Raw genomic sequence first — 57,060 nt, 5'->3', positions numbered from 1 at the left:
CAGCGCCGTGGCCAGCTCGCCCCCGGAACAAACGTCGAGATTCAGCCCCTCTTCGTTCAGCCATCGCACAATGGCCCGGGACAAAAACGCCTTTCCGGCGTAGAACACATCGGCTCCCGGGCCGAAGGCGTCCTTCCATGCCCGGCAGCGGGCCCGGAAGTCCTCCTCGTCCAGGAAGTACGCCGGCGTACCGAACTCCGCGGCGAGCGCGGTGACGTCCAGCCCACCGACGGTGACCACGCCGTCGGCATTGCGCGAGACCGTATGGGACCAGACCCGCGGGTCGAGGGTATTGAGATCGGCGGGCGGCCCGGCGTAGTGCCCCTCGGGCAACACGTCAGCATGCCGGGGCCCTGCAGGGTGCGCGGAGCGACTCATGACTGTGGAGATCCCCTCAAAATCGTTCAGAGGTGTTCGGGAGCGGAGATGCCGAGCAGACGCAGGCCGTTGGCGAGCACCGTCCCACTGGCCTCGGCAAGGGCCAGCCGGGCACGATGCACGGCCAAGGGTTTCTGGTCCCCGACGGGCAACGGCGGAAAGACGTCATGCCACCGGAAGAACGCATCCGCCGTCGCTTCCAGATGCCGCACCACCCGGTCCGGCGCCCGCAGCCGCGCGGCGACTTCGATGACGGAGGGGTAGGTGGCGAGGGAGGTCTGCAGAGCCTGGAGGCTCGGGAAGGACGGAGCGGCGGGTGCGGAGGGCAGCGGCGCGGACGGAGCGGCAGGCGAGGACCCGTCATCCGCCGGCGGAAACCCCACATCCCCCGGCTCGCTCACAAACCCCAGCTCACCCGCGTTCCGCACCAGCGCCCGCACCCTCGCGTACGCATACTGCACCCGGAACCGCGGATTGCTCTCCCGCTGCACGGGCCGCTCGGGCACCCGCACCGGATCATGCGCGGCCGGCCGCAACAACACCCAGCGCGCGTCGTCGGGCCCGAGGCGGGCGGTGAGAGTGGCGAGGTCGTACGGAGCGGGCGCGAGCACGGGGTGACCGTCGACCTGGCAGTCGGAGCGCCCGGCCGCCGCGTCGATCCGCGCCAGCACCTCGGCGACCACAGCAGCACGGGCGCCGGCAGCCGTGGAACCGGCCAAAGGACGGAAGGCACCAGGGCCCTGCCCCGCACTCGGCCCCCCGTAGCCGTCCCCCCGCGCCAGCACCTCCCGTACGAGCGCGATGAGCGCCCCGTCCCCCAAGGTGAAGTTCAAAAACCCCGGTCCGGCGATCTCGACCCGGGCGATTCCCGCGCTCCCGACCAGCCGGTTCCGCAGAATCTCGGCGACCTCCCGGGCCGGCCGACCCGCCGGACCCGCGAGCTGCAGCGCGACATTGGAGGCGTAGTCCCCACACCCCGGCCGCGGCGGCGGCTCGACAACGATCCGCGCCGGCACAGGCACGGAGAGCTCCTGCTCCTCCACTGCACCACGCACGGAGCGCAGGACGGTACGGGAGAGCTCAGCGGGGGTCACAGGACAAGCGTATGGGAGACCGGGGGTAGGCATGCGACCCGGTTTCGCCCTGTGGACAGTCCGCACACCCCGGACACTCCGCACGAGGATCCAGGACAGCTGCGGCGCCCGTCCTGCCAAGGCGTCGAGATACGGACCCCGGCTCACCCCACCGGCAGAGCGCCGGGAACCCACGAGCCTCGCCCATCCCCCGGCCCACACCCCTGGCTCAGGGCCGCTGCCGCCGCCCCGCTCCCCTACTCCCCGCTACTCCCCGCCCGCATCCACCATGCCGACCCCACCGGACGTCGCGACCCCACCGGACGCAGCACCACGCTCGGCCGCACCCCCGCCCCCGTCGCTCTCCCCGTCCTCTTCCTCAGCCCCACCCTCGGGCCCACGCTCCCGCTGGCGCCTCTCGCGCACCAGCTTCCCCACGGTTCGTACCAGCTCCGTCGGCTCGAACGGCTTCGCAAGAAACGCGTCCACCCCCACCGACTCGCCGTTGTCCACCTCGCCCTGCGTACACGCACTGACGATGGCGATCGGGATGTCCCATGTCCGCGGATCGGAACGCAACCGCGCCGCGGTGTGCAGACCGTTGAGCCGCGGCATCACGACATCAAGGGTCACGACATCAGGTCTCACGTGGTGCACAACATCCAGACATTCGGCACCATCAGCCGCGGTCACGACCTCGAAGCCCTCCAGCTCGAGATTGACCCTGATCAACTGCCGGATCACCTTGTTATCGTCGACAACAAGGATCCGACCGGACAAGCCAGGCACACCATGAGACTAGGACTCCCCCTGTGACTGCGTCCCGGTTTTCCCCACTTCCGCCCCCGTGTGAGGGACCTTTCCCCGACCCCCACCGCGGCGCCCCTCGCATGCGCTACGGCCCAGGCCACCTCGGCGCCAACCCCTCCCCCGCCTCCCACGAAACCTGTTCATGAACACCCCATCAGAGCTGGTAGGGTTCTACCCGTCGCCACGAGAACACAGTCGGCAACGCCCCCGTAGCTCAGGGGATAGAGCAACGGCCTCCGGAGCCGTGTGCGCAGGTTCGAATCCTGCCGGGGGCACTTCGCAGGAAGTGCCTGAAAGACCCTCTGTACAGTGAAAACTGGGAGAGGGTCTTTTCGCGTTCGCCCTCTGGTTCTGCTGCTTCTGCGTTCACGGCTCCAGGTGCGGGGTCGGCCGGGATTTCCTCCTGGCCCTGGCGGTCAGCTCGACGGCCACCCACCCGGCGTCCCGAACCGCGCCCGCCACGCTCCGTATCGCGGTCTCCGACTGTCGTGGCGAGCGGCTTCGCGCGTCGGCGCCCGTGTCTCGGCCGACGGACGAGCGCGGACACGGTCTGCTGATCGTCGAGACCCTCGCCGTCCGTTGGGCACCGAACCACGGCCGTCGTCCGGGAAGACGGTATGGGCCGGGATTGCCCTCGGAGGCGGACCGACGGGCTGGCCCGTGCTCCGGTCGCCCGCACGTAGGCAGGCACGGGCCGAGAGCAGGAGTTCTGTGTCATACGTACGTAGGCGGGATCGCCGGTCTGCCACTTCAGCGGGGTGGTGGCGCGGAGGTAGACAGGCAGGGCCTCGGCGGGAGTTGCTCGCGTACGGCGTCGGCCAGGCAGACCCATTGAGCGGGACCGGGCCACAACTGCGCCACCTTCTCGGCCGGTTCCTCGGCCCGGGTGAGTGTGCACGTGTGTCCCCTCCCGAGGTGGTACCGCCGGCCGTCATGGTCTCGTGCCTACGTGCTGCGGTCAGGGGGAGGTGAGATGACGGTTGCTGCGCCCGCGACTGGAGGGTGTACGTCCGCACGGCAGTGTCGGGACACGGAAGGCGTCGCAGGTGTCTTGTCGTGCGGCCCTTGGGGGCCGCCGCGTGCCGCGTCCTTCGGCGGGTCTCCGACGGGCGAAAGCAAAGACCGGGCACCCGGCCCATCGGCCAAGTGCCCGGTCAGAGGAGGGGCGGAGTGGGGGTTTTGGTCAGCCGTTCAGTCGTACCGGCAAGGATTCGATTCCGTAGACGATCGAGAGTTTGCGGAATTCCAGGTCCTCGGGTTTGGCGGCGAGGCGCATGTGGGGGAAACGGCGTACCAAGGCCGGGTAGGCGGCACGGAGTTCCATTCGGGCCAACTCGGCGCCTACGCAGCGGTGGATTCCGTAGCCGAAAGCCAGGTGCGAAGGGACGTTGCGGGTGGGGTCGAACTGTTCCATTTCCGGGCCCAGTTTGCCGTCCCGGTCCGCACCGCTCAGTGAGCACAGCACCACATCTCCGGAGGCGATCTGGACGCCACCGATTTCCAGGTCCTCGCGGGCGAAACGCGGGAAGGCGACCTGCACGACGGTCAAGTAGCGGAGGAGTTCCTCGACGTAGCGGTCCACGACGTCATCGCCGTCGTGGAGCGCGGCGAAGTGCTTGGGGTCCTGGAGGAGGACCAGGGCGCCGAGGGCCAGCATGCTGGCGGTGGTTTCGAAACCGCCTGTCAGGACGCCATCGGCGAGGCCCGCCAGCTCTTCGTCGCTGACCGAGTCGCCGTGTTCCTTCACGATCATGCCGAGCAGTCCGTCGCCCGGATTTTCGCGCTGTTTCTTGACGATGTCCCGGAAATAGGAAAGTGATTCGGATATGGCGCCGAAGGAGGCGTTTGCACCGCTGAAAAGGTCGAATCGGGCAGCGCTGAGGCGTTCGAAGTCTCCGCGGTCCTCGTAAGGAACGCCGAGGAGTTCGCAAATGACGAGCGACGGGATGGGAAGGGCAAAAGAGTGGACGATGTCGACCGGCTCGCCGTTTTTGCCCGCCTCTTCCATGGCGTCGAGGCGTTCCTCGACGATCTCGTGGATACGGGGGGTGAGCCTGCCGAGCCGGCGCATGGTGAATTCGGGCGTCAGGAGGCGGCGGAGACCGGTGTGCACCGGCGGGTCGGCGAATCCGAGCCCGCCGGGATTCTGTTCGGCACCGGCGCCGGCCTTGCCGACGAGGTTGGTGAAGTCCGAACTGAAGGCATTGGCCTTTCCCAGTACCGCCTTGACCTCGTCGTAGCCGGTGACCAGCCAGACGTTGGCGGCTATCGGCACCGGAAGCTTGCTGACAGGCTCCCGCTCCCGGACGGCCGCCAAATCGCCCACGGGGTTCAGCCCGTCGCGCCGCAATGGCATCAGGACGGACTCGGGCAAGAAAGACATTCGAGACAGGTCGAAGCCTTTCTTCTGTGTTCTCGTCAGATACATGCGGCCGGCCCAGGCGATGATCCGGGAACGGAGAGTCGTCATGACGCTAATACTGCCTTTCGTCGAGGGGGACGGTCACGCGCGCTCCGCAGCCCAAGGCGGCCGGGACACCACGGAACCCCCGCTCGGCGTGCACGGGTGTGACGTACGCCATAGCCCCTCGCTTACGGTGGTCATGGCACAGGTCCATGCCATTGACCGATGTCTTCGGTCGTCCGCATCGGCGTGACGAGCTCGGCCTCGGCCTTCTTCTTCTATTCGGTCAGGACGAGTTTACAAAGTGCCATTGGGCGCGTTCACGGAACAACCCGGAACGACCCCGAGCGGCCCCTGGGACGCCCCTGATTCTCCCCTTAGTCATGATCACCGCCGCGCCCGCCCGTCACCCCCGCACTTCCATGTGCGCCACCTTGCCCTCGCGGAAGGTGTAGAGGTGATCGACGGTTCCGTCGGACCAGTGGTCGCCGTTCGCGTCCCGCAGGCCGTGGCGCACATGGACGGCGACCCGGCCGTCCGGCTCGGCGGCCATTCCCTCGATGCGTACGAGGGGATGGGCGACGGCGAACTGGCCCTTCCAGTAGGCCAGCACGTCGTCGATGCCGTGCAGTCGCTTGCCTTCCCGGACGTTCGGCCAGTCGACGTCCGGGTGGAATGCGGCGCGGGTGAAGTCATCGACGCGCCGAGTGTTGAAGATCTCGTACATGCGGCGGAGCAGCTCCGCCTGGGCGGCGGGGATTTCGTCGGTAGGCATGGAGAGCAGCCAAGCGCATTTCGGGGAGGCCGGTCATCGGTTGCGCGCGGCGGGGTTGCGGGGTGGGGCGTCGAGTTGCGGGCGTGATCGAGTTGCGGGGGTGGTGGGTTGGTGCGGCTCGTCGTGGGGGTGGCTTTCCCGGCGCCATGGGGGCATGTCGCCCGATGGTGTGGGCGGCTGGGTGTTCGGGTCACCGCACGGTGCGATGGCGGGGGTGGTGGGGGTGACCGGGCACAGGGGCGGGCGGTGTGGTGGGGGGCGATGGCCGACGGACCATTGCGCCGATGAGTCATGACGCAGGCAATCCGGTCCGTCGAGGAGCCGGCCCGTCGATGGGGCGGGGGGCAGGCAAGGCGGTCCGTCGAGGAGCCGATGCGCCCGCAACGGCGCACCGATGAGCCGGTGCACCGATGGGCTAGTGCGTCAATGGCGGTTATTCGGAGTCGAGTTGAGGGTGGAGTGGCTCCGGTACCCCGTGATGGCGCCGCGGGTCGGAGGGGCGGGGCCCGTCGACTCGACCCGTCACGGATTGTGATGAGTTGCGGACTCTGCGGGGTCTCTCTAGCGTGAGAAGGGAGCGAGGTGAGCGGCAAGGCCCGGCGCGGTGCGAGAGGGCAGCGCGGTGGAGGGAAGCCGCACTCGCGGCCAGGGAAGGGTGCGACAGGCAGCGCACCGGCGGGGCGCAGGCCCCGGCCCGTCCGTCAGGTGACGCCCGGCAGCTTCGCTCACCTCACCCCTCAGGGAATCCCCTGGAATTCTCCCCTTCGCAGGAGGAAGCGCATGTTTCCGCAGTCGAAGTCCGGCAAGTTCGGCTTTTTCGCTCTTTGTGCTCTTTCTGGTCTGCTGGCCGGAGTCGTCGTGGCCGGCCCCGCTCTGGCGTACGACGACGGTGACGGCAACAGCAGCAACAACTTCGCCGCATACGAGGGTCATGTCGTCGCCGAGGAGGGGCTGGTGTTGCGCATGGGCCCGAACACCCAATACCGCGTGGTCGGTTCGAAGGAGTACGGGACCGTGGTGGGGATCGTCTGCAGGGTCAAGGGGGAGAACATCGAGGGCAACCCGGTCTGGTACAAGCTCGGCGATGCCTCGTACGTCTGGTCCTCCGCGCGCGACATCGTGAACGACGGGGAGGATCCGCGCTGGTGTTGAGGCGGGGCTGAGCGCGTTCCCGGTCCCCTGGAGCCTTGTCCGGGGGAGCGGGCCCGGCGGCGTCCGAGCAGCGAGCAGGAGCGGGTACGGGGCGCGGGCGTGATCCCCTGGAGGCTCCTCGGCCACCGCGCCTCAGGGCGTCGCAAACTTGGCGACGTACTCGTCGAAGGGCTCGATGCCCACCTCAATCCGCAGGGCGTCCATGCGCTCGGGGTCTTCGCAGGGCCACGGGACGGGAGCGCCCTCCTTGATCCCGGCGATCTGGGTGCCGTAGATCTGCCGGCGGCCCTCGTTCACCAGCGTCCGGTCGCGCAGGAAGGCCAGCTCGCGAGGGCTTGCGGCGCCTGCCTCCACCGCCTGTTCCATGAGCCGGAGCGCACGCCGCTGCACATCGACCCGGCGGTCGGCGTGCTGCGCGATCAGCCATGCACCGCGTGCGGCATCGTCACCGACCAGTTCCGCCGTCGGCCAGCCGTACTCGTCCATGATCTCGTCGAGCCGGTCACTGTGCCGGGCGGTGAGGCGGCGCCAGGCCAATTGCTCCTCGGGGCTCTCGCTGTTCGCACCGGGGGAGGTTTCCCGGTCCGCCTCGGCCATGCGGATGAGTTCCGCCGCCAACGCCGCCGTGCTGCTGTCGTTTGTCACGCTCACTCCATGAACTGTGCCGGCTCCGGCCCACCACGCTAGGGGCTGCTGTCGCCACGAAGATCATTCCGAAGAACGGTGACAGGGAGGGCGGTGTGCGGCGATACTGGATCTACGCCGAAAACAGTTCCGCCCTCTTCCGGATTCCGGCCGGATTCCGGCCCGGTGTCCTTTTCCTCGGCCACGGCGGGACGGCTGCGGTGGTGACCGTCTCCTGAATCTCCGTTGCACCGTTGCGGGCTTGCGCCCGCCGGTCTTCGCCCGTACGGGATGGCGTCGCCGGATACGGCATACGGGAGGCACGGACGCCCCGAACGTCGTATCCGACATAACGGAAATAGCGGCCGTCGCTTGCTACGTTGCCAGGCATGACGGCAATGGCAAGGGCGGCGGCCACCGCGCGCCCGGCGGACACTCCCCCACCCTTGCCGTCACTGCCGAAACGACGCGGCGTCGAACTGGCCCTCCTCGTAGGCGCCGTCCTCATCAGCGTGTGCGGATATGTCGTCGTGGGTCTGGCCAGGTGGCATGCCCTGCCGGGTGGTGCGGTCCGCTACGGCGCGGGGCTCGGCGGGCTCGCGCTGCTCGCGCATCTCGCCGTCCGCTTCCGCGCCCCGTACGCCGATCCGCTGCTGCTGCCCACCGCGGTGCTGCTCAACGGGCTCGGGCTGGTGCTGATCTTCCGCCTCGACCAGGAGACGCCCGGCGATCACGCCGCACCCACCCAGCTGATGTGGTCGACCGTGGGTGTCGCGCTGTTCACCGCGGTGGTGGTGCTGCTGCCCGACCACCGCATGCTGCAGCGGTACGCCTATGTCTGTGCGGCGCTCGCGCTGGTGCTCATGGCGGCGCCGATCCTCTTCCCCGCCATCAACGGGGCGAAGATCTGGATCCGTATCGCCGGATTTTCCATTCAGCCGGGCGAGTTCGCCAAGGTTCTGATCACCGTCTTCTTCGCGGGCTACCTTGCCGCCAACCGCGGCGCGCTGGCGCACACCGGGCGCCGGATGTGGCGGCTACGGGTCCCGACCGGCCGGGTGCTGGCGCCGGTCGTCGCGATCTGGCTGATCAGCGTCGCGGTGCTGGTGCTCGAACGCGATCTGGGCACCTCGCTGCTCTTCTTCGGGATCTTCGTCGTCCTGTTGTACGTGGCCACCGGGCGGACCGGCTGGATCGCGGTCGGGCTGATCCTGGCGGGCATCGGGGCGGCTGCCGTCGGCACGCTGGAGCCGCATGTGCACAGCCGGGTCGAGGACTGGCAGCATCCGTTCGCCGGCATCGCGGCGGGCAAGGGGCCCGGCCAGCTCGCCCAGTCGCTGTTCGCGTTCGCCGCCGGCGGGACGTTCGGCACCGGCCTCGGCCAGGGCCACTCGTCCCTGATCGGCTTCGCCATGAAGTCCGATTTCATCCTGGCCACCTATGGCGAGGAGCTGGGGCTGGCCGGGCTGACCGCGCTGTTTCTGCTGTACGCACTGCTGGTTGCCTGCGGTTACCGTGCCGCGGTCGCCTTGCGGGACCCGTTCGGCAGCCTGCTGGCCGTCGGCCTCGCGGCGCTGCCCGCGATCCAGGTCTTCGTGATCGCGGGCGGGGTGATGGGGCTGATTCCGCTGACGGGGATGGCGATGCCGTTCCTCGCGCAGGGCGGGTCGTCCGTCGTCACGAACTGGATCATCGTCGCGCTGCTGCTGCGGATCAGCAATCGGGCGCGGATGCCACGTGCGGAGGGGACCGGCGGTGCGGGCAGTGGTGGGAAGAGGACCGGTACGGCGGGGAGGGCTGCCGGGCGCCCCACGGGGGGCGAGGCGGCGGACGAGGCCAGGAGCGGTGCGGCGAACGCTGCCCGGAGTGGGGGCGCGAACGACGGCAGGAGCAGTGCAGCGAATCTTCCCGGAACGGGCACGGGGCTCGGGGCCGGGAGCTGGGTGGTCGGTTTCATGAAGCCGGCCAAGCCCCCGGCACCGGAGGCGCAGAGCCTGACCGAGGCACAGCGCAGGCCTCGCGCGCAGGGTGGCGAGCCGGCCGCCCCGCCACCGGCTCCCCTCGATGACGCGCCCTCCCCGGAGGCCGGCCATTGATCCGCTGTATTCGCCTCACCGCCGCCTTTTCCTTCCTCCTCCTCGTTGCGCTGCTGGTCAACGCCGCCCGGGTGCAGGTCTTCGAGGCGGAGAGCTACCGCGCCAGTCCGGCCAACCGCCGGGCGCCGATCGTCCGTTACGCGCAGCCGCGCGGTGCCGTGCTGGTCGCCGGCCGTCCCGTCACCGGTTCCCGGGACAGCGGGGGACGGCTGCGCTACGAGCGCACCTACACCGAGGGGCCGCTGTATGCGCCGGTCACCGGCTACTCCTCGCAGACCTACGGGACCTCCCTGCTGGAGAGCGCCGAGGACGGCGTGCTGTCCGGCGCCGACGACCGGCTCGCCACCTTCCCGTGGTGGGACCGGCTGACCCACGCCCACCGGCGGGGCGGCAGCGTCCACACCACCATCAACCCCCGGGTGCAGCACGCCGCGTTCGACGGGCTCGGGGGCAAGAAGGGTGCGGTGGCCGCGATCGAACCAGGTACCGGGCGGATCCTGGCGCTGGTCAGCACGCCCTCGTACGACCCGGGCGAGCTGTCCGGCAACGGCGCCTCGGTCAGCGCGGCCTGGCGCCGGCTGAACGGTGCCGAGCAGCAGCCGATGCTCAACCGGGCCCTGCGCCAGACCTATCCGCCCGGCTCCACCTTCAAGGTCGTCACCGCGGCGGCCGCCCTGGAGAGCGGCAAGGTCACCGATATCGACGCCCCGACCGACTCGCCCGATCCCTATCCCCTGCCCGGCACCGACACCGAGCTCGGCAATGCCGCGAAGGGCTGCGAGGACGCGCCGCTCAAGGACGCCTTCCGGGCGTCGTGCAACACCGTCTTCGCGCGGCTGGGTGCGGCGACCGGGCTGCACGGCATGGTCGATACGGCCCGGAGGTTCGGCTTCAACGACCGTCGGCTGCGTATCCCCTCGGCCGTCGCGCCGAGCAACTTCGATACCCGGATGGACGCCTCGCAGGTCGCGCTGTCCGCCATCGGGCAGTACGACACCGCCGCCACACCGCTGCAGATGGCGATGGTCGCGGCGGCGGTCGCCAACGGGGGCCAGCTGACGTCGCCGTCGCTCGTCGACAAGGTGACCGATGCCCGGGGTGTCATGATCGCGGGCGGTCCGCCCCGCCCCACTCGCCAGGTGACCGGTCCGGTCACGGCTCAGCAGCTCCAGGAGATGATGGTCGACGTCGTCGAGCACGGCAGCGGGCGGAACGCCGCGATCAAGGGCGTCACGGTCGGCGGCAAGACCGGTACCGCGCAGCACGGTGTGCACAACGAGGGCACGCCGTATGCCTGGTTCATCTCCTGGGCAAGGGAGAAGGGCAGTTACGAGCCGGCCGTGGCCGTGGCCGTGGTGGTCGAGGACGCGGCCGCCGACCGTGCGGACATCAGCGGCGGGGGGAGCGCGGCGCCGATCGCACGGGCGGTGATGGCGGCGGCGCTGGGCTGAGGCGTTTCGCCAGGTGACCGGTCCTGGCGTCACAATGGCCGTATGGCTGATGCGATCCCGTCCATGGAACCTGCTCCGCCCCCGCTGTTGTCCCTGGCCGAGGTGGAGGCGCTGGCCCGGCGCGCGCACTCGGGACAGACCGACAAGGCGGGCCGCCCGTATACCGAGCATCTGGCCGCGGTCGCGACGGGGGTACGCGAGCGGGGCGGCAGCGATGAGCAGATCGCCGCGGCCTGGCTGCACGACGCGGTCGAGGACGAGGCGCTGAGCCGGGAGTGGCTGGCCGGTGCGGCGCTGGGCGAGACGACCAAGGCGATGATCCTGGCCGTCACCAAGCGGGTGGATGAGCCGGTCGAGGAGTACACCGCGCGCATTCTGGCCACGCCCGGGGCGCTGCTGGTCAAGGAGTCCGATCTCGCGCACAACGCCGATCCGGAGCGGCTGGCCGTGCTGGAGGCGCCGACGCGGGAGCGGCTGACCGCGAAGTACGCGCGGGTGCGGGAGCTGTTGGGGCTGTCCGGTCCGTAACGGCCGCCGGGGCCCCGGTCCGCCGCCTGCCGCCTGCCGCCTGCCGCCTGCCGCCTGCCGCCTGCCGCCTGCCGCCTGCCGCCTGCCGCCTGCCGCCTGCCGCCTGCCGCCTGCCGCCAGGGTCCGCACATCGGACACCTCCGCAGAAAGGTGTCGTACGCAGCTAGTCTGCGGCGATGAGCCCTACGCAGCCTCCGCGGTCCCGGGAGTCCTTGGCCTCCGCACCGTCCCCGGCACACACCGTTCCGCATCCGGCCCCCGAGGCGGCCCGCGTGATCGCCGCCCTGGAGGGCGTAGGCGTCCGCCGGTACACCACCGGCCAGGTCATCCTCGACGCCATCGACTGGAGCGTGCGGTCCGGTGAGCACTGGGCGCTGCTCGGTGCCAACGGCGCCGGCAAGACCACCATCCTGCGTCTCGTCGGGGCGCTGATGTTCCCCACCGTCGGCACCGTCGAGGTGCTCGGGCACCGGCTCGGCGCGGTGGACGTCCGCGAGCTGCGCGCCGTCATCGGACTGGTCTCCGGCGCGCAGAAGGTTCCGCAGGACGCGACGGGCCACACGGTCGTCCTGACCGGCGCGACCGGCACCGTGCAGCCGTTGTGGCGCAGGTACGACGAGGCCACCCGTGAGCGCGCCCATGAGCTGCTCTCCGAACTGGACTGCAAGGAGCTGGCGGAGCGGCCGTTCGGGGTGTGCTCGGGTGGCCAGCGGGCCAGGATCCTGATCGCCCGCGCGCTGATGGCCGACCCCCGGCTGCTGCTGCTCGACGAGCCGTTCAATGCGCTCGATCTGCCCTCCCGCGAGGATCTGATCGATGCGCTGCACCGGCTGGCCCTGGGGCGGCCGGAGTTGGCGACCGTGACGGTCACCCATCATCTGGAGGAGCTGTCCCCGTCCATCGGCCACGCCCTGCTGCTGCGCGACGGCCGGGTGCAGGCGCGCGGCCCGGTGGACGAAGTGCTGACCGCGGAGCGGATGACCGCGTGCTTCGGCCGTCCGATCGAGGTGTCCCGGCACGAGGGGCGGTGGCTGGCCCGGTCCGGTAAGCGGTAGGGCCCGCCCGCACCGCCGCGCACCGCACCGCATCGCGGCTCCCTGAACGGCAGCACCGACGGATGTGCCGCGGAAAATCCCGGCGGACGCCCTACCCCTCCCCGACCGTGTCCCGCACTCCGCTCAGGAACCGCCGGATCGCCGCCTGTTCCCCGGCCTCGAAGGTGGCGAGCAGGCCGATCGTGCGGTCGATCAGCGGGCCGAAGAACGACTGGCCCAGAGCGACCGCGCGCTCGTCGACCTCCAGCAGGACGCGGCGCCGGTCGCGGGTGTCGCGGACCCGGCGGAGCAGACCGAGTCGCTCCAGGCGGTCGATCAGCGCCGTGGTGCCGGCGGAGTTCAGCCCCAGCCGCTCGCCGAGCCGGCCGGGCGTCGACTCGGCGCCGGCGCGGGCCGCGTCCAGCAGGCTGATCAGGGCCCGGAGATCGGTGGGATGCAGGCCGTTACGGCCCGCGAACTGCGCTCCTGCGAGGTCGAGTCGCAAGGTCACCTCACGCAGCAGATGGACCAGGTCCATCCCTTCCGGTTCCACGAGCTCCTCCGGTTGCACCGGTTCATCCGGCCCTTGTCGTTTCGCCCGCTTAGCCCGCTTAGTCATACGTCGTCGCCTCTCTTTCCCGGGTTCATGCCGCTTCTCTACGGGCTCGTGACGTTCTCAGCCGGGCCCATGACACTCCCTCCCGGGCTCATGACGTTCCCCCCGGCCTCATGACGTCCCCTCCAGCGCCCATGACGCACTTTCCCGGACTCCTGCATTATTACCTCGCTCAGCGAGATACTTGCCGAACGAGGTGATGCGGATGCGCCTCGATTCGTCGCTTCTCCTCGTCCCGGAGGTGCACCATGACAGCCGCCCCCTCGCCGCACTCCCCCGCGCACGGCCCCTCCCCCGCCTTTCGTGACGCCTATGAGCAGGCCATGGCGCTCTGGCCGGTTCCGGTGGAACGGCTCGATCTGGCATCGGAGTTCGGCAGCACCCGGGTCAACGTCTGCGGGCCGCCCGCCGGTCCGCCCCTGGTACTGCTGCACGGCGGCGGCACGACCTCGGCCGTCTGGTACGCCCATGTCGCCGCGCCGGCCCGTACGCACCGGGTGTACGCCGTGGACCAGATCGGCGCACCGGGTCTCAGCGTGCACTCCGGGCGGGCGCTGCGGCGGCCGGAGGATCTGTTCGCCTGGCTGGACGGCGTGCTCAGCGGGCTCGGCCTGGAGTCGGCGGCGCTGCTCGGGCACTCGTACGGCGGCTGGCTCGCGCTCGGTTATGCGGTGCACACGGCCGGTACGAGTCCCGCCGGCTCCTCAAGAACGCGGGGACGGGTGGAGCGGCTGGTGCTGCTCGATCCGACCCAGTGTTTTGCCGGGTACCGGCCGTCGTACCTGCTGCGTGCGCTGCCGCTGTTCGTCCGGCCCGGCGAGCGGAGCACCCGGCGCTTCCTGGCATGGGAGACGCGGGGTGCGCCGCCCGCTCCCGAGCTGGTGCGGCTGATGGGCCTGGGCGCCGCCGAGTTCCGCGGCGCGAAGGTGGTCACGGGGCCGCGCCCGGACGTCGCCCGGCTCGGCGGAGCGGCGGTGCCGACCCTGGTGCTGCTGGCGGAGCGCAGCCGGGCACACGACCTGCGCCGGGTCGCCGTACGGGCCGAACGGACGCCGGGTGTACGGATCGAAACCCTTGCGGGCGTCGGTCACCACTCCCTGCCGTACGAGCACGCCGAAGAGCTGGGCCACCGGGTGCTCGACTTCCTGGATGCCCGGCCTCCTGAAGGCCCGGCCTCCTGAAGGGGCTTGACGGGACTCGACGGAACGTGACGGGCCGGGCGGGCCAAGGCCCGCCTCCCCGGCCCCGACCCGGAAGACGCGGCCCACGCACGCCGGCGCGGACCGGGAGAACGAGCGAACGCCCAGCTCAAGACCTGGAAGATCCTCCGTAGGATCCGTAGCTGCCCGAGTCGAGCGACCGCGCTGGTCAAGGCCGTGACGGTGCTGATCCAGACCGGCTGAGATCAAGTTGGCAAGCTTTCATTGTTTGACGTCGTCGGTTCACGGAGTGGGCTTGACCCTCACGTTGCGTGAGGGGGGACGGTAAACGGCATGAGTGATTTCTTCAACGCATTCGAGATGGGCCCCGTATCCGAGCGCGGACCGAAGGCGGTTGCGCCAGAGGTGTTCCGCGGCATCTACGCGATGCCGGTGTTCGTGACGGTTCCGACGTCGGACTTGGCGGCGTCGACGGATTTCTGGGTGCGAGGGTTCGGCTTTATCGAACTGTTCAGCGTCCCGGGGCAGGTGGTCCACCTGCGCCGGTGGGCGTTCCAGGATGTCCTGCTCGTTCCTGCGGCGGCCGGTGCCGTGCCGTCCGAAGTGTCGGCGATGAGCGTGAGTTTCTTGTGCGTGCTGAGCGAGGTCGAGCCCCTCGTCGAGGCGTGTTCGGATCTCGTGCCGGGCAGCGTGACCGGGCCGCGGGATACGCCGTGGCGTACTCGCGACGTCGAGGTGACCACCCCCGAGGGTGCGCGGGTCGTGTTCACCGCGGCGCAGGAGTTCGATCCTGACAGCGAAGAAGCGCGTGATCTCGCCTCGGTCGGAATCGTCGCCCCGGGATCGGCGGAGGGGGGTCACAATGGTGTCCATGGTTGAACGCGGGCGCGACATCCGTGACGGTGTCACGGTGGGCGCGGCCGCTGAGCTGGTGGGGGTGACCGTCCGCACGCTTCATCATTGGGACGAGATCGGCTTGGCGTCGCCGTCCGTGCGCACCACCGCCGGCTATCGCCAGTACACCGACGCGGACCTGCAACGGCTGCATCGCGTCGTCGCATACCGGGAGGCTGGTCTCGGACTGGACGCGGTGCGTGAGGTTCTCGATGACGCGACAACGGAGATCGGCGCTACCTTGCGTGAGCAGCGTGCCCAGCTCGCCGAGCGCATCCAGGACCTGCAGCAGCTCGACGAGCGCCTGGAACGGATGACCGAGGCTCACGAGCGGGGCATCCTCCTCAACGATGAAGCGCAGTCGGAGATCTTCGGGGCGGACTGGGACGCCCATCGATCCCGGCAGGCCCGCACTGTGTGGGGGGATTCTGCGCAATGGGCGCAGTTCGCCGAGCGGTCCGCTTCTCGCACGCGGGAGCAATGGCAGTCGCTCTCCGCGGCGATGTCCACGTTGCAGCTCGATCTGGGCAACGCACTCGATCAGGGTGTCATTCCGGGCGGCCCAGAAGCGAATGCACTCGTCGAACGCCACCGCGAAGTATTTTCCAACTTCTTCCCGCTCACGCGACAGATGCAGGTGTGTCTGGGAAGAATGTTCGAGTCCGACCCCGGCTTCTCCTCCCACTACGACGGAATCCGGGTCGGGCTGGCCTCCTGGTTTCGGCAAAGCATCGACGAGTGCGCTCGCACTCACGGGATCGACCCGGAGACAGCCACCTGGCAGTGACCCCGTAATGCGGAAATGCTCGTCACTCACTGCAACTCACGCCTAACCGTCCACGGCAGACGTCTGATCATCCGACGGGCCGCACCAGAGTGTGTCTGATAGCTGACGGGTTAAGGCGCTGACGGCGTTCAGCAGGACGGCGGCTCGGTAGATGATGGCGTGCTTGTCGTAGCGCGTGGCGAGTCCTCGCCATTGTTTGATGTGGCAGTAGCGGCGCTCGATCGGGCGGGGCGCTGCGGGCCGCGATCAGCTGCCGGGATTCCGGCAGGGGGCGGAACAGCGGGAAGAAGCGCTCCCCGAAGGCGTCGCCGAACGCCAGCCCTTCGAGGGCGGCGTGTGCCAGGGCCCGCCGTCGCCTGCGGTCGTCCGTGTCCATGACCGGATCCTGCCATCCGGCGGCGCCCGGCGGCCCGGCGGTCCCCCTGACGCTCAGTCCTCGGCCGCCCCCTCGGCGATGGCCTCCGCGACCTCCGCCGTACGGGCCTCCTCCTCGGCCGCGAAGCGCTCCGCGTCGAGCTTTTCGGCGAGCTCCTCGTCCTCGGCCATGAGCAGATCGAGATTGGAGTCGCCCATCTCGAAGACACCCATGTCCACGTAGGCGCGCTGGAGACGTTCACCCCACAGACCGATGTCCTTCACACAGGGCACGATCCGGCTGAAGAGCAGCTTGCGGAAGAGGTGCAGGAACTCGGAGTTCTCGGTGAATTCGGCGGCTTCGTCGTGCGGTATGCCGAAGTTCTCCAGGACCTCCAGGCCGCGCAGCCGGTCGCGCATCAAGTAGCAGCCCTCGATGACGAACTCCTCGCGTTCGCGCAGTTCGGCGTCGGAGAGCTGCTTGTAGTAGTCGCGCAGCGCCATGCGGCCGAAGGCGACATGACGCGCCTCGTCCTGCATGACGTAAGCGAGGATCTGCTTGGGCAGGGGCTTGGTGGTGGTGTCGCGGATCATGCCGAAGGCGGCCAGCGCCAGGCCCTCGATCAGCACCTGCATGCCGAGGTACGGCATGTCCCAGCGGGAGTCCTTGAGGGTGTCGGAGAGCAGCGCCTGGAGGTTGTCGTTGATCGGGTAGAGCATCCCGATCTTTTCCTGGAGGAAGCGGCTGTAGATCTCGGCGTGCCGCGCCTCGTCCATGGTCTGGGTGGCGGAGTAGAACTTCGCGTCGAGGTCCGGGACGGATTCCACGATCCGCGCCGCGCAGACCATGGCGCCCTGCTCACCGTGCAGGAACTGGCTGAACTGCCAGGACGTGTAGTGCTGGCGCAGTTCGCCGCGGTCCTTATCGGTCATTTTGTCCCAGTACTTGGTGCCGTACAGGGACATGGACTCGTCCGGGGTGCCGAGCGGGTCGTGGGGATCGACCTCCAGGCCCCAGTCGATCCGCAAGTTGGCGTCCCACTGCTTGTCCTTGCCCTTCTGGTAGAGGGCCAGCAGGCGGTCGCGCCCGTCGTCGTAGTCCCAGCTGAAGCGTGCCGCACCGGACGCGGGCACTTTCCACACCGGGTCGCCTGGGTCCTGTATGTAGAGATCTCGGGTCGACACGGACGCCTCCTCGGCTCGCCAAACGCCTTGTTATGGGCGGTCGTTGGCAGGCTCACACGTTTCTTACCGACGGGTCAATAACTCGTGCGCGGGGGATTGACGTCCTTGCTGACGCGCAGTCTCATAAGATTTGACCGCGGGTAACCCACTAGCGAGGTAGCCACAGCCATGACGAGCGCGCCCACCGCAATGACCGTGACGGACACCGAAGTCCTGCGGGACGCCCTCGGTCTGCTCAAGGACCGGGAACAGGTCGCCGAGCGGTTGCTCGACTCCTCCGCCAAGCACTCCTTCGACCCCGACACCGAACTCGACTGGGACGCGCCCCTCGAAGAGGGCAAGTGGTTCTGGCCGCCGGAGCTGGTCTCGCTCTACGACACCCCGATGTGGCAGAAGATGTCGCTGGAGCAGCAGCAGGACCTCTCCCGGCACGAGGCCGCCTCGCTCGCGTCGCTGGGCATCTGGTTCGAGATCATCCTGATGCAACTGCTCGTACGGCACATCTACGACAAGCCGGTGACCAGCGCGCATGTCCGCTACGCCCTCACCGAGATTGCCGACGAGTGCCGGCACTCCAAGATGTTCGCGCGCATGATCCAGAAGGGTGGCGCGCCGGCGTACCCGGTCTCCCGGCTCAATCACCAGCTCGCCCGCGTCCTCAAGACGATCTCCACCACCCCGGGTTCGTTCGCCTGCACCCTGCTCGGCGAGGAGATCCTGGACTGGATGCAGCGGCTGACGTTCCCGGACGAGCGGGTGCAGCCCATCGTGCGCGGAGTGACCCGCATCCATGTCGTCGAGGAGGCCCGGCATGTGCGCTACGCCCGCGAGGAGCTGCGCCGCCAGATGGTCACCGCGCCGCGCTGGGAGCGGGAGTTGACCCGCATCAGCTCCGGCGAGGCGGCCCGGGTCTTCTCCGTCGCCTTCGTCAATCCGGACGTCTACCGCAATGTGGGGCTGGACAGGAGCGAGGCCGTCGCTCAGGTCAAGGCCAGCGGACACCGCCGCGAGGTGATGCAGTCCGGCGCCCGGCGGCTGACCGATTTCCTGGACGAGATCGGCGTACTGCGCGGTATGGGCCGCAGGTTGTGGCGCAGCTCGGGCCTGCTGGCCTGAAGCCCCCGACATGGACCCCGTACGCCCCGAGCACCTGTGCGAGGCGGAACCCGGGGCGGTTACGCTGCTGTTCATGAACGGCAGCGGCACCGCCCCAGCAGTACCCCGACCCGCCTACCGCAGGCTGAGCGTCGAGCAGCGCCGCAGCCAACTGCTCACCGCGGCGCTGAGCCTGTTCGCACAGCGCGCGCCCGAGGATGTCTCGCTGGACGACGTCGCCACCGCCGCCGAGGTCTCGCGCCCGCTGGTCTACCGCTACTTCCCCGGCGGCAAGCAGCAGTTGTACGAGGCCGCGCTGCGCAGCGCGGCCGACATCCTGGAGCGCTGCTTCGCCGAGCCGGAGACCGGGCCGCTCACCCGGCGGCTGTCCCGCGCACTGGATCGCTATCTGGCCTTCGTCGACGAGCACGACGCGGGGTTCAGCGCGCTGCTGCAGGGCGGCAGCGTCGTGGAGACGACCCGTACGTCCGCGATCGTGGACGAGGTCCGGCGCGCCGCCGCCGACCAGATCCTGCGGCATCTGGGCGATCCGGAGCCGGGCCTGCGGCTGCGGATGACCGTCCGCATGTGGATCACCGCCGTCGAGGCCGCGTCACTGATCTGGCTCGACGAGGACAAGCAGCCGGCCCTCGACGAGCTGCGGGACTGGCTGGTCGACCACTTCGTCGCGCTGCTGACCGCCACCGCGGCCACGGACCCGCAGACCGCGCGGGTGGCCCGGGCGGCGCTGAAGCTGGAGACCGCCGACGGGCCGGCCGGTGACCTGGCCCGCCGCATCCTGCCCATCGTGAGCGACGCCGCGCATCTGCTGTGACCGGCCGTTCCGCCGCGGTGGTGTGACACTGAGGGGGTGAGAAGCGAGAACACCCCCTTCGTCGGCGGCCCGCTGGACGGCCGGGTACTGCCCGTACTGGTCGGCATGACCGGCCAGCCGCCGAAGACGTACGAGGTCCCGGTACCGAACGACGACGACCGCCCGCCGACGGTGCATGTCTACCGGCGCGTCCCGGGACGGGTCGGGCGCCTGGGCCTGCCCAGCGGCTGGAAGTACGAGTACGACCCCGAGGGGAAGCCGCCGGGCGGCGGGCCCAAGTGGCCCTGGCACAGGCCTCGTTGAACGAAAGACCCGCTGATCGAGGGAGCACCCCGGCGCACTGCCACTGGCGCCGGCGCGGCCTCAGCACCCATGCCCCGCCCCCTCCAGGGACAGCCGCGGCACCTACGGAAGGTGACGGGCCGGAGGCGGTGGGGGTACGGGACGTAAAGCGAAGCAGTCCCGCGCCCCACCGCCGGAGGCCCGTCACCGCCACCACGACACAGCACGCGCCGCGGCGGCAGCCCGAAAACCCAGCCCCTCCCCGCCGGAGGCGGGGAGAACCCGGCACGGCGCCGCACCCCACCACATGGGGAGACAAGCCCCTGCCGCAGGCGGTTTTCAGCCCGTCAGAGAAGCCAGGTACGCATTCGCCTTGTCCGGGTCGTAGAAGAAGTTCTCGAAGTCGGACGGGTCGTTGAAGCCGTTGGCGAAGCGGTCGGCGACGGGCTGGAGCTGGCCGGCCGCGCCGATGATGTTGAGGACGTGCTCGGGCGGCGGGCCCAGCATCGCGTTCGTCCACTTGGTGACGTGCTGGGCGGTGTTCCAGTAGCGGTCGAAGGCGGACTGCATCCACTCGCCGTCGAAGGGCTGGTCACCGCGCTCGACGATGGAGGCCAGGTAGGAAGCGGCACACTTGGAGGCCGAGTTCGAGCCCTGGCCGGTGATCGGGTCGTTGGCGACCACGACGTCCGCGACACCGAGGACCAGGCCGCCGGAGGGCAGCCGGCCGATGGGGTTGCGCACGGTGGGGGCGTAGCGGCCGGCCAGCGTGCCGTTGCCGTCGGTCAGTTCGACCTTGGTGGCGCGGGCGTACTCCCAGGGCAGGAACTTCTCCATCAGCTCCAGCGTCAGGGCGAGGTGCTCATTGGGGTCCTTGACACCCTGGAAGACATCCAGCGGACCACCGGGTATGCCCTCCCAGAAGAGGATGTCGGCGCGGCCGGAGGTGGTGTACGTCGGCATGACGAACAGCTCGCCCACGCCGGGCACCAGGTTGCAGCGCACCGCCTCGAACTCGGGGTGCTCGGGGCGCGGGCCCATGCCGTGGACGTAGGAGACGGCGAGCGCGCGCTGCGGAGCGTCGTACGGGGAGCGGGAGTCGTCCCGGCCGAACATGGACACCAGCTCGCCCTTGCCGGCCGAGACCAGCGTCAGGTCGTAGCGGCTCGCGAAGAAGTCCAGGTCGGAGACGGCCGCGCCATGAATGACGAGCTGGCCGCCGCGCTGTGCGAACGTCTCCATCCAGCCGGCCATCTTCACCCGCTGGTCGACGGACTGGGCATAGCCGTCCAGCTTGCCGACCCAGTCGATGGCGCGCTGCGATCCCTCGGGCGACTCATGGCTGCCGGGGGCGGCGACCGAGACGCCGAGGCCCTCGATGCGCGGGGCCTGGTTCTCCCAGAAGTTGATCTGGAGGTCGCGCTCGTACTGGAGCGCGGTGTCGAACATGCACTGCGTCGACATGACCCGGCCGGCGCGGATCTCGTCGGCGGTGCGGTTGGACATGAGGGTGACCTCATAGCCCTGGGACTGGAGGCCGAGGGCCAGCTGGAGACCGGACTGGCCGGCTCCGATGACGAGTATTTTCCGCATGGCGGCACTCTTCTCTGCTACTGCTGTGTTCAGGGGAAGTGGGGGGAGGGTGGCCCGTACGGGGCCAGGTGGCCCCCTACGGGGGCCGGTTACTCCGGCGTGGTCTCCAGTGCGTGGCCGACCAGCGCGAGCAGCGACTCGATCACCGTGACCCGCTTCCGCGCGTCCATGATCACTACGGGCACGTGCGGCGGCACGGTCAGCGCATCGCGTACGTGCTCGACGGCGTAGGCCTCGGTCCCCTCGAAGTGGTTGACCGCGACGACATACGGCAGTCCGCAGCTCTCGAAGTAGTCCAGTGCCGGGAAGCAGTCCTCAAGACGCCGGGTGTCGGCCATCACGATCGCGCCGATCGCGCCGCGCACCAGGTCGTCCCACATGAACCAGAACCGCTGCTGTCCGGGCGTCCCGAACAGGTACAGCACCAGCTCCTGGTCGAGAGTGATCCGCCCGAAGTCCATCGCGACCGTGGTCGTGGTCTTCTCCGGGGTCGAGGTCAGATCGTCCGTATCCGCGCTGGCCTGGGTCATCACCGCCTCGGTCTGGAGCGGGGTGATCTCCGAGACCGATCCGACGAATGTGGTCTTGCCGACGCCGAAGCCGCCCGCCACCACGATCTTGGTGGCGATCGGCGCCCGCGAACGGTCCGTCTGCCAGCTCTGCAGCCCCGCGTCGGCGGCCGTGTCCACCGGGCTCACGGAACCGGCGGTCGCCGTCGCCCCGGCCGATATCGTGTCAGAGCCTGTGAAGTCCACTCAGCACCCTTTCGAGCAGCGCGCGGTCGGGCCGGCCGGAGCCGTGCCCGGAGCCGTAGACGCGAATCTTTCCCTGGTCGGCGAGGTCGCTGAGCAGTACGCGGACCACGCCCAGCGGCATCTTGAGGAGCGCGGAGATCTCCGCGACCGAGCGCATCCGGCGGCACAGCTCGACGATCGCGCGCATCTCCGGCATCACACGGTCGCCCCAGCCGCCGGACGTCAGCTCGCGCCGCTCCTCGGGCGCCTCCAGCGCGGCCACGAATGTCTCGACGAGCAGGACATGGCCGAATCGCGTCCGGCCGCCGGTGAGCGAGTACGGCCGCACGCGCGAGGGTTTCTTGTCCCCACCGCGGACGGGGAGTTTGCGGGTGCCGCTCATGCCGAAACCTCGCTTCGCACGCCCTCGCACTCGCTCGGCGCGCACCTCTCAACGGTTCGCTCACTACGTTCGCTCACTGGGGGCTCTCCATCGACTTGCGCAATTCGCTGCGGAGTTCGGGGGTGAGGACATGTCCGGCCCTGCCGACGAACAGCGCCATGTGGTAGGCGATGACGCTCATGTCGCAGTCCGGGGTGGCATGCACCCCGAGCAGCGAGCCGTCGCTGATCGACATGACGAACAGGCTGCCCTCGTCCATCGTGACCATCGTCTGCTTGACCGCCCTGCCGTCCATCAGCTTCGCGGCACCGTTGGTGAGACTGCCGAGCCCGGACACGATGGTGGCCAGGTCTGCGCTGGATCCCCGCGGACCGTCACCGCCGCTCGGCCGTGCCGCCTCCTCCGTCCGCTCCGGGTCGGACGACAGCAGCAGCAGGCCGTCGGAGGAGACCACCGCGACCGAGCGGATTCCTGGTACCTCGTCGACCAGGTTGGTCAGCAGCCAATGCAGATTCCTTGCCTGACTGCTCAGACCCTGTCCGTAAGCAGTGGGCGCTTGCGCCTTCAATCGCGTGCCTCCTCGACAACGTGGCTCTCTCCCGGGGCCCCCGCTCCGTCGGTGTCCGTCTGTGGGATGGTCAGCTCCGTTGTACGTTCCGCAATCTCGGCCTCGACTTCACGCCGGCCGTCTCGCGCCCCCGCCTGAAATCCGCCGAGCCGGCGCCGCAGCGCCTCGGCGTTCGCCGAACCGCTCTTGCGCGGGGCGGCCGGCGCCTGTTGCTGCGCCACGACCTTGGGGGTGCGCTTGGGCAGCCCCATGGTGGTCGTCCGCCGCTCCGCCTCGGGCGAGGCGGCGGTCTGTGGGTCGGCCGGTTCCTCGGCCGGGGACGCGTCGGCGGGCGCCGCGTCCGTGGGTGCCGCGTCCGCCTCGGGGCGCGTGTGCTGGTCCGGACCGATGGCGTACGGGTCGGACGAGGGCGCGCCGGCTTCGGAGGGCCCGTCGCCCGGGGCGCCGGGCCGGCCGGTGTCGGCGGGCGACGGGTCCGCGTCGTGGTGGCCGTCGTCCTCGGGCCGGAGGTGCTCGCCGGCACCGCTGGTGGTGGCGGCGTAGGGGCCGGGCGACCGCGGGCCGTACGGGCTCGGTTCGGACCCGGAGTACGTGGTGGGGCCGGCCGGCTGCGGCTCGGTGGGCGCCGGTTCGGCCGGCATGCCGAATCCGGCCGCGTCGATCGCACGCTCCGCGGCGGCGACGAAGGGGTCGCCGGCGGACGCGGGGTCCGCGTCCGGGGCGCCGTCGTGGCCGGCCGCCGGTGCGGCCGGGTGGCCGTCGGGCTGCCCGGCGGGCGCAGGGGCGTTCTGGGACGGCCCGTGGCCGGTCTCCTGGGCCGGGACCTGGGCGGCCGCGGGGCCGCTCAGCGATGCCGGGTCCCTGCGCGCCACCCGGGTCGGCAGCGCGTTGGAGTTCGCCTCGGCGACCGAGCCGGGCAGGACCGGGGTGTGTGCCACGTCCCGGGGCGCACTCTCCGATGAGGCCGACGGGGCCGGGCGGGTGGGCACGATCGAGCCGGGCAGGACGATGACGGCGGTGACGCCGCCCTGCTTCGCGTCCCGCAGCTGGACCCGGACACCGTGCCGGGCGGCCAGCCGCACCACCACGTACAGCCCCAGGCCCAGCGCCTCGTCGACGGTCTCGGAGGACGAGGCGGCTTCGACGTCCGTCAGCCGCTCGTTGAGCTCGGCCATCCGCTCCGAGGTCATCCCTATGCCCTCGTCCTGGACGGAGAGCATGACCTCGCCGCTCTCCAGCAGCCAGCCGGACAGCTCGACATGGGCGTTCGGCGGCGAGAACGCGGTGGCGTTCTCCAGGAGTTCGGCGACCAGATGGCTGATGTCGTCCGCCGCGAAGCCGGCGACCTGGGAGTGCGGCGGCAGCGACTGGATACGCACCCGCTCGTAGCGCTCGATCTCGCTGATCGCGGCACGCAGCACATCCAGCAGCGGTACCGGCCCCTGGTGGCTGGTGCCGTACTGCTCCGCGCCCGCCAGAACGAGGAGGTTCTCGCTGTTGCGGCGCATCCGCGCGGCGAAGTGGTCCAGCTTGAAGAGGGTTTCCAGCCGCTCCGGGTCGTGCTCGCTCTCCTCCAGCGACTCGATGACGCCGAGCTGGCGCTCCACGAGGCCGAGGGTGCGCAGCGAGAGGTTGACGAACCGGCCGTGCACACCGGCGTGCAGGGCCGCCAGCCGCTCGGTGAGATCGGCGATCTCCTCCTTGAGGGCCTCGCCCTGCTCCTGGAGCACCTCGCGCTCGGCCACCAGCCGCTGCCGGCCGCCGACCAGCCGCTTGCGCTCGCCCTCCAGCTCGGCGGTGCGCCGCCCCAGCTCGCCGACCTGGGCGTGCAGCGCATTGACGGACTGCACGGCGGTGGCGAATTCGTCGTTGCGGCCCTTGTAGGTGATGGGCTCCTCGTGCGCGGGGTCGGCGGCCAGCCGCTTGGCGCCGATCCGCAGCGCGGCGAGCGGCTGGGTCAGGGAGCGGGCGGCCCAGACGCCGGCGCCGACGGCCAGCAGCAGGCACAGCCCTTCCAGGCCGATGCGGATCTCCAGCTCCGTCACGTCGTCGTCGCGCAGCGCGCCGAGGCGCTGGATGTCGGCGGTGGCCATGGCGGATTCGACGCCGCGCATCAGCCCGATGCGGCTGGTGAGCGTGTTCTGGACCCGCGAGCGGCTGAGCCGCAGATCGGCGGTGTCCAGGCGGGGCTGGTCGGTCAGCCGGGCCAGATAACGCTCGGCGGTGTTGACGTCCGCGCCGTTGACGGTGCGGACATAACGGTCCCGGGCACCCTGGCTCGCGGCCTGCTGGAAGTCGCCCAGCGCGCCCTGTTCGCGGACGTGTGCGACCTGGGCGAGGGCCGTCAGCCGGGGCTGGCTGCCCCCCGCCTTGAGCCCGGCGAGCAGCAGGGCCCGGGTGCCCGCGGCCTGTTCGGTGGCACGGCCGAGGGCGGGCAGCGCGCGGGTGTCGGCGTCGGTGGAGTCCGCACGGGCGGGCAGTCCACGGGCGATGTCGTCGCTGATCGCACCGAGTGCCTGGACGGCCTGGGTGTAGGCGTGCTGGATCTGCTCGGCCGATCCGCCCCTGGACAGCGCCTTTTGACGGGTTTGCGGCAGTGCACCCAGAAGCTTGGCGGCGGCCTTGTACGCGGCGGTATCGCCCGCGGCGCCCTGGGCCTCGGAGCGCAGCTCGCCGATCTGCCGGTCCACACGGGCGCGCTGGGCCCGGGAGGTCGCGGCATCGTCCGTCCCCGCGGCGTTGGCGCCGTTGGCCGCGGTGTTGCCCAGCCCCGCCGCCGTACGGCTGCCGTGCCCCGTGGCGACGTATGCGGTCATACCGTCGCGTTCATCGGCCAGGGAGTGCGCCAGCGCGATGGCGTGGGCGTTGAGCTGGGCGAGATCGACCAGTTGCTGGCTGTTGTTGGCGTTGTCGGCCGTGGTCATCAGCCCGGGGGCACCGGCGCCGAGGACGGCGGCGGCAACGACGGCCACCGCCCCGACGAGCCGGTTGCGCACGCGCGCGGGACGCCGTCCCACGCGGTCCTCGCCGCCGTCCGTCATGCCCGGACCCTTACCAGGACCCGAGCCCGTGCTCGGTCCCGAGACCGAACCGGCCGGTGATCCCGGCTTCCTTGCGCCGCCTCGAAGCCGCATCTTCCGCACCGCTGCTCGCATTCCTGTCTCGCCTGTCCACGCCATATGGCGTCGCGGACCCGGCTCGCTCTCCGCTCACGGGGCGGATCTGCGCGAAGACCGCAGCAGTACACACTTCCGCGAGGGGAAACGGCCCGGCTCTGCGCGTCGCGACGAATGTCCTGGCCCCACCCCGATGATCCGGGCAACGACCATTCCACCGGCACCGCGCAGTGGCTCGGCAACACATGCCCGGCCACCTGAACGAGTGAACATCAATCGGAGTTTGGCCATCAACTTCCGTGCGCCAACCTTTTCGACCGCAACCTCGCGCAACCCCCGAACGGGTTTGGAGATGCGTCCCGCTCCTGGAAGGATGCGCGCCCGCAGACCGCCGGACCCGCGGTCCTTACCTTCCGTACACCGCCGCCCCGGCCGCACTCCGGCACCGCCGCGAGCGGCCGTCACCGGGGGCGGGAACGGGGCCTCCGGCAGACTTGCGGCCATGCGCATCGAACTCGCCACCGAGCCGGGCGACCCCCAACGCCCAAACGAGGACTACGCATCGGTAGCCGTGCCGGCCTCCGGCCAGGGCGGAGCTCTCGTCCTCCTGGACGGTGTGACGCCCCCCGAGGAGGACTACGGCTGCCGCCACACGGTGCCGTGGTTCACCGCGCGGCTTGGTGGCGCAATGCTCGAACTGTCTGTTTCACACCGGGATATGACACTCCCTGAGGTTCTCTCCGCGGCCATCTCCCGGACGGCCGATATCCATCGGGCATCCTGTGACCTTTCTCACGCCCGCACTCCGCAGGCAACCGTGGTCGCCGCGCGGTGGTCCGGGGACAGCGTCGAGTACCTCGTCCTGTCCGACTCGGTTCTCCTCCTGGAGCGGGCGGACGGCTCGGTGCAGCCGGTGCGCGACCCCCGGCTGGACGAACTGCCGCCCGCGGTCCAAGAACGGCGCGCCGCCGTGCGGGCGCTGCCCCGCGGCTCGGCGGAACGGGCCGCGGCGGGCCGGAAGTACGCCCGTGCGGTCGAGGCGCTGCGCAACACGGAGGGCGGCTTCTTCACCGCGGCCGCCGATCCGGCGGTGGCCGCCCGCGCGGTGTCCGGCAGCACCCCGCGTGCCGGCCTGCGCTCCCTGACCGCGCTCAGCGACGGTGCGAGCCGCTGGGCCGAGGTCTTCCACGAGGGCTCCTGGGCCGACTGCGTGGCCCTGGTGACCGAGCAGGGCCCCCAGGCGCTGCTCGACCGGGTCCGGGCATCGGAGGCGGCGGACCCGGAGCGCACGGCGTATCCGCGCGGCAAGGCGCGGGATGACGCGGCGGTGATTTTTGTGGAGCCGTGACAATGACCGGCGGGCGGGGATTTTCTCCCGGCGCCGGGGAACGCCGCGACGACGGCGCAGGTCCGGGGGTACGGCGGCGCCGGACACGGCACCGCAGGGGGGCGCCCCTCAGCTCTCCTCCCCCTCCTGCTCCGTGTTCAGCCGGTGCAGCAGACGGGCCAGTTCGGCGACCTCGTCGCGGTCCCAGGAGGCGAGGCGGCGGGCGTACTGGGCGCGGCGACCGGTGCGGACGCGGGTGAAGCGCTCGCGGCCCTCGTCGGTGAGGCGCACCAGGACCGCACGGCCGTCGGCCGGGTCCGGTTCGCGGGCGACGAGTCCGAGCTTCTCCAGGGCGTGCAGCTGGCGGCTCATCGTGGCCTTGCCGACGCCGAAGAAGCCGGCGAGGCCGGTGGCCCGCTGGGTGCCGGCGTCGGCCAGCCGGACCAGGAGGCCGTACGCGGAGGGCTCCAGGTCGGGATGTACCTCTCGCGCCAATTCGCCGGAAGAGGCACGGGCCCGGCGGAGAAATACCGCCAATTCGCGTTCCAGGGCCAGAAATACGTGGTCCACACCAATTGGTTCGCCGTCCGCCGTCGTACCGTCGGCTCCGGTGTTGTGCACGTCAGCGCCCATTCCTGCTTTCCCTCACCTGAAAGTTTCCGCCATCGGCGGCCGAAGCCGCAGCTCGGCCAGTATTTCGCAGGATTAGACCAACGGCAGCCCGGCGACCCTCTTTTGTCACGTCGTTCTACGCGCGTATCGTCATTTCTGGCATGGCCATACCAAGCGGCGGCAGGGAGTCAACGGTTCCACCGCGCGTCATCCACGGCCACCGCCGTGTTCGCACGCCTGCGTCATGCCTCAGCTCCTCCCCCCTCAGGTCACACCCACCGAGATCTTCGGAGGCACGTATGTCCGTGCTCAGATCCGGCTCCCCCCACCGCCCCGCACGGTCCTTCGCGGCCGTGGCCGGGGTTCTTCTCGCGGCCCTCTCCCTCCTCCTCGGGCTGCCGGGCGCCGCCGGCGCCGCGGCCACCCGGCACGCCCCCGAGCCCAGCCACCCCGGCCAGGACTGGGCCGGTTCGCAGATCGCCCGGCACGAGGGCACCGCGGCCGGCGTCGCGCCACCGGCGTCCTCGCTCGCGGCGTCCGTCGAAGGGGTGGACGTCAGCAGCCACAACGGCAGTGTCGCCTGGCCGACGCTCTGGAACAGCGGCGTCCGCTTCGCCTATGTGAAGGCGACGGAGTCCACCAGCTACACCAATCCGTCCTTCGCGCAGCAGTACAACGGCTCCTACAACGCCGGCATGATCCGGGGCGCGTACCACTTCGCCACGCCCGACACCTCCAGCGGTGCCGCCCAGGCCACCTACTTCGTCGGCCACGGCGGCGGCTGGTCCAAGGACGGCAGGACGCTGCCCGGCGCGCTCGACATGGAGTACAACCCCTACGGCGCGACCTGTTACGGGCTGAGTGCGGCCGGCCTGGTCAACTGGATGAAGGACTGGTTCGCCACCTACAAGGCGCGTACCGGCCGGGACGCCGTCATCTACACCTCCACCAGCTGGTGGAAGCAGTGCACCGGCAACTCCGCCGCCTTCGGCTCCGTCAACCCGCTGTGGATACCGCGCTACGGCTCCTCGGTCGGCGAACTCCCGGCCGGCTGGGGCTTCCACACCATCTGGCAGTACACCTCGACCGGCCCAACGGTCGGGGACCACAACCGCTTCAACGGCACGATGGACCGTCTCAAGGCGCTCGCCAACGGCTGATGCACCCATGCGGCGGCCGGCCCGGCCCCCTTCCGGGGAGCCGGACCGGCCGCCGTCGACCTCACGCCGCGACCGGTACCTCCGGAGCGGCCCCGTTCGAGGCGGGGGTCAGCGCCAGCTCCAGCACCTGGCGGACATCTGCGACCGGGTGGACCTCCAGGGCTTCGAGGATCTCGGCCGGCACCTCGTCCAGGTCGGGTTCATTGCGCTTGGGGATGACCACGGTGGTGATCCCGGCACGGTGCGCCGCCAGCAGCTTCTGCTTGACGCCGCCGATCGGCAGCACCCGCCCGGTCAGCGAGACCTCACCGGTCATCGCCACATCCGGCCGGACCTGCCGGCCCGACAGCAGCGAGGCCAGGGCCGTCGTCATCGTCACGCCCGCGCTCGGTCCGTCCTTGGGAACGGCGCCCGCCGGTACGTGCAGATGCACTCCCCGCTCCTTCAGGTCGGCGACCGGAAGTTCCAGTTCCGCACCGTGGGAGCGCAGGAAGGACAGCGCGATGTGCGCGGACTCCTTCATGACATCGCCGAGCTGGCCGGTCAGCTGGAGCCCGGACCCCCCGGTCTCCGGATCGGCGAGCGACGCCTCCACATAGAGCACATCGCCGCCGGCGCCGGTGACCGCGAGGCCGGTGACCACACCGGGCACCGCGGTGCGCCGCTCGGCCGGGTCCTGTGCCGACTCGGGGGTGTGGTGCGGCCGCCCGATCAGCGGGCGCAGCTGGTCCGCACCGACCGTGAACGGCAGCTCCTGCCGGCCGAGTTCATGCTGTGCGGCGACCTTGCGCAGCAGCCTGGCGACCGCGCGCTCCAGATTCCGTACGCCCGCCTCGCGGGTGTATTCGCCCGCCAGCTTGCGCAGCGCGTCGTCCTCCAGGGTCACCTCGCCGGTCTCCAGACCGGCCCGCTCCAACTGGCGCGGCAGCAGGTGGTCCCGGGCGATGACGACCTTCTCGTCCTCGGTGTAGCCGTCCAGGCGGACCAGCTCCATCCGGTCGAGCAGCGGCTCGGGGATGGCTTCGAGGACGTTGGCGGTGGCCAGGAAGACCACATCGCTGAGGTCGAGTTCGACCTCCAGGTAGTGGTCCCGGAAGGTGTGGTTCTGCGCCGGGTCCAGGACCTCCAGGAGGGCGGCGGCGGGGTCGCCGCGGAAGTCGGAGCCCACCTTGTCGATCTCGTCGAGCAGCACCACCGGGTTCATCGACCCGGCCTCCTTGATGGCCCGGACGATCCGGCCGGGCAGCGCGCCGACATAGGTACGGCGATGGCCGCGGATCTCCGCCTCGTCCCGGACGCCGCCGAGCGCGACACGGACGAAGGTGCGCCCCATGGCCCGCGCGACGGACTCACCGAGCGAGGTCTTGCCGACACCGGGCGGCCCGACGAGCGCCAGCACGGCTCCGCCGGCCCGTCGCCCACCGCCACTCTTGCCCGCGTCGCTGCGCGAGGTCTCCTTCGACGGCCCGCCGACGAGCCCGAACCCCCGCTCGGCCCGCCGCTTGCGGACGGCCAGGTATTCGGTGATCCGCTCCTTGACGTCCTCCAGGCCCGAGTGGTCGGCGTCCAGGACCGCCTTGGCGCCGGCGATGTCGTAGGCGTCCTCGGTCCGTTCGTTCCACGGCAGTTCCAGGACGGTGTCCAGCCAGGTGCGGATCCAGGAGCCCTCGGGGCTCTGGTCGCTGGACCGCTCCAGCTTGTCGACCTCCTTGAGGGCGGCCTTGCGGACGTCCTCCGGCAGGTCGGCGGCCTCGACCCGGGCGCGGTAGTCCTCGCCCTCGTCCTCCGGATCGCCGTTGAGCCCGGCGAGTTCCTTACGGACCGCCTCCAGCTGCCGCCGCAGCAGGAACTCACGCTGCTGCTTGTCGACGCCTTCCTGGACGTCCTTGGCGATGGATTCGGCGACGTCCTGCTCGGCGAGGTGCTCGCGCAGCGTCTCGGTGGCGAACTTCAGCCGCGCGACCGGATCGACGGTCTCCAGCAGCTGGACCTTCTGTTCGGTGGTCAGGAACGGCGAGTAGCCGGAGTTGTCGGCCAGCGTCGGCACGTCCTCGATCTGCTGGACGCGGTCGACGACCTGCCAGGCAGCGCGCTTGCGCAGCCAGCTGGTGGCCAGCGCCTTGTACTCCGTGACGAGTTCGGCCACCGCACCGGGCAGCGGATCGGGGACCGTCTCCTCGACGGTGGTGCCCTCCACCCAGAGCGCGGCTCCGGGGCCGGTCGTGCCGGAACCGATGCGTACCCGGCCCAGGCCCCGGATCAGCGCGCCGGGATCGCCGTCGGACAGCCGCCCGACCTGCTCGATCCGTCCGAGCGTGCCGATGCCGGCGTATGTCCCGTCGACGCGGGGCACAAGCAACACCCGAGGTTTGTTACCCGAGGTGGCGGCGGCCTGCGCGGCCTCCACCGCGGCTCGTACGTCCGGGTCGGACAGGTCCAGAGGCACCACCATGCCGGGGAGCACGACCTCGTCATCGAGGGGCAGCACGGGCAGAGTGAGCGATGTGGACGTCGAAGCCATGATCTCCCCTTCGGCAAACAAGTTGAGCTTTACTCACTCAATGCAGCCGGGAGGGGAGATGTTCCCCCAGGTGCGTTCGCTGTGAGCGATCACTCGCGGCGCGCTACCAGTGGGCGGGGCGGGACAAGGCATCCGGCAGCTTGGTCGCGGCGTCGCCCTTGGCCGCGTTGAGCTGCGGCTGGGTGAGGAAGAGGGCGCCGGTGAGGTCGGCACCGCCCAGGTCCGCGTCCCGCAGATCGGCACCGATCAGGTCCGCCGTGCGCAGATCGGCGCCCTTGAGATCGGCGGCGATGAGACAGGCCCCGCGGAGGTTGGCGCCCCGGAGGCGGGCACCCTTGAGGCGGGCCCCCATGAGATCGGCGCCCCGCCGCTCCTTCGTGCGGCCCGGGACCGCGGCCCGTACGAGTTCGCTGGTACGCAGCAGCAGGGCATTGACCTCGCCCCGGTGGGCCGGCACATCGAGCGCCGTGAGCTCCTGGGCGCTGCCGCGGGTGAGGCGTTCGGTCTTCTCCAGCGCGGCCCGCAGGTCGGCGTGTACCGGGCGGGCCGCCGGCCGGGTCAGCGCCTCGGCCAGGTACCGGAGGAGTTCGTGCAGCTGCCGCATGACGGGGAAGACGTCGAACATCTGCCGGGCCGTCCCCGGGGCCTGCCGCCAGTCCTGCCCGCCGAAGGTGACCTGGGAGACCTTCTGCCCGGCGCCGAAGCAGTCGTAGACGGTGCAGCCGGAGAAGCCGCGCGGGCGAAGGTCGGTGTGGATGCCGCAGCGGAAGTCCGTCTGCAGATTCGGGCAGGGCCGGCCGGCGTCCTTGTCGATCGCGAAGTCCGCCGAGGCCGCGAACGGCAGCGCGACACAGCAGAGCCCGAAGCAGCTGCCGCAGTCGGACTGCAGGCCGAGATCGACGGTGTCCGGAATCGGTTGCTCACGGTCTGGGGACAAGGTGCTTCTCCTGCGGCCGGCGAGCGCCGCACGGGGCCGCGCTCGGAAGGAGCCACCATTCTCCCAGCCGGCGGCGGTGCACCGCGTCTGGCCGGATTCGCTCGCTGCGGGAGGGCAACGGGCTCTCCGGCAGCGGGCGTTGTCAGTGGTCGCCCCTAGCCTCGGGACCATGAGCATGATCGGAGAGTACGCACGCCTCACACCTGCCGAACTCGACCGCGCCCTCGGCGATCCCGCGTGGGCGCTTGAGCTGGTCGGCGGGCGGATGGAGGCGGAGGCCGCGGAGTGTCCACAGCCCGCGCTGGCGCGCTGCATGGACATCGACAAGGCCTGGGACGCCCTCGGATTCCTGCTGCGCCGGGCGGCCTTCCCGTTGGACATCGTCCACGGCGAGGAGGCCGTCCCGGATGCCGACGACTGGGGCTACGGTCCGCCCCGTTACCTCACCCCCGAGCAGGTGCGAACCGCTGCCGGGGCGCTGACCGAGATATCCGGTGAGCGTCTGACGGCCGGCGTCGGCCCGGAGGACCTCGCCAAGGCGGAGGTGTACCCGACGATCGTCTGGGAGCGGGGCGAGCCCCTGGACTATGTGAGCGAGCACTTCGAGCTGCTGCGGCCGTTCTTCCGGGCGGCGGCGGACAACGGGGACGGCATGCTCATGTGGCTCGGATAGGAGCGCGGCCCGGTCCGGACGGGCCGCGCTCGGACGAGTGGGCCGGTTTTCTCCTCACGCCCCGTCATGACTGCTACCTTCACCGCATGTTGCAGCGGATGTCCGGAGTTTTCATCGGCGCACTCTTCGGGACGATCTTCGTCGTCGCCAACGCACACGACCCGCTGAATCCCGCGATCGGTATCGCCCTCCGGGTGCTCGCGGTGCTCACCTTCGCCGGGCTGCTGGCGCTCGGGCTGCGGGCCGGGCGCCACGGGCAGCCCGCCGAGGAGGACGCCGAGGCTCCCCGAGCGGACTGGTTCCGGGGGAAGTTCGCGTTCGTCGTGGGGGCCGAGGTGGTGCTGCTGATCGGCGGCAATCTCGCGCTGCGGGCGGCGGGCGCGCCCCCGGAGACCGCCGTGGCGTGGATCGCGCTGATCGTCGGTCTGCACTTCGTCGCGCTGATGGCGGTCTGGAAGCGGCGCAGCATCGCCGTCCCCGGCATCGCGCTGACCGCGCTCGGTATGACCGGACTGGGCATGGCGGCGACCTCGGCCGTGGCGTGGGTGCCGTTCGTCAGCGGTGTGCTGTCCGGCGTGGCCCTGCTGGGCGGCTGCGCCTACGCCATCGCCCATTCCTACCGGTCGGCCGACCGTCCGTCCGTGAGCCCGCGGCTCCCGGACGCTCAGTAGGTCCGCACGCCCTGCAGCGCCGGATGGCCCAGGTCGCCCAGGAGCGGCGCGGGCCGGGCGAGACGGGTGCGCCAGCGGCGGAGCAGCGGCCAGCCGGCGACGCCCAGGGTGAGCGAGAGCAGATGGCCCCACTCCGTCATCGGGTCGGCGTAGGCCAGCAGATCCGTCACGGCCAGGTAGCCGACGCCGGCCAGCAGCGGCCAGCGCAACCAGGCCGGCAGCAGGCCCGCGAGGGCGCCGATGCTGGTCATCACGCCGAAGCTGATGCCGTAGTCGAGGCGGTGCAGTGAGCTCTCCGGCAGCCGGCCGGCGGCGACCGAGAAGGCGACGGGCACCTCGGTGGCGAGGGTGGCCAGCACATGGCCGCCGAAGAAGACGGCGGCGGTGCGCAGCCCGCCGATCCGCCGCTCCAGGGCCGTCAGGACGAAGAGAAAACCGAGGGCGTAGGCGGAGGTCACACCGCCCGCGATCCACAGAGCGCTGGCGAGCAGCACCAGCAGCGGAGCCTGTGCCAGATGGACGACGTCCGTACTGGAGCCCTGGAGCAGTTCGGAGACCAGCGTCGGGTCGGCGTACTCGGCGAAGAGCGAGGTGGCCACGAGGAGAAGGGCGTAGCCGAAGGTGAAGGGGGTGCCGGCGGGACCGGGCAGCAGTCGCAGCCGCCGTCGCGGGGGCGTCCGGGGGACTGCGGGCTCCGCCGCCTCCGCGAGCGCCTGCCGGGACTCGCGCTGCCGGGGAATGCCCAGCAGCAAAGCCGGCGGGACGGCCGTTGCTGCATCCGGCCCGTTGTCCGGCCCCGGTATGACGGACGGCGCGCGATCGGCCCGTGCGCTCTCGGCGGTTCCCAGCCAGCTCACTTGTCCGAGGCCCCTTCCGTCCATGGCACATCCGGTCAGCCACGCCCGTGTCCCTCGGCCGTGATTCCTCTGCCCAGCCCTACGTTCCGGACCAGCCTGCACGCTCAACCCATGAAGAAGCTGTGTGAGTGATATCCCTCACATCAGGCAACCCTCGGAAGAGGCACCACGTCCGTGCCACCGGCGGCGGAATCCTGCCCAAAGCATTGGACCGGCGCGGCCCGTATGGCCACCATGACGCCATGGCTCCCGTTACTCCGACGCAGGCAACGACCGGCCTCCCCGAGGGCCCGCGCACGCTCGACCGCCGCGAGGGCCCGTACGGCGAGGTGGTGCTACGGGAACGGGGCGCACCTCCCGCGGGCCCGGGAGTTGACGGTTCGGGCGCCTCCGCCGCACCCCCTTTGATCTACGAGATCATCGCCAACGGCTGCTTCCTGATGGACACTTCCGACGGCCGGTCCGAGCGGCTGCTGATCGATGCCGCACTGGCCGCACTGCCGGCCGGCCGGGCCCGGCCTGCCGTGCTGATCGGCGGCCTCGGCGTCGGGTTTTCCCTGGTCCGCGCGGCACAACAGCCGCGCTGGGGCCGGATCGTCGTCGTCGAGCGCGAGGAGGCGGTCATCGACTGGCACCGTACGGGCCCGCTCTCGGCGGTCTCGGCGGCGGCGCTGGCCGACCCCCGCAGCGAGGTCCTGCACGCCGACCTGGTCGCCCATCTGCGGGCGGAAGCGGGCCAGGACGCCTACGACGCCCTCTGCCTGGACATCGACAACGGCCCCGACTGGACCGTCACCGAGGACAACAACAGCCTCTACTCCCCCGGTGGACTCGCCGCCTGCCGTGACCGTCTGACACCCGGCGGAGTACTCGCCGTCTGGTCCGCGCAACCCTCGCCGTCCTTCGAGGACGCCTTGCGAAATGCCGGTTTCAGCGGGGTACATACGGAAGAGATCCCCGTTGTCCGAGGCGTCCCTGACGTGGTCCATCTTGCGCGGAAGGGCGCGTAGCCGACAGTCGCACCATGCCCGTACGCTGCTGCCCAGCAATACGCGACCACGCAGGGGACATGCAGGGGCGGGCGATGGACCAGACTCAGACAACGCAGGGCGGCGCCGCCGCTGCCACGCCGGGCGCCCAGCGCCGGGTGCTGGTCGTGGAGGACGACCCGACGATCGTCGAGGCCATCGCGGCCCGGCTGCGCGCCGAGGGATTCCAGGTGCAGACGGCCACCGACGGGCCGGCCGCGGTGGAGACCGCGGAGGCCTGGCAGCCGGACCTGCTCGTCCTCGACGTGATGCTGCCGGGCTTCGACGGCCTGGAGGTGTGCCGCCGGGTCCAGGCCCAGCGACCGGTGCCCGTGATGATGCTCACCGCCCGGGACGACGAGACCGACATGCTCGTCGGCCTCGGCGTCGGCGCCGACGACTACATGACCAAGCCGTTCTCGATGCGGGAGCTGGCCGCCCGGGTGCACGTCCTGCTGCGCCGGGTCGAACGCGCCGCACTGGCCGCGCACACCCCGCGCAGCGGCATCCTGCGGCTGGGCGAGCTGGAGATCGACCATGCCCAGCGCCGGGTGCGGGTGCGCGGCTCGGACGTCCATCTGACGCCCACCGAATTCGATCTGCTGGTCTGCCTGGCGAACACCCCGCGCGCGGTGCTCTCCCGTGAGCAGCTGCTGGCCGAGGTGTGGGACTGGGCGGACGCCTCCGGGACCCGTACGGTCGACAGCCACATCAAGGCACTGCGCCGCAAGATCGGCGCCGAGCGCATCCGCACGGTCCACGGCGTCGGCTACGCCCTGGAGACCCCGGCCGCATGACGCGGCAGTGGTGGCGGAGGCCCGTGAGCGAGCTGTGGCAACGGGTGTGGGAGGCGCTGCGCCCGCTGGATCCGTACCGCTCGGTGAAGGCCGCGCTCGGGGTCCTGGTCAGTGTCTCGGTGATCATCACCACGCTGCTGGTCTTCGTCGCGATGCACTCGGCGACCGAGCTGCGGGTGATCACGATCTTCTCGATCATCGCCTCGCTGCTGATCACCCAGTTCGTGGCCAACAACCTGACCGCTCCGCTCGACGAGATGACGGATGTCACCCGGTCGATGGCGCACGGGAACTACAGCCGCCGGGTCCGCTCGGAGCGCCGCGACGAGTTCGGCGATCTGGCTGACGCCTTCAACCGGATGGCGGCCGACCTGGAGGCGGTGGACACCCACCGCAAGGAGCTGGTCGCCAACGTCTCGCACGAGCTGCGCACCCCGATCGCCGCACTCCGCGCCGTCCTGGAGAACGTCGTCGACGGGGTCTGCGAGCCGGACCCGGAGACGATGCGGACGGCGCTGCAGCAGACCGAGCGGCTGGGCCGCCTCGTCGAGCACCTTCTGGACCTGTCCCGGCTGGACAACGGGGTGGTGCCGCTGCACGCGCGGCGCTTCGAGGTCTGGCCGTATCTGTCCGGGGTGCTCAAGGAGGCCAATATGAGCCGGGGCGCCGCCACGCTGTCGGGGCTGTCAGGGGTCGCCGGCTCCGGCACCCACACCCGTACGGACGTCCATCTCCACCTCGATGTCTCGCCGCCGGAGCTGACCGCGCACGCGGACGCCGAGCGGCTGCACCAGGTCGTGGCGAATCTCATCGACAACGCGATCAAGCACAGTCCGCGGCACGGCCGGGTCACGGTGCATGCGCGGCGCGGCGAGGGCGCCGAGAGCCTGGAGCTGGACGTGCAGGACGAGGGGCCCGGCATTCCCGAGTCGGAGCGCTACCGGGTCTTCGAGCGGTTCAACCGCGGCGGCCCCGCCCCCTCGGGCCCCGGCTCCGACGGGGGTACGGGCCTGGGCCTGGCCATCGCGCGCTGGGCGGTGGATCTGCACGGCGGACGCATCGGCGTGGCCGAATCTCCACGTGGTTGCCGGATCCGGGTCACTCTTCCGGGGATGGAGTCAGCTCGAAGCTGACAGCCGCTGACGTAGGGTCGGTGGTGGAAGCACTCCTGTCGGGGTCCCACGGCGATGAGCCCTACCCGCACACAGGCAAACTTCGTGTGTTTCCCGCCAAGTCGTGCCCCGAAACCCCTCCGGGAATGTGACGTACGCGACGAGTACCCCTCCCAGCCTGCATCAAGGGTCACAACAGGCGTAGCCTTTATTCCCGCTGTCCACCACCTTAGGAAGCGGAAGAGGGCGGTTGCCGCCGTGTCGCTACAGTCCCCCAACAGCTCGAGCATCTCGACCGACCAAGAGGGGCAGGGAAAGAACCCTGCTGCCGCGTTCGGTCCCAATGAGTGGCTCGTCGACGAGATCTACCAGCAGTACCTCCAGGACCCGAACTCGGTAGACCGAGCCTGGTGGGACTTCTTCGCCGACTACAAGCCGGGCGGTGCCACCGCGCCGAGCCAGCCGACGGAGGGCTCAGCCCCCGCTCCGGCAGCCCCGGCGCAGTCGTCCCCGGCGGCGCCCGCCGCAGCCGAGCCGAAGCCGTCCGCCGCCGCTCAGCCGTCCGCCGCGGCACAGCCGGTCACCCCGGCGAAGCCGGCCGCGAGCGCGCCGGCCCCGGCCAAGGCCGCTCCGGCGAAGGCCGCGCCGGCCAAGCCGGCCGCCAAGGCCGCCGCTCAGAAGGCCGACGGCGAGGTCACGGGCGGTCCCGAGTTCGTCACCCTGCGCGGCCCCTCGGCCGCCGTTGCGAAGAACATGAACGCCTCCCTGGAGCTGCCGACGGCCACGTCCGTCCGCGCGGTCCCGGTGAAGCTGCTCTTCGACAACCGCATCGTGATCAACAACCACCTCAAGCGCGCCCGTGGCGGGAAGGTCTCCTTCACCCACCTCATCGGGTACGCGATGGTGCAGGCCCTCAAGGCCATGCCGTCGATGAACCACTCCTTCGCGGAGAAGGACGGCAAGCCGACGCTGGTCAAGCCCGAGCACATCAACCTCGGTCTGGCCATCGACCTGGTGAAGCCGAACGGCGACCGCCAGCTCGTCGTCGCCGCCATCAAGAAGGCCGAGACGCTGACCTTCTTCGAGTTCTGGCAGGCCTACGAGGACATCGTCCGCCGGGCCCGCGACAACAAGCTGACGATGGACGACTTCACCGGAGTCACCGCGTCGCTGACGAACCCGGGCGGCATCGGCACCGTGCACTCCGTGCCGCGTCTGATGCCGGGCCAGTCCATGATCATGGGCGTCGGCGCGATGGACTACCCCGCGGAGTTCCAGGGCACCTCCCAGGACGCCCTGAACAAGCTGGGTGTCTCCAAGGTCATGACGCTGACCAGCACCTATGACCACCGGGTGATCCAGGGCGCCGCCTCCGGCGAGTTCCTGCGCATCATGAACCAGCTGCTGCTCGGCGGGAACGAATTCTTCGACGACATCTTCAAGTCGCTGCGGATTCCCTACGAGCCGGTCCGCTGGCTGCGGGACATCGACGCCTCCCACGACGACGACGTCACCAAGGCCGCACGGGTCTTCGAGCTGATCCACTCCTACCGGGTCCGCGGCCACGTCATGGCCGACACCGACCCGCTGGAGTACCACCAGCGCAAGCACCCCGACCTCGACATCACCGAGCACGGCCTCACACTGTGGGACCTGGAGCGCGAGTTCGCGGTCGGCGGCTTCTCCGGCAAGTCCATGATGAAGCTGCGCGACATCCTGGGCGTGCTGCGCGACTCGTACTGCCGCACCACCGGCATCGAGTTCATGCACATCCAGGACCCCAAGCAGCGCCAGTGGATCCAGGACCGGGTCGAGCGCTCGCACAAGTCGCCCGAGCGCGAGGAGCAGCTGCGCATCCTGCGCCGGCTGAACTCCGCCGAGGCGTTCGAGACCTTCCTGCAGACGAAGTACGTCGGCCAGAAGCGCTTCTCGCTGGAGGGCGGCGAGTCCGTCATCCCGCTGCTGGACGCGGTCATCGACTCCGCGGCCGAGTCGCGCCTGGACGAGGTCGTCATCGGCATGGCCCACCGCGGCCGCCTCAACGTCCTCGCCAACATCGTCGGCAAGTCCTACGCGCAGATCTTCCGCGAGTTCGAGGGCAACCTCGACCCGAAGTCGATGCACGGCTCCGGCGACGTGAAGTACCACCTGGGCCAGGAGGGCGTCTTCACCGGCCTGGACGGCGAGCAGATCAAGGTCTCGCTGGCCGCCAACCCCTCCCACCTGGAGGCCGTCGACCCGATCGTCGAGGGCATCTCGCGCGCCAAGCAGGACCTCATCAACAAGGGCGGCACGGACTTCACGGTCCTGCCGATCCAGCTGCACGGTGACGCGGCGTTCGCGGGCCAGGGCGTGGTCGCGGAGACGCTGAACATGTCCCAGCTGCGCGGCTACCGCACCGGCGGCACGGTGCACATCGTCATCAACAACCAGGTCGGCTTCACCGCCGCCCCGGAGTCGGCCCGCTCCTCCATGTACGCCACCGACGTGGCCCGCATGATCGAGGCGCCGATCTTCCACGTGAACGGCGACGACCCCGAGGCCGTCGTCCGCGTTGCCCGTCTGGCCTTCGAGTTCCGCCAGGCGTTCAACAAGGACGTCGTCATCGACCTGATCTGCTACCGCCGCCGCGGCCACAACGAGTCGGACAACCCGGCCTTCACCCAGCCGCTGATGTACGACCTGATCGACAAGAAGCGCTCGGTGCGCAAGCTCTACACCGAGTCCCTCATCGGTCGTGGCGACATCACACTGGAAGAGGCCGAGCAGGCGCTGCAGGACTTCCAGGGCCAGCTGGAGAAGGTCTTCACCGAGGTCCGCGACGCCACGACGGCCCCGGTGGCCCCCGAGGTGCCGCAGCCCAAGGCCGAGTTCCCGGTCTATGTGGACACCGCGATCTCCCAGGAGGTCGTCAAGCGGATCGCCGAGTCGCAGGTCAACATCCCCGAGCGGGTCACCGTCCACCCGCGTCTGCTGCCCCAGCTGCAGCGCCGCGCGGCCCAGGTCGAGGACAACACCATCGACTGGGGCATGGGCGAGACCCTCGCCATCGGCTCGCTGCTGATGGAGGGCACCCCGGTCCGGCTCGCCGGCCAGGACTCCCGCCGCGGCACCTTCGGCCAGCGGCACGCGGTGCTCATCGACCGGGAGACCGGCAACGACTACACCCCGCTGCTCTACCTCTCCGAGGACCAGGCCCGCTTCAACGTCTACGACTCGCTGCTGAGCGAGTACGCGGCGATGGGCTTCGAGTACGGCTACTCCCTGGCCCGCCCGGAGGCGCTGGTCATGTGGGAGGCGCAGTTCGGTGACTTCGTCAACGGCGCCCAGACGGTCGTCGACGAGTTCATCTCCTCGGCGGAGCAGAAGTGGGGCCAGACGTCCGGCGTCACCCTGCTGCTCCCGCACGGCTACGAGGGCCAGGGCCCGGACCACTCCTCGGCCCGGATCGAGCGCTTCCTCCAGCTGTGCGCGCAGAACAACATGACGGTCGCCGCACCGACCCTGCCGTCGAACTACTTCCACCTGCTGCGCTGGCAGGTCCACAACCCGCACCACAAGCCGCTGGTCGTCTTCACCCCGAAGTCGATGCTGCGTCTGAAGGCCGCGGCGTCCAAGACGGAAGAGTTCACGACGGGCGGCTTCCGCCCCGTCATCGGTGACTCCACGGTCAAGGCCGAGGACGTCCGCAAGGTCATCTTCTGCTCCGGCAAGGTCTACTACGACCTGGAGGCCGAGCGGGAGAAGCGGAGCGCGACCGACGCTGCGGCTGCTGCCACGGCGATTGTCCGTATCGAGCGGCTCTACCCGCTTCCCGGCAAGGAGCTCCAGGCGGAGATCGCCAAGTTCCCGAACGCCGAGAAGTACCTGTGGGCCCAGGAAGAGCCGGCGAACCAGGGTGCGTGGCCGTTCCTCGGCCTCAACCTGATCGACCACCTCGACCTGGCCGTCGGTGCCGATGTCCCGCACGGCGAGCGTCTGCGCCGCATCTCGCGGCCGCACTCCTCGTCCCCGGCCGTCGGCTCCGCCAAGCGTCACCAGGCAGAGCAGGCTCAGCTGGTCGCGGAGGCCTTCGACGCGTAAGGCGCCGTGGTCGCCGGAGCAACCGGTAGGCACGAGCGGAAGGGCCCGTCCCCTGTGGGGGCGGGCCCTTCCGCGTGCGGTGGTCCTTTTTCGCGGTGCCCGCTAGACGGGCTGCGGTTCGAAGTCCCAGTACGGGCGCCGGCGGCGCCGGGCGGAGAGGGTGTGCGGGTGCTCGGCGCCCAGCGTCTCGGAGAGCTGCCCGATCGCCTCCTGCTCCAGCTTCGCCGCCTCCTGGCCACGGCGCAGCGCCCGCAGGTCCTCGGCCAGTGCCGTCTTCGCGGACAGGGTCAGCGGGTGGGCGTCGCCCAGCGTCGCCTTGGCGCGCTCCAGTGTGGCGCGGCCCAACTCCACCGCACCCTCCTCGTCGTCCACCCGGTTACGGGCGGCACCGGCGTTCAGCGCACAGCCCAGCGTCCAGGGATGGCCGGGGCCCATGGCCTCGGTCATCCCGCCGAGCGCCCGGTCAGCGAGCTCCAGCGCCTCAGCGGCCTCCCCGAACTCGGCGCGGACCAGCCCGACGTTCCCCAGGGTGCCGACGGTGTACGGGTGGCGCTCGCCGGCCAGGGCGCGATAGCGCTCGGCGACCTCCTCGGCGAGGTCGCGGGCGTGCCCGAGGTCGCCGTGCTCGCGCAGGAAGGTGGCGTGGTCCGCACGCACCATCAGCGTCTCGGGGTGGCGGGGGCCCTGCACCCGGCGGGAGCGCTCGACGAGGTCGGCCAGCAGCGTGGCGGCGCGGGTGACCTCGCCGGAGCGGCGCAGACACAGCGCGAGGTTGTGCTCGGCGCGCAGCGTCTGCGGGGTGTGCGGGCCCATGACCTGCAGATGCAGCCGGGCGTTGAGCTCCTGGCCGGAGGTGGCGTCGCGGTAGCGGCCGAGCAGGCGCAGCGTACGGGCGTATGCGGTGCCTGCGTTGAGCGTGAGGTGGTGCCGTGCGCGCAGCTCGCGCTCCCGGAACGCCAGCACCTCGCGGTGGGTGACCAGGGCGTCTTCGTAGCGGCCGAGCAGCGCCAGGACGGTGCCGAGGTTGTGCCGCGAGGAGAGGGTGCGGGGCGCCTCCGGGCCGAGCAGGGCGGCATAGGCCCGCCAGACGGCATCGAAGAGGTCGTACGCCTGCTCGTAGGAGCCCAGCGCGATCAGGGTGCCGGCCAGGCCGTCCTGTGCCCGCAGCAGGTCGGCGTCGGCCGGGTCCCGGTCGGCGGAGAGCTGGTCGACGACGGCGCTGCCGACCGCCTCGGCCTCGCGGTAGCGGCCGAGCCTGCGCAGCATGTTGGCGTGCTGGTGGGTGAGCACGAGCATGGTGCGCTGGGTGGCCGCGAGGCGGGTGCGCCAGCGGGACATGAACTGTTCGCACAGTCGCAGGCCGATGCGGTACTCGCCGCGGACCCGCAGATATTCGACGCAGTTGAGCAGCAGTTGCTGGACCGCGGGCTCGGGGCTGTCGAGGACGCCGGCCGGCTCCAGATGCGGGATGAGTTCGGCGTAGCGCTCCCAGTAGCGGGTGTCGGCGGGGTTCTGCGGGTCGGCGGTGACCAGCACCCGGCAGGCCGTCGCCGCCATCAGATCGCGCTCGTCCTCGGTCATGTCACTGCGCAGGAACCGGTGGTAGAGCCGGTGCATCAGCGCGGTTTCCACGGCCGGGTCGGCGTCCTGGGAGACCTGGTAGTCGAGGCGTACGGCGGTGGATTCGGTCAGCCGGCGCAGTGCGGTGTTCCAGCTGATCGGTTCGGCGGCCAGGTCGGCGAGGTGTTCGGGCAGGTCGCCGCGGCGGGCCTTGGCGAGCATCGGGACGGGGATGGTGTCCGGGGCGAAGAACGCGAACAGCTTGAGGAGTTCGACCGCTCCGGGGCTGCGCTCGCGCAGGGTGTTGAGAGTTATGGCCCAGCTGGTCTGGAAGGCCATGGGGTAGTCGGAGGAGATCCGGATGCCGACCAGGCTGGGCTCGCCGCGGCGGATCAGCTCGATGTACTCCTTGGGCGACATCGGGTTGGCGTCGAGCCATGCGGCGGTCTGGGCGAGCAGCAACGGCAGGTCCTGGACGGCGTCGGAGAGCAGATCGGCCTCCATCGGCGTCAGCCGCGGTGCCCGCCGCCGGGCGTAGGCGACGCTCTCGATGCGGTCGAAGGGCAGCACCTCGATCTCCTGGGCGCTGCCGGAGCCCGACCAGTCGCGGGTGAGGGTGGTGATCAGGACATGGCCGCGGCCGTCGGGGACCAGGTCCTCGATCTGCTCCATGTCGTCGGCGCTGTCGAAGATCAGCAGCCAGCGGCGGTAGGGGCGGCCGACGCGGAGCGCTTCGTGGACGGCGCGGATGCGGTCGCCCAGCTCCCGGCCCACGGGCAGGCCGAGGCGGGTGGCGAGTTCGGCGAGCTGTTCGCGGGCGGCGCCGCGGTTGGTGGCGCTGATCCACCACACCACGTCGTAGTCGTTGCCGAAGCGATGGGCGTATTCGGCGGCGATCTGGCTCTTGCCGACGCCGGAGGTGCCGTACAGCGCGATACGGGTCTCCAGCGGCGGGCCCGCGCCCGCCCCGGAGCCGGCCAGCTTGCCGTGCAGCTCTTCGAGCACATTGTCGCGGCCGGTGAAGCGGTTGTTGCGGCGCGGGATGTTCCACACCTCGGGCGGGTTGTTCGGGAAGCGGGGCGCGCCGGGCGCCTCCTCCTCCACGGCCCGGCCCGCACCGGCGATGCCGAGCCGTTGCAGCACCCGGCGGTTGGCTTCGTGAGCGTCCAGGTCGCGGAGGTCGGCGGGCCGCAGCAGGGACGCCGTGGCGGGCAGGCTCTGGGTGGCCACGCTCACCGCGGCGAACCGGTCGGCGTGCGGGGAGACCACCTCCCGCAGCGCGGCCGTCCATTCCTCCTGCGTCTTGGGGCCCAGCCGGAAGTACCAGTCGTCCAGCACGATCAGCAGCCGGCCCTCGGCCGCCAGCAGCCCCGACAGCTCCTCCACCAGCGCGGTGTCCACCTGGGGGTCCCAGCGCAGCAGGGTCGTGCCATGCCCCTGCTGCTCCAGCTGATGGGAGATCCACGCCGCCCAGGGCCGGGTGAAGCCCGCATAGCTGATGGTGATGTGCTCGCTGGAGCCGGTGGGACCGGAAAAGGTGGCCTGATCGACCATGCGACCGTCTCCCTGAGATGCGATGGTGCGCGCGTGCAGAGGCTGTCTCATCAGGCACGCCCTGGCTCTTTGGCACGATAGCCCAAGTGTCCCCCGATATGACGACAGTGCGTCAGGTCATGTTGAAGGCACGTCAGTTGAGCGCCACTGTGGCGTCCAGCCGGGCCGCGATGTGCCGTATCAGGCGTTCCAGGTCGGCGCAGTAGACGGACGGGTTGGCGAATCCGCCGGCCTCCGCGCGGTAGCGGTGCGCGTAGTTGCCGCCGCCGCACACCTCCACCAGGGCGCAGCCGCGGCACTGTGCGCCGAGGCCGTCCCGGCCGCTGCGGCGGGCGGCCATGCCGGGGTGTGCCAGGGCCTCGTCGAAGGTGTGGCGGAAGACGTCGAGGCCGGTGGCGGCGGCGCCCTCATAGGTGGATTTGAGCGAGTCCACCTGTTCGATGGCGCCGTCGGTGTCGACGACCAGGGCGACGACGGGTGAGAGACCGACCGCCTCGCTGGAGCTGGGGCGGCCCAGGAGGAGACCGAGGATTTCGGTGAACACCCTCACCCGGGGCCCGGGGCTGCCGTCCCACCACAGGTCGAAGACGGTGCACAGCCAGTCGCCGTACGGGGTGCGGCCGGCCGGCCCGAGGGGGGCGGGCGGCGGGCTGGACCAGTTGGCGTGCGGGAGGAGGAAGTCGACCATCGGGGGGTCCATGGCGCGCAGTGAGCCGTAGACCTCGGCGGGGTCGGCGGTGATGTCGATGGTGCACAGGATGCCGGCGAACACGTCGGGCCGGTCCTGGAGCAGGCGTACGGCGCGGGAGACCGCGGACCAGGAGGACCGCCCGGCGTGGTCGATACGGCGGCGGTTGAGGCCGGGGGTGCCGCCGTCCAGGCTGAGGCCGAGCCGGAACCCCGCGGCGGCGAGGGTGTCGATCATGTCCCGGGTGAGGAGCGTCCCGTTGGTCTGTACGCCGAAGTCGGCGGTGCAGTCGGCGGGCAGCGCGGCGCGGATCGCGGCGGCCTGCTCCAGGAGCGGCCCGGGGCCGGTGAGCAGCGGCTCTCCGCCGTGCAGATCGATACGGACCTCACGCAGCCGGTGGGTGCGGGCGTGTTCGGCGATGCGCAGGGCGGTCTGCCGGACGGTGGCTGCCGGGACGGTCGGCGGGCGCGTGCGCCAGCTGTGGTCGGGGCCGGCGTAGATGTAGCAGTAGGTGCAGGCGAGGTTGCAGCGGCTGTGGACCTTCAGGACGAACTGCCGGAAGGGCACGGCGGCGGTCCGGCCGGTCTTCTCCCCCGCCACGGCGTCGCCCCCTGCACTCGTCTGCCTGCGTCGAGGTGCGGGATCGTCAACTCCCGCCCGTTGACTGGTACATGGCTCCCGTCTCGATCGTGGAACCGAATTCCCCCAGCAACTGGCCGGTTCCCTTGCACGTTTGCCCAAAAACAATCGTTCTTGCCTGTCAATGCAAGGCTTTTTCCGGGCCGTCCTCGTAATACGCCACGGCGTCGTCCGCCGCCGGCCAGTTGCGCAGCAGCAGCGCCGCCACCTCTCCCAGCACCGCATGATCCGTCCGCGCCGCCAGAACGCCCACGTCAACCCCGGCAAAATCCGGCAGCCGCTCGGGCGACGGCCCCGGCGGGGCAGCCACCGCCGGTTCGGTGCGGGGGGTAGTCGCCACGCTGCTCTCCTCTGGCCGGCTGGACGGGTGTGTTCCCGAACTCCCGTCCACAGAAACACGTTCCGGTGCGGACGGCCAGGCAGCCGGACGGGCGCTCGGGGCGGTCAGCCGGTGGTTTCGAGGGCGCGCATACGGGCGCGGGTGCGCTGGGCCTCGGCGCCGGTCTCCTCCGCGGCGCGCTGCCACTGTTCCCAGCTCTCGCGGTAGGCGTGCAACGCGGAACGGGGGCCGGCCGTGACCTCCAGGACCTCGCCGCGGCGGTGATGGGCGCGGGCGGCCGGCAAGGGGCTGTCGGCCCGCCGGGCGGCCGCGGCGGCACGGCGGAAGCAGGCGGCGGCCCGGTCGTGGCGCTCGCGGGAGTCGAAGCGGCGGTCCAGCAGCAGCTGGATGTCGCCCACTTCGAGCCAGGCCTCGGCCGACACCGCGTCCGGTACGTCCACGCCGCGGGCGGCCAGCTCCAGGATCCAGTCGGCCTCGTGCAGATCGGCGAGGGAGGGCTGGCGTTCGTAGCGCAGCCGCAGGGCGCGGCCGAACAGCAGGCGGTGGTGGCCGAGGTCGGGGTCCTGCGGCCCGGCCCGGCCCAGCGCCTCGCGCAGGACGTGCACCGCCTCGTTGGCCAGCCGCTTGCCCGGTTCGTCGGCCGGCTCCTGCCGGGCGCGCAGCAGCAGCGCCGCGCCGCGTTCGGCGAGCAGTGCGCTGTGCTCGGGCGAATCGGGGGTGGTCAGACGGAGCGCGGCGGCCAGCGCGGCGATGGCGGCGTCCAGGGCGGTCAGGGCGCCGGTCCGGGTGTGTACGGCGCGCTGGACGGCGGCTGTACGGCGCAGGCTGTCCGCTTCCAGGGCCGGGTCGTCGAGTTCCCTGGCCATCGCACGGGCACGTTCGAGGGTGGGCAGCACGGACGGCAGCCCCGCGCCGCCGGTCAGCTGGCGGGCCGCCGCCAGAGCGAGCAGCGTCTCGCAGACCAGCCGGTCGGCGGCGCTGCCGCGGCGGCGCAGCAGGACGGCGGCGGTGTCGAGGTCGTCGGCGGCGCGTACCGCGAGCGCCTCGGCGGGGCGCGTTCCTTCCTCGCGGCTGCGGGCGGCCCGGCGGGCCTGGTCGAGCAGGACACCGCCCCGGGCGGCGTAGACCTCGCCGGGTACCTGCTCGCCGCTGGGCCACTGGTCGAGGAGGGTGGTGAGGGAACTTTCCGCCTCGTCGAGGGGGTCGTCGGCGGCCAGGCCGTCGGCCCCGGGCAGTTCGCCGGCCCCCGGCGGGCCGTCGTCGGCGGGCAGGCCGGCGAGGCGGCGCAGGACCTCGGTGCGGAGCACCATGCTCTCCAGGACGCGAGGGTCGAGCAGGCTCATCAGCCCGCAGGCGGCGTGCAGATGGCGGGCCGCGTCGGCGAGTGCGCTGCGCTCCTCGGCCGTGGTGCCGGCGGTCCGGCGTTCCTGGGCGCGGGCGTGGCCGACCCGGCCGAGCACGATCAGCGCCCGGGTGCGCTCGGCCTCCCGGCCGGCGGTGGCGGCCTCCTGGTCGTCGGCTGCTCCCTCCGCCGTGGCGCGTTCCGCGGCGCGTGCCGCGCGCTGGGCCTCCTCCAGGGCGTCCGGCTGGCGCCACTTCGCCCAGGCGTGCAGCAGGGCGCGCGCGAGGTCGGTACCGGCCACCGGCAGCCGTTCGGTGGCGGCGCGCAGCAGCCGGACGGCCTCGATCAGATCCCGGACGGCGCGGTCCTGTTCGTAGCGCTCCAGGAGGGCCGCGCCTTCCGCTGCGGGACCGTCGGACGCGTACGGCCGCCGGACGGGCGGGCGCAGGGCCGGTTCGAAACGGCGCAGCACGCGCTCCGAGACCCGGGCGAAGGGTTCGGGCACGGCGCGCTGGCCGGTCTCGGGCTCACGGCCGCTGCCGGAGAGCATGGCGACCGCGACGGCCGGGAAGTTGCGGGCGCTGCGGCCGAAGGTGCGCTCGATGTAGAGCGAGCAGTGCTTGAGGACCAGGGCGGCCTCGCCCGCACTGAGCCGGCCGAGGAGTTCGTCGCGCACGCCCGGCACGAAGTCGTACCACGGGCCGCTCACCCCGGCCTGCTCCCCCGGTGCCCGCTCTTCCGCGGGAAGTTGGGTGACCAGGCCGCTGAGCAGCACCTCCGCCAGCTCGGCCGGGCCGGTCTGCGGGAGCATCGCGCGCTGGACGAGCTGGATGACGGGGAGGGCGAGCGGGACGGCCGAGAGATGGACGGCGAGCAGCCGGGCGGCGGGGGACGCCTGCTGGTCGAACTCGCGGACCATACGGGCCGGTGCGGCGCGCTCGGCGGCCGGCGGCGGTCCGGCCGGTTGCCCGGCGCCGTGGTCGGCCCGTACGACGGAGGCCGCGCCGCGCAGCGAGAGACCGGCGTCGGCGGCGGCCAGCCGGGCCCAGGAGCCGAGGGCGGAGGGGGTGGCGGAGAGGACCGGAATGGCGCGTTCGCGGGGCATTTCGGGCCGGGCTCCCGGTGCCCCGGCGGGACGCCGGCGACGGCGGGCCGGCCGGAAGCCGAGGACTTGGTAGGGGCCCTGGCGGCGGACGAGGGTGCCGGCGACGGCGGGCAGGAGGGTGCGCGCCCACATCCGCTGCGGCAGCGGCTGGACCACGGCGAGCGGGGCGTCGGCCGACCAGCGGTAGAGCAGCCGCTGCATCCGGCCGTCCCGCCAGAGGGGGCCCGCGCAGTCGCTGACGACGAGGGTGAGGTGATGGCCCGTCGGGTCGTGCAGCTGGTCGGCGGGGCGCAGCGGGCGGCCGGGGCCGGGGGCCGCCGCGACGCCGATGTCCGCGCCGTGCGGGTGGAGGTAGTGCACCGTCACATCGCGGAAGGCGCCCACCCGTTCGCAGACCTGGCGCAGGTCGTGCAGCATCTGTTCCCAGACGGCCATCGAGGACGAGCCGTCCATCAGGAGCCGCAGTGCGGCCGCACGGCGGTGCACCCCGCGCAGCACCGGGATGATCATTTCGGCATGGGCGGAGAGCTCGGCGGTGGCGGGCTCGTCCAGCTTCCGGCGGACCGGGGCGACCGGCGGGCGGTAGCGCTGGATGGGCCGCAGCGCGCGCTGCAGCGGCAGCAGCCCGGGGAACGCGGAGGCGGTCGGGACCGCGACCTCGCCCAGGCGCTGCCGGTCGGGGTCGGGGAGCCGCTCGTCACGGGTGGGCAGCAGCTCCGCGACACGGCGCCGGGCGCCGTCCCTGAGCGCGGACGAGGACGGGTCCGTGTCGGCGGCACCGGGGCCGCCGTCGGCCGGTGGTGTTCCGCGGGCGCCATCGGGATCCGCCGATACGGCCGTTCCCACCCGGAAAGTGGCCGGATCTCTACCGTCGGGCCCCTCCGCACGGGTGGGCGAGGGCTCCGGGGAGCCGTCGGCCCGTGACGCGTCCGGGGTGATCCACTGGGCGAGCCAGAGGGCGTCGGCCATCCCGCGGGCGTCGGCCGGCAGCCCCGCCGCGGTCAGCCGGGCGACGAGTTCGTCGAGGGGGCCTGGGCCGGGCTCCCCGAGGGGCACCGCACTCACCTCGTCCGATCAAGAGGCCGCATCAGCTCCGCCGTCAGACGCCGTCGGGTCTCTTCCTCGTCCTCGTCCGTCCAGCCGGCCTTCTGCGTGAGGTGGATGGCGTTGAAGAGCTGGTCGACGGCGCGAACATCGCCGGGCTCGCGGTCCAGGAAGCGGTCGATCACCGCTTCGTAGCGCTCGGCCGCCCCCTCGCCGAAGTGCGCCCGCACCATGGCGGCGAGCCGCTCCTTGTCGGGGACCGGGATGTGGAGGTGGATACAGCGGCGCAGCAGGGGCGCCGGGAAGTCCCGCTCGCCGTTGCTGGTGAGGACGATGAAGGGGAAGGCATGGCAGCGCACCCGGCCGTCGCGCACCGTCACCCGCGCGCCGTCGTCGCTGAGCACCTCCACCTCGGGGGCGGATCCGGCCAGCCGCTCCAGCTCCGGAATGCGGAACTCCCCTTCCTCCAGCACGTTGAGGAGGTCATTGGGCAGATCGATGTCGCTCTTGTCGAGCTCGTCGACGAGCAGGACACGGGGCCGGGCGGCGGGCAGCAGGGCCGTACCCAGCGGGCCGAGGCGGATGTAGCGGCCGATACCGCCGCCGGGTTCGTCGGTGGGGTCCGCGCCGGACGCCGCCCCGCTGTCCTCCGCGGTCGGGGCGGCGCGGGCGATCTGGAGGTCCTGGAGGCGGCCGATGGCGTCGTAGTCGTACAGGCCGTCGCGGAGCGTGCTGCGGCTGACGACCGGCCAGCCGAGCACCCGGCCGAGGCCGAGTTCATAGGCGACCGAATGCGCCAGGGTGCTCTTGCCGCTGCCCGGCGCGCCGGTCACCAGCAGTGGACGGCGCAGATAGAGGGCGGCGTTGACCAGCTCGCGCTCGGTCTCGCCGGGCCGGTGGTGGCTGGCTTCCCGGTGCTGCACGCCGAGCCTGCGCTCGGAGGACGGGTCGAGGGCGGCCGGCGGCGCCACGAGGGGGCCGCCGTCGAAATCGCGCCACGGGGGTGGCGGCGGAAGGTGCTCAATTCCGTCGTGCGGTGCCCCCGCGCCACGGTAGATGAGCCAGTCGCTCACGTCGGAACTCCTCGTCGCCGGCCAGGCCTCGGTCAGGAGCGATGGTCATGGCGGATCACCGGAGGCGTCGGCATCGTCCACCCCGGCCTCCCCCACGTCCGCCACCCGCAATCACGCACTCGCGCACTCACACACAAGTCTTCCACGACGCTATGACAGTACCCAGCCTGACGGAAGCGCACGGGGCGGTTTCCGGTCTCCCACCGGGGCATCACGGGCGGCCAAGTGCCCTGTGCGGGGCGCGACTTGCCGCACGAGGGGCGGAAGCGGCCGGGGTGGGCACCGGGCGCGTGCGAGGCGCAGGGGGGCGTGCGCGGCGCCCGGACCGCCGAGGGGGCGGCTCCGGGCTCCGCTCATCGCGGGGACAGCTGGGGGCGGTCCGTGAAGAGCGGCGGAATCGGGTCCTCCGGGTCGTCGTAGAGGAGCACCAGATCGCGGGCCCAGTGCGCGCCCTCCTCGGCGGCCTCGGCCGCCTTGGCGCGCAGCTGCCGTACCAGCTCGGGGAGCCGGACCACCCCGCCCGAGCCCTGGAGCAACTCCCGTACCCCGCGGTGGAATTCCTCGCATCCGGCATCGCAGTCCCGCTCCTCGCCGTGGCCGCCGGCCGGCCACAGTCCGGCGGGGAAGCCGGTGTCCAGGACGACACCGACCGCATCCCGCCCGAACCCGTCGGCGACCGTATGGCACAGCGCGGGCAGCGCGCCCTCGCCGGCCGTCTCCAGCAGCCGCCAGATCGCCTCGGCGGAGCCGGGCCGGGCGCCGTCGCCCGTGTGCGGCGCAATGCGCAGTGCCTGCAGTTCACGGGTGGCGGCAAGGCCCTGCCAGCGGCGCAGCCAGGCCGGGTCGACCTGCTCGCGCCGTCCCTGGTCACGCAGGATCACGGCGCGACCGGGGCCCACCGGCCGCAGCCGGGCGGTGCGCCGGGTCGAGGCCGCGACCTCCCACTGGCCTGCGGCGGTGTGCCAGTGGCCTTCGGGGACGGCGACCTCCAGGCGTACCCGGGCACCCGGCCCGGAGTTACCGTCGGCCCGCAGCAGCCGCCCGCCGAGCTGTCGCAGCACCTGCTCCCGCGCCTGCTCGAACGGCACCCCGCCGGCCGACTCCTGGACGTCCACCCGCAGCCATTGCCCCTGTCCGTAGCCCTCGCTGACCGACCAGTTGAACAGCTCCTGGCCGCCTTCGTCGTAGAACAGCGGCTCGAACTCGACGAGTACGGAGCGCGGGCGGCGGCGTACCGGACCTATCCTGCGGCGGTCCTGGGGCTGCAGCACCACCGCCTTGGCCTGGACGAACTCCGCCAGGCGGGTCGCCTGTTCGCGCACCGCCGCGGCCTGCTCACCGGGTACGTCGCGCACCTCGTCGGCGGTCAGCTGCGCCACGATCCGCAGATAGTGCACAAAGGCACGCAGTTCGGTGTACGGGTCGCTGCCCTGGTAGAGCGCGCCGTGGCCGTCCCGCCAACTACGCAGCGACCAGGCCCCGGGCCGGTCCCCGCGCTCCAGCACCTCGCCGACCGCGGCCTCCACGACCAGCGGATCGCGGGGTGCGGGCAGCCGGGCGAGCAGGTCCAGCGCCTGCAGCCGCTCCTGTACGCCCCACAGGCGGCCCCGGCCCGACATGATCGCGTGCTGGGCGTCGAACCAGGTGGGGCCGGTGCTGCGGCCGAGGTCCTGACCGGCCCAGTGCCAGCGGTCGTGCAGGCTCATCAGCGCGTGATACGGCTCGGGACCCAGGCCTTCGGCGCCCGGAATCAGATGTTCGGGGCCCAGCCCGCGCAGCGCGGTGACCGGCACCGCGAGCCCGACGTGGTCCTGCTGATGGCGGCCCTTGACGATGCCGACCACCTCGCCGCGGTCGCAGTCGATCAGCGGCCCGCCGGAGGCGCCGGGTGTGACCCGGACATCGCTGCCGAACTGCAGCCCCCGGGCGTCACGGGCACCGAAGCGGACCGCGATGAAAGGGTCGACGGGGGTGACGGGAGCCCGCGGTGCGGCGGGAGCGCCGTGCACACCCCGGCCCTCGCCCGGCCCGCGCCCGTCACCCGGCCCGCTCCCGGCGGGCCCGGCGGGAGCGGGCCCGCCGTCCGGTCCATGGATGCCGTGCCCCTCGCCGGGCTCGCGCCGGCCGCGCTCCTCGCCCGGTCCGTGGACTCCGCGGCCCGCACCCTCGTTCCCTGCGCCATCGCCGTCAGATGACTCACGTACTACGCGTTTCCCGGACCGGCCCCCGGCCGCCGCCGCGCCCCCGCGCGCGCCACCGTGCCCGTGGTGCCCGCGCCCGTCCGCGTCTCCGTCCCCGTCCGCTCCCCCGCCCGGCTGGTCGTGCCCGCGGAAGATATAGGCGTCCTCCAGGAGCGTCGCCGGCTGGTCGCTGAGCCAGGCGCAGGGGTGGTCGATCTCCGGGTCGAGCAGCCGGAGAAGGGCGAGGTCGGCGCGGGCGGTGCCGGGGCCGGCGTGCGGGTCGGGCCGGCTCAGGTCGTACGTGGGCAGCGCGGGCACGACCCGCCCGCCGAGGGCGACCCCGATGACCCCGTCCGGGCCCGTGCCGCGGCGTCGCCCGTCACTCGCCGCGAGTACATGTGCGCAGGTCAGCACCCATCCCGGGGCAATCAGCACCCCGCTGCCCCACAGCCGCCCCGCGGTCGCGCCCGGCGCGGCGCGCAGGCCGACGGTGGTGCGTCCGGCGTGGTCGAGGAGCTGTGCGTAGTGGGCGCGGTCACCGCGGCCCGCGGTGCGACCCTCGGAAGTCGTCATCAGCGGCTCGCATCATCCGGCTCCCGGCGGCCGGCCGCACGCCCCCCGTGCGGCTCCGCCGCCGACGGCGTCCCGTCCTCGCGCCGCCAGGTGAGCGTGACGGAGAGATTGGCCTTCGCCTCGCCGTCCGCGAGCAGGGCGACGGCCTTGCCCGGCTTGGCCGACAGTTCCACGCCGAAGGTCACACTGGTCTCGTGTGGCGCGACCCGCTCGGCGGCCTGGCGGACGCTGGCGGCAACCCCGCCGATCACCTCGCGAAGCCCCTCGACCCGGGCACCGAGCGCGTCCCAGGCGCCGACGTCCTCGAATTCGCCGTCGGTCCCGTCCGCGTCGTCCGGCCCGTCGAGCCCTGGGGCGTCGAGCCGGGAGACCCTGGCCCAGACCTCCGTACCGTCGGGCAGCTCGATCCGCTGCGCGCGATCTTGCATCACGGCCTCCTGCTCCCCGTGGGCGGCAATTCCCCCATTGCCGCAGGACCGTTGACAGGTGATCAGGCTAGCCCTCGGCCGCCTGTGGCGCGAGAGGTCCGTGAGCCTGCCTATCCTGGCCGGGAATGACCCATGACCCCTGGTGGAGAGCGCGTGTATTTCACTGACCGTGGCATCGAGGAGCTGGAGAACCGGCGCGGCGAGGAGGAGGTCACCCTCGGGTGGGTGGCCGATCAGCTGCGTACGTTCGTCGACCTGAACCCGGACTTCGAGGTCCCGGTGGAACGGCTGGCCACCTGGCTGGCCCGCCTGGACGACGAGGACGAGGACGAGTAGGCCGAGGCGGGGCCGTCCGTCCCACGGCACGCAGGTGCCGGACGAGCGGACGACAACGGGCCGCCGTCCCGGCCGCAGAAGACTGCCGTCCGCCGCAGGACACCCAGGGCATGTCCGCACAGTCCCGCCCGGCCTGCGGGCGGACGACGGGACTGTGCGGGCACGCCCTGGGGGACGCATCGCCGGCACATAGGGGCAAGGTCCGGGACAGGGGCGCTTGACTTCCGCAACCCGCGATATAACGTGTCTCCAGGAGACGCGATATGTTGCGTTGCACGGCTATCCAGGGGAGGCCAGGAATGTCAGCCCGGACCGAGTGGTCGCAGAATCCGATGCAGGTGGCCGAACCACGCACGCTGGAGATCACCGACCCGCTCGACGCCTTGAACGTGCGCGTGGTCAACGGCACCGTCAATGTCGTCGGCACCACGGACGGCGGCCCGGCCCGCCTGGAGATCAGCGAGCTGCACGGCCCGCCGCTGACCGTCTCGTGCAAGAACGGCACCCTGTCGCTCGCCTATGAGGACCTCCCCTGGAAGGGCTTCTTGAAGTTCCTCGACCGCAAGGGGTGGAACCGCAGCGCGGTGGTGTCGGTGACCGTACCGGCCGGCACCCGCGTCGAGGTCGGTGTGATCGGCGCCGGCGCGGTGGTCTCCGGCATCTCGGGGCGTACGGACGTCCGCGGCGTCTCCGGTGACAGCACGCTCGTCGGGCTGACCGGCAGGGTGCGGGCCGACACCGTCTCCGGCAATGTCGAGGTGCAGTCGGTCACCGGCGATCTGCGGTTCAACTCCGTCTCGGGGGATCTGACCGTCATCGACGGCGCGGGCGGTGCGGTGCACGCCGACTCCGTCAGCGGCGACATGGTTCTCGACCTGGACCCCGCCACGGGCGCCGACATCACCCTGACGACGGTCTCCGGGGAAGTCGCCATCCGGCTGCCCGACCCGACCGACACCAAGGTCGAGGCCAACACCACGAGCGGCACGATCTCCAACGCCTTCGACGATCTGCGGGTCAGCGGCCAGTGGGGCGCGAAGAAGATCACCGGCTCGCTGGGCGCGGGCACCGGCACGCTCAAGGTCACCACCCTCTCCGGCGCGCTGGCCCTGCTGCGCCGCCCCTCCTTCGAGGACGAGGGCAGCCGGCACGGCGCCCCCGGTGACGCCCCCGGTCCGCACGAGGACTCCCCCACCGACCCGCCCGCCGGGAAGAAGGTGCTCTGAGCATGCCCCCCGTCTTCGCCCATGGCCGCCTCCGCCTCTACCTCCTCAAGCTGCTGGACGAGGCCCCGCGGCACGGCTACGAGATCATCCGCCTCCTGGAGGAACGCTTCCAGGGCCTCTACGCCCCCTCCGCCGGCACGGTCTACCCCCGACTGGCCAAGCTGGAGGCCGAGGGCCTGGTGACGCATGCGACCGAGGGCGGCCGCAAGGTCTATTCGATCACCGACGCCGGAAGGGCCGAACTCGCCGACCGCGGGGGCGAGTTGGCGGATCTCGAACTGGAGATCCGGGAGTCGGTCGCCGCGCTGGCCTCCGACATCCGGGAGGACGTGAGCGGCTCGGCGCGGGATCTGCGCCGCGAGATCCGGGAGGCCGCCCAGCAGGCCCGCAAGGACGCGGGAAGGGCCGGGAAGGCCGGCCGGAACGGCGACGGGACGACGGACGCCCGGCAGGACGCGGCCGGGCGGCCCTTCCCGGAGGCCTCCGGCTACTTCGACGCCGCGTTCGGTGACAAGGAGTCCTGGCGGCAGGCGAAGGAGGAGTTCCGGCGCGCCAGGGAAGAGTGGAAGGAGCAGGCCCGGCGGGCCAAGGAGGAGAGCCGGCGCGCCAGGCAGGACGCTCAGCGGGCCCGTAAGCAGGCCAGGGACGCCCAGGTGTTCGCGCGCGAGGAGGTCCAGCGGGTCATCAAACGCGTACAGGAGCAGACCCAGGGGGCGGTGCGGTCGGGCGACTGGTCGGGCGCGGTGCGCGAGGCGCTGTCCGAGGTGTCCCGCGAGGTCGGCCGCTTCACCGCGGGCCCGTCCGGCACCGGGCGGGGCGGCGAGCCGGACGGGGCCGGGCGGGGCGGCGCGGACAACGGGACCCGGGTGACGGTCGAGCGCGTCGACCTGACCGAGGAGGACCCCGGGGAGGGCCCGGCGTCGGAGGCTCCGCCGGCCCCGGAGTGGGCGGAGGAACCGGCCGGCGACGACCCGGCCCGCGACTTCGACCGGCTGCTGGACCGCTTCCGCGACGATCTGCGGGACGCCGCACGCGATCACGGCGTCACGGCCGGGCAGCTGAAGGAGTCCCGCCGCCGACTGTCGACGGCCGCCGCCCATATCGGCGCACTGCTGCGTCATCCGGAGCAGTACGCGTCCTTCACGGACCGGGACGACTGAGCGAACGGGGGCGGGCAGGGCGGCCCCACGGCCGGTCCCGCCCGGCACCGTGGTGGGGTGGGCGCACCCGATGTGTGCGCCCAGTCT

Annotated in this window: 46 protein-coding genes, 1 tRNA gene and 3 pseudogenes (1 of these 50 only partly in view); 25 read left to right on the top strand and 25 right to left on the bottom strand. The window is 71.4% G+C overall.

Features of this window, described 5'->3' with window-relative positions:
- The 3 genes from lysA to ACWGI6_RS24230 form a co-directional block, all read right to left on the bottom strand.
- Positions 1-378, bottom strand: partial view of a diaminopimelate decarboxylase gene (lysA, locus tag ACWGI6_RS24240; RefSeq protein ID WP_453269461.1) — the start only. Its footprint begins 1,014 nt before the window's first position; only the first 378 of its 1,392 coding nucleotides appear in the window; the start codon lies at positions 376-378; its stop codon lies beyond the left edge, outside the window.
- Between the two features lie 26 nt (positions 379-404).
- Positions 405-1,472: an ArgS-related anticodon-binding protein NrtL gene (gene nrtL, locus ACWGI6_RS24235; protein WP_453269460.1), complete on the bottom strand. Its 1,068-nt coding sequence runs from the start codon at positions 1,470-1,472 to the stop codon at positions 405-407.
- A gap of 246 nt (positions 1,473-1,718) precedes the next feature.
- A complete protein-coding gene (locus ACWGI6_RS24230; RefSeq protein ID WP_453269459.1) occupies positions 1,719-2,231 on the bottom strand; it encodes a response regulator in 513 nt (170 codons plus the stop codon).
- A gap of 233 nt (positions 2,232-2,464) precedes the next feature.
- On the opposite strand from ACWGI6_RS24230, the gene ACWGI6_RS24225 reads away from it, so the two are divergent.
- A tRNA-Arg gene (locus tag ACWGI6_RS24225) sits at positions 2,465-2,536 on the top strand.
- A gap of 908 nt (positions 2,537-3,444) precedes the next feature.
- Here the strand turns inward: ACWGI6_RS24225 and ACWGI6_RS24220 are convergent.
- Positions 3,445-4,689 (bottom strand): cytochrome P450, encoded by a 1,245-nt coding sequence (locus ACWGI6_RS24220; RefSeq protein WP_453269458.1) that lies wholly within the window; start codon positions 4,687-4,689, stop codon positions 3,445-3,447.
- A 382-nt stretch (positions 4,690-5,071) separates the two neighbouring features.
- A complete protein-coding gene (locus tag ACWGI6_RS24215) occupies positions 5,072-5,440 on the bottom strand; it encodes a nuclear transport factor 2 family protein (protein WP_453269457.1) in 369 nt (122 codons plus the stop codon).
- Positions 5,441-6,220: 780 nt separating this feature from the next.
- On the opposite strand from ACWGI6_RS24215, the gene ACWGI6_RS24210 reads away from it, so the two are divergent.
- Complete coding sequence (locus ACWGI6_RS24210; RefSeq protein ID WP_453269456.1) at positions 6,221-6,592, top strand: hypothetical protein; 372 nt, start codon at positions 6,221-6,223, stop codon at positions 6,590-6,592.
- Positions 6,593-6,724: 132 nt separating this feature from the next.
- Here the strand turns inward: ACWGI6_RS24210 and ACWGI6_RS24205 are convergent, their stop codons facing one another.
- Entirely contained in the window at positions 6,725-7,237 is a 513-nt protein-coding gene (locus ACWGI6_RS24205; protein ID WP_453269455.1) for a DUF6624 domain-containing protein, read from the bottom strand.
- A gap of 95 nt (positions 7,238-7,332) precedes the next feature.
- On the opposite strand from ACWGI6_RS24205, the gene ACWGI6_RS24200 reads away from it, so the two are divergent.
- The 5 genes and pseudogenes from ACWGI6_RS24200 to ACWGI6_RS24180 all read left to right on the top strand — a co-directional run bounded on the left by ACWGI6_RS24200 (position 7,333) and on the right by ACWGI6_RS24180 (position 12,346).
- Entirely contained in the window at positions 7,333-7,455 is a 123-nt protein-coding gene (locus ACWGI6_RS24200; RefSeq protein WP_453269454.1) for a hypothetical protein, read from the top strand.
- 159 nt (positions 7,456-7,614) lie between these two features.
- Positions 7,615-8,961, top strand: a pseudogene (locus ACWGI6_RS24195) (FtsW/RodA/SpoVE family cell cycle protein); the annotation flags it as partial.
- Between the two features lie 347 nt (positions 8,962-9,308).
- Positions 9,309-10,763 carry a penicillin-binding transpeptidase domain-containing protein gene (locus ACWGI6_RS24190; RefSeq protein WP_453269453.1) on the top strand — a complete coding sequence of 485 codons (1,455 nt, stop codon included), beginning with the start codon at positions 9,309-9,311 and terminating at the stop codon, positions 10,761-10,763.
- A gap of 42 nt (positions 10,764-10,805) precedes the next feature.
- Positions 10,806-11,291: an HD domain-containing protein gene (locus ACWGI6_RS24185; protein ID WP_453269452.1), complete on the top strand. Its 486-nt coding sequence runs from the start codon at positions 10,806-10,808 to the stop codon at positions 11,289-11,291.
- Positions 11,292-11,563: 272 nt separating this feature from the next.
- Positions 11,564-12,346 carry an ABC transporter ATP-binding protein gene (locus ACWGI6_RS24180; protein ID WP_453269511.1) on the top strand — a complete coding sequence of 261 codons (783 nt, stop codon included), beginning with the start codon at positions 11,564-11,566 and terminating at the stop codon, positions 12,344-12,346.
- 91 nt (positions 12,347-12,437) lie between these two features.
- Here the strand turns inward: ACWGI6_RS24180 and ACWGI6_RS24175 are convergent, their stop codons facing one another.
- Positions 12,438-12,863, bottom strand: coding sequence for a MarR family transcriptional regulator (locus tag ACWGI6_RS24175; RefSeq protein ID WP_453269510.1), 426 nt, complete (start codon positions 12,861-12,863; stop codon positions 12,438-12,440).
- Positions 12,864-13,189: 326 nt separating this feature from the next.
- Here ACWGI6_RS24175 and ACWGI6_RS24170 point away from each other — a divergent pair, with 326 nt between their 5' ends.
- From ACWGI6_RS24170 to ACWGI6_RS24155, 4 genes and pseudogenes are all read left to right on the top strand, one after another.
- A complete protein-coding gene (locus ACWGI6_RS24170; protein WP_453269451.1) occupies positions 13,190-14,122 on the top strand; it encodes an alpha/beta fold hydrolase in 933 nt (310 codons plus the stop codon).
- 81 nt (positions 14,123-14,203) lie between these two features.
- A pseudogene (locus ACWGI6_RS24165) lies at positions 14,204-14,344 on the top strand (IS5/IS1182 family transposase); the annotation flags it as partial.
- A gap of 90 nt (positions 14,345-14,434) precedes the next feature.
- Complete coding sequence (locus ACWGI6_RS24160; protein WP_453269450.1) at positions 14,435-14,980, top strand: VOC family protein; 546 nt, start codon at positions 14,435-14,437, stop codon at positions 14,978-14,980.
- Positions 14,973-15,782, top strand: coding sequence for a MerR family transcriptional regulator (locus ACWGI6_RS24155; RefSeq protein ID WP_453269449.1), 810 nt, complete (start codon positions 14,973-14,975; stop codon positions 15,780-15,782). The genes ACWGI6_RS24160 and ACWGI6_RS24155 overlap by 8 nt, the downstream gene beginning before the upstream one ends.
- Positions 15,783-15,887: 105 nt before the next feature.
- Here the strand turns inward: ACWGI6_RS24155 and ACWGI6_RS24150 are convergent.
- Positions 15,888-16,004, bottom strand: a pseudogene (locus ACWGI6_RS24150) (IS5/IS1182 family transposase); the annotation flags it as partial.
- Positions 16,005-16,211: 207 nt separating this feature from the next.
- Positions 16,212-17,321 (bottom strand): ferritin-like domain-containing protein, encoded by a 1,110-nt coding sequence (locus ACWGI6_RS24145; RefSeq protein ID WP_453269448.1) that lies wholly within the window; start codon positions 17,319-17,321, stop codon positions 16,212-16,214.
- A gap of 168 nt (positions 17,322-17,489) precedes the next feature.
- Here ACWGI6_RS24145 and ACWGI6_RS24140 point away from each other — a divergent pair, with 168 nt between their 5' ends.
- The 3 genes from ACWGI6_RS24140 (at position 17,490) to ACWGI6_RS24130 (ending at position 19,554) form a co-directional block, all read left to right on the top strand.
- Complete coding sequence (locus ACWGI6_RS24140) at positions 17,490-18,437, top strand: AurF N-oxygenase family protein (RefSeq protein WP_453269447.1); 948 nt, start codon at positions 17,490-17,492, stop codon at positions 18,435-18,437.
- A 73-nt stretch (positions 18,438-18,510) separates the two neighbouring features.
- Positions 18,511-19,251 (top strand): TetR/AcrR family transcriptional regulator, encoded by a 741-nt coding sequence (locus ACWGI6_RS24135; protein ID WP_453269446.1) that lies wholly within the window; start codon positions 18,511-18,513, stop codon positions 19,249-19,251.
- A 36-nt stretch (positions 19,252-19,287) separates the two neighbouring features.
- The gene (locus tag ACWGI6_RS24130; RefSeq protein WP_393908709.1) at positions 19,288-19,554 is read left to right on the top strand and encodes a hypothetical protein; all 267 of its coding nucleotides are present in this window, start codon (positions 19,288-19,290) and stop codon (positions 19,552-19,554) included.
- A gap of 318 nt (positions 19,555-19,872) precedes the next feature.
- Here the strand turns inward: ACWGI6_RS24130 and ACWGI6_RS24125 are convergent, their stop codons facing one another.
- From ACWGI6_RS24125 to ACWGI6_RS24105, 5 genes are all read right to left on the bottom strand, one after another.
- Positions 19,873-21,126: a styrene monooxygenase/indole monooxygenase family protein gene (locus ACWGI6_RS24125; RefSeq protein WP_393908710.1), complete on the bottom strand. Its 1,254-nt coding sequence runs from the start codon at positions 21,124-21,126 to the stop codon at positions 19,873-19,875.
- Between the two features lie 89 nt (positions 21,127-21,215).
- Complete coding sequence (locus tag ACWGI6_RS24120; protein WP_393908711.1) at positions 21,216-21,824, bottom strand: GTP-binding protein; 609 nt, start codon at positions 21,822-21,824, stop codon at positions 21,216-21,218.
- A 37-nt stretch (positions 21,825-21,861) separates the two neighbouring features.
- A complete protein-coding gene (locus ACWGI6_RS24115; protein ID WP_453269445.1) occupies positions 21,862-22,263 on the bottom strand; it encodes a DUF742 domain-containing protein in 402 nt (133 codons plus the stop codon).
- A gap of 73 nt (positions 22,264-22,336) precedes the next feature.
- Complete coding sequence (locus ACWGI6_RS24110) at positions 22,337-22,831, bottom strand: roadblock/LC7 domain-containing protein (protein WP_453269444.1); 495 nt, start codon at positions 22,829-22,831, stop codon at positions 22,337-22,339.
- Positions 22,828-25,872: a nitrate- and nitrite sensing domain-containing protein gene (locus ACWGI6_RS24105; protein WP_453269443.1), complete on the bottom strand. Its 3,045-nt coding sequence runs from the start codon at positions 25,870-25,872 to the stop codon at positions 22,828-22,830. The genes ACWGI6_RS24110 and ACWGI6_RS24105 overlap by 4 nt, the downstream gene beginning before the upstream one ends.
- Positions 25,873-26,449: 577 nt before the next feature.
- On the opposite strand from ACWGI6_RS24105, the gene ACWGI6_RS24100 reads away from it, so the two are divergent.
- Complete coding sequence (locus tag ACWGI6_RS24100) at positions 26,450-27,295, top strand: hypothetical protein (protein WP_453269442.1); 846 nt, start codon at positions 26,450-26,452, stop codon at positions 27,293-27,295.
- A 108-nt stretch (positions 27,296-27,403) separates the two neighbouring features.
- Here the strand turns inward: ACWGI6_RS24100 and ACWGI6_RS24095 are convergent, their stop codons facing one another.
- Positions 27,404-27,907, bottom strand: coding sequence for a MarR family winged helix-turn-helix transcriptional regulator (locus tag ACWGI6_RS24095; RefSeq protein WP_453269441.1), 504 nt, complete (start codon positions 27,905-27,907; stop codon positions 27,404-27,406).
- A gap of 278 nt (positions 27,908-28,185) precedes the next feature.
- Here ACWGI6_RS24095 and ACWGI6_RS24090 point away from each other — a divergent pair, with 278 nt between their 5' ends.
- A complete protein-coding gene (locus ACWGI6_RS24090; protein ID WP_453269440.1) occupies positions 28,186-29,046 on the top strand; it encodes a lysozyme in 861 nt (286 codons plus the stop codon).
- Between the two features lie 61 nt (positions 29,047-29,107).
- Here the strand turns inward: ACWGI6_RS24090 and lon are convergent, their stop codons facing one another.
- A complete protein-coding gene (gene lon, locus ACWGI6_RS24085) occupies positions 29,108-31,567 on the bottom strand; it encodes an endopeptidase La (protein WP_393908718.1) in 2,460 nt (819 codons plus the stop codon).
- A 103-nt stretch (positions 31,568-31,670) separates the two neighbouring features.
- On the bottom strand, positions 31,671-32,504 hold the full coding sequence (locus ACWGI6_RS24080) for a pentapeptide repeat-containing protein (protein WP_453269439.1): 834 nt from the start codon (positions 32,502-32,504) through the stop codon (positions 31,671-31,673).
- Positions 32,505-32,679: 175 nt separating this feature from the next.
- On the opposite strand from ACWGI6_RS24080, the gene ACWGI6_RS24075 reads away from it, so the two are divergent.
- The gene (locus tag ACWGI6_RS24075) at positions 32,680-33,177 is read left to right on the top strand and encodes a YfbM family protein (RefSeq protein WP_453269509.1); all 498 of its coding nucleotides are present in this window, start codon (positions 32,680-32,682) and stop codon (positions 33,175-33,177) included.
- An 86-nt stretch (positions 33,178-33,263) separates the two neighbouring features.
- Complete coding sequence (locus ACWGI6_RS24070; protein ID WP_393908720.1) at positions 33,264-33,848, top strand: hypothetical protein; 585 nt, start codon at positions 33,264-33,266, stop codon at positions 33,846-33,848.
- Here the strand turns inward: ACWGI6_RS24070 and ACWGI6_RS24065 are convergent.
- Complete coding sequence (locus tag ACWGI6_RS24065) at positions 33,842-34,729, bottom strand: rhomboid-like protein (RefSeq protein ID WP_453269438.1); 888 nt, start codon at positions 34,727-34,729, stop codon at positions 33,842-33,844. The genes ACWGI6_RS24070 and ACWGI6_RS24065 overlap by 7 nt on opposite strands.
- Positions 34,730-34,947: 218 nt before the next feature.
- Between ACWGI6_RS24065 and ACWGI6_RS24060 the strand changes: the two genes are divergently transcribed.
- From ACWGI6_RS24060 to ACWGI6_RS24045, 4 genes are all read left to right on the top strand, one after another.
- Positions 34,948-35,715 (top strand): spermidine synthase, encoded by a 768-nt coding sequence (locus tag ACWGI6_RS24060; RefSeq protein ID WP_453269437.1) that lies wholly within the window; start codon positions 34,948-34,950, stop codon positions 35,713-35,715.
- Positions 35,716-35,789: 74 nt separating this feature from the next.
- On the top strand, positions 35,790-36,530 hold the full coding sequence (locus tag ACWGI6_RS24055) for a response regulator transcription factor (protein WP_393908723.1): 741 nt from the start codon (positions 35,790-35,792) through the stop codon (positions 36,528-36,530).
- Complete coding sequence (locus ACWGI6_RS24050; RefSeq protein ID WP_453269436.1) at positions 36,527-37,663, top strand: sensor histidine kinase; 1,137 nt, start codon at positions 36,527-36,529, stop codon at positions 37,661-37,663. The genes ACWGI6_RS24055 and ACWGI6_RS24050 overlap by 4 nt, the downstream gene beginning before the upstream one ends.
- A gap of 237 nt (positions 37,664-37,900) precedes the next feature.
- Entirely contained in the window at positions 37,901-41,725 is a 3,825-nt protein-coding gene (locus ACWGI6_RS24045; protein ID WP_453269435.1) for a multifunctional oxoglutarate decarboxylase/oxoglutarate dehydrogenase thiamine pyrophosphate-binding subunit/dihydrolipoyllysine-residue succinyltransferase subunit, read from the top strand.
- Positions 41,726-41,827: 102 nt separating this feature from the next.
- Here the strand turns inward: ACWGI6_RS24045 and fxsT are convergent, their stop codons facing one another.
- The 7 genes from fxsT to ACWGI6_RS24010 all read right to left on the bottom strand — a co-directional run bounded on the left by fxsT (position 41,828) and on the right by ACWGI6_RS24010 (position 54,251).
- Positions 41,828-44,839 carry an FxSxx-COOH system tetratricopeptide repeat protein gene (gene fxsT / locus ACWGI6_RS24040; protein ID WP_453269434.1) on the bottom strand — a complete coding sequence of 1,004 codons (3,012 nt, stop codon included), beginning with the start codon at positions 44,837-44,839 and terminating at the stop codon, positions 41,828-41,830.
- A gap of 133 nt (positions 44,840-44,972) precedes the next feature.
- Entirely contained in the window at positions 44,973-46,127 is a 1,155-nt protein-coding gene (locus tag ACWGI6_RS24035) for an FxsB family cyclophane-forming radical SAM/SPASM peptide maturase (protein WP_453269433.1), read from the bottom strand.
- Between the two features lie 160 nt (positions 46,128-46,287).
- The gene (locus ACWGI6_RS24030) at positions 46,288-46,506 is read right to left on the bottom strand and encodes a YxD-tail cyclophane-containing RiPP peptide (RefSeq protein WP_393908728.1); all 219 of its coding nucleotides are present in this window, start codon (positions 46,504-46,506) and stop codon (positions 46,288-46,290) included.
- Between the two features lie 104 nt (positions 46,507-46,610).
- Positions 46,611-50,009, bottom strand: coding sequence for an SAV_2336 N-terminal domain-related protein (locus tag ACWGI6_RS24025; protein ID WP_453269432.1), 3,399 nt, complete (start codon positions 50,007-50,009; stop codon positions 46,611-46,613).
- Between the two features lie 5 nt (positions 50,010-50,014).
- Positions 50,015-51,070 (bottom strand): AAA family ATPase, encoded by a 1,056-nt coding sequence (locus ACWGI6_RS24020; protein ID WP_453269431.1) that lies wholly within the window; start codon positions 51,068-51,070, stop codon positions 50,015-50,017.
- Between the two features lie 353 nt (positions 51,071-51,423).
- Entirely contained in the window at positions 51,424-53,823 is a 2,400-nt protein-coding gene (locus tag ACWGI6_RS24015) for a VMAP-C domain-containing protein (RefSeq protein WP_453269430.1), read from the bottom strand.
- Positions 53,823-54,251 carry a CU044_2847 family protein gene (locus ACWGI6_RS24010; protein WP_393908732.1) on the bottom strand — a complete coding sequence of 143 codons (429 nt, stop codon included), beginning with the start codon at positions 54,249-54,251 and terminating at the stop codon, positions 53,823-53,825. The genes ACWGI6_RS24015 and ACWGI6_RS24010 overlap by 1 nt, the downstream gene beginning before the upstream one ends.
- 153 nt (positions 54,252-54,404) lie before the next feature.
- On the opposite strand from ACWGI6_RS24010, the gene ACWGI6_RS24005 reads away from it, so the two are divergent.
- The 3 genes from ACWGI6_RS24005 to ACWGI6_RS23995 all read left to right on the top strand — a co-directional run bounded on the left by ACWGI6_RS24005 (position 54,405) and on the right by ACWGI6_RS23995 (position 56,973).
- Complete coding sequence (locus tag ACWGI6_RS24005; RefSeq protein WP_030081126.1) at positions 54,405-54,587, top strand: DUF6104 family protein; 183 nt, start codon at positions 54,405-54,407, stop codon at positions 54,585-54,587.
- 299 nt (positions 54,588-54,886) lie between these two features.
- Positions 54,887-55,813, top strand: a complete 927-nt coding sequence (locus ACWGI6_RS24000; RefSeq protein WP_453269429.1) for a DUF4097 family beta strand repeat-containing protein — start codon at positions 54,887-54,889, stop codon at positions 55,811-55,813.
- Positions 55,814-55,815: 2 nt separating this feature from the next.
- Positions 55,816-56,973, top strand: a complete 1,158-nt coding sequence (locus tag ACWGI6_RS23995) for a helix-turn-helix transcriptional regulator (protein ID WP_453269428.1) — start codon at positions 55,816-55,818, stop codon at positions 56,971-56,973.
- The last annotated feature ends 87 nt before the right edge of the window (positions 56,974-57,060 follow it).

It is taken from the genome of Streptomyces sp. NPDC054786, assembly GCF_053611685.1.
Note: the sequence above shows the minus strand (reverse complement) of the source record. Positions and strands in the feature narration are given on the sequence as shown.

Bases quoted from the DNA above. Each gene is read 5' to 3' on its own strand.
- ACWGI6_RS24220 (WP_453269458.1), bottom strand. From the start codon at position 4,689: ATGTATCTGACGAGAACACAGAAGAAAGGCTTCGACCTGTCTCGAATG.
- ACWGI6_RS24215 (WP_453269457.1), bottom strand. From the start codon at position 5,440: ATGCCTACCGACGAAATCCCCGCCGCCCAGGCGGAGCTGCTCCGCCGC.
- ACWGI6_RS24210 (WP_453269456.1), top strand. From the start codon at position 6,221: ATGTTTCCGCAGTCGAAGTCCGGCAAGTTCGGCTTTTTCGCTCTTTGT.
- ACWGI6_RS24185 (WP_453269452.1), top strand. From the start codon at position 10,806: ATGGCTGATGCGATCCCGTCCATGGAACCTGCTCCGCCCCCGCTGTTG.
- ACWGI6_RS24175 (WP_453269510.1), bottom strand. From the start codon at position 12,863: ATGGACCTGGTCCATCTGCTGCGTGAGGTGACCTTGCGACTCGACCTC.
- ACWGI6_RS24170 (WP_453269451.1), top strand. From the start codon at position 13,190: ATGACAGCCGCCCCCTCGCCGCACTCCCCCGCGCACGGCCCCTCCCCC.
- ACWGI6_RS24160 (WP_453269450.1), top strand. From the start codon at position 14,435: ATGAGTGATTTCTTCAACGCATTCGAGATGGGCCCCGTATCCGAGCGC.
- ACWGI6_RS24155 (WP_453269449.1), top strand. From the start codon at position 14,973: ATGGTTGAACGCGGGCGCGACATCCGTGACGGTGTCACGGTGGGCGCG.
- ACWGI6_RS24140 (WP_453269447.1), top strand. From the start codon at position 17,490: ATGACGAGCGCGCCCACCGCAATGACCGTGACGGACACCGAAGTCCTG.
- ACWGI6_RS24135 (WP_453269446.1), top strand. From the start codon at position 18,511: ATGAACGGCAGCGGCACCGCCCCAGCAGTACCCCGACCCGCCTACCGC.
- ACWGI6_RS24125 (WP_393908710.1), bottom strand. From the start codon at position 21,126: ATGCGGAAAATACTCGTCATCGGAGCCGGCCAGTCCGGTCTCCAGCTG.
- ACWGI6_RS24115 (WP_453269445.1), bottom strand. From the start codon at position 22,263: ATGAGCGGCACCCGCAAACTCCCCGTCCGCGGTGGGGACAAGAAACCC.
- ACWGI6_RS24105 (WP_453269443.1), bottom strand. From the start codon at position 25,872: ATGACGGACGGCGGCGAGGACCGCGTGGGACGGCGTCCCGCGCGCGTG.
- ACWGI6_RS24100 (WP_453269442.1), top strand. From the start codon at position 26,450: ATGCGCATCGAACTCGCCACCGAGCCGGGCGACCCCCAACGCCCAAAC.
- ACWGI6_RS24095 (WP_453269441.1), bottom strand. From the start codon at position 27,907: ATGGGCGCTGACGTGCACAACACCGGAGCCGACGGTACGACGGCGGAC.
- ACWGI6_RS24090 (WP_453269440.1), top strand. From the start codon at position 28,186: ATGTCCGTGCTCAGATCCGGCTCCCCCCACCGCCCCGCACGGTCCTTC.
- lon (WP_393908718.1), bottom strand. From the start codon at position 31,567: ATGGCTTCGACGTCCACATCGCTCACTCTGCCCGTGCTGCCCCTCGAT.
- ACWGI6_RS24075 (WP_453269509.1), top strand. From the start codon at position 32,680: ATGATCGGAGAGTACGCACGCCTCACACCTGCCGAACTCGACCGCGCC.
- ACWGI6_RS24070 (WP_393908720.1), top strand. From the start codon at position 33,264: ATGTTGCAGCGGATGTCCGGAGTTTTCATCGGCGCACTCTTCGGGACG.
- ACWGI6_RS24065 (WP_453269438.1), bottom strand. From the start codon at position 34,729: ATGGACGGAAGGGGCCTCGGACAAGTGAGCTGGCTGGGAACCGCCGAG.
- ACWGI6_RS24060 (WP_453269437.1), top strand. From the start codon at position 34,948: ATGGCTCCCGTTACTCCGACGCAGGCAACGACCGGCCTCCCCGAGGGC.
- ACWGI6_RS24055 (WP_393908723.1), top strand. From the start codon at position 35,790: ATGGACCAGACTCAGACAACGCAGGGCGGCGCCGCCGCTGCCACGCCG.
- ACWGI6_RS24050 (WP_453269436.1), top strand. From the start codon at position 36,527: ATGACGCGGCAGTGGTGGCGGAGGCCCGTGAGCGAGCTGTGGCAACGG.
- fxsT (WP_453269434.1), bottom strand. From the start codon at position 44,839: ATGGTCGATCAGGCCACCTTTTCCGGTCCCACCGGCTCCAGCGAGCAC.
- ACWGI6_RS24015 (WP_453269430.1), bottom strand. From the start codon at position 53,823: ATGACGACTTCCGAGGGTCGCACCGCGGGCCGCGGTGACCGCGCCCAC.
- ACWGI6_RS24010 (WP_393908732.1), bottom strand. From the start codon at position 54,251: ATGCAAGATCGCGCGCAGCGGATCGAGCTGCCCGACGGTACGGAGGTC.
- ACWGI6_RS24000 (WP_453269429.1), top strand. From the start codon at position 54,887: ATGTCAGCCCGGACCGAGTGGTCGCAGAATCCGATGCAGGTGGCCGAA.
- ACWGI6_RS23995 (WP_453269428.1), top strand. From the start codon at position 55,816: ATGCCCCCCGTCTTCGCCCATGGCCGCCTCCGCCTCTACCTCCTCAAG.